The sequence below is a fragment of the Paraburkholderia acidicola genome, from assembly GCF_002362315.1.
Taxonomy (GTDB): domain Bacteria; phylum Pseudomonadota; class Gammaproteobacteria; order Burkholderiales; family Burkholderiaceae; genus Paraburkholderia; species Paraburkholderia acidicola.
The window spans coordinates 2,300,672-2,358,342 of record NZ_MTZV01000006.1; the positions used below are offsets into that span (position 1 = coordinate 2,300,672).

The window sequence follows — 57,671 nt, forward strand, 5'->3', positions numbered from 1 at the left end:
GATGATGTCATCCGCTTCAACGAGGCGATCGACCAGGCGCTCGCGGAATCGGTGAAACAGTTTAGCTCGCAGGTGGATCAGGCGCGCAATCTTTTTCTTGGCATGCTCGGGCACGATATGCGTAGCCCGCTGCAGACTATCCTGATGACGGCGCAGTATCTGACGGTGCTGAACGCTGGAGAGCAGGTATCAGTAGCGGCATCTCGCCTCATCCGAAGTGGCGCCCGCATGCAGGCTCTGCTGAACGATATGCTTGATTTCAATCGTACCAGGCTGGGTTTAGGGATCAGTATCTCGCCCACTGACGTCGACCTTGAGAAACTGTTTGCGGACGAGCTTGATCAGTTGCGGGCAGCTCACCCAGACAGTCGTGTCGATCTGGACGCGAAAGGAGACTGTCGAGGAGTCTGGGACGGCCGCCGTCTACAGCAACTGCTTGGAAACCTGGTGTTGAACGCGATCAAATATGGAGCGCCGGACGCACCAGTGAGAGTGGCCATGACTGGTAACGAACGGCAGGTTCGTTTCGAAGTCAGGAACCAGGGCCCCGCTATCGATCGAATGACTTTGCATCGGATCTTCGACCCGCTTCAGCGGGGACTAAATCCTGAAGACTCCTACAACGCCGATGGCAATCTGGGACTCGGACTTTACATTGCGCGCGAGATTTCAAGGGCCCATGGGGGCGAGATCGATGCGCGGTCCGATGAGATGGAAACGGTGTTCGCGGTGAGCTTGCCACGCAGTCTCTAGAATTCGTGGTTCAACTCAACGATCGCAGCCCGTCGTCCCGCAACGGTTCTTGAATGTGCAGATTCACAGGACGCTTGTGACTACTTAGGGCCGACCCTGGCCGGCTGAAGCGGTCAGTAGGCGGCTACGACCGGATCTTTGAAAGTCATGCCAGGACCTTCGACGGCACCCTTGCATTCTTCGACACAAGGGAGATGTAAATGAGCGAATCTCCGTTTGACCTTTAAAACGACATCGAAAGGCTTGGCCTTTGCCTGAATTTGCACCGTCTTTCATGCTCAATCCGTCGCTGCAAATTGACACTCCGCGATTTGGATATCCAGCAGCAAAACATCTTGTGTAAATGCTCGAGCGGGTGTTGCCAACGCTCCAGGCCTCCCGGCGAGCAACTCTTCGATGTCACGCAAACTCTCGCTCGAGGCTAGGCGAGAAGGGTTGCAATATTGCGATGCGGCGACCTGGTCGGTCACGCTGTAAGCGATAGGATGGGTTCTTCTTTTCCGGCGGATTGTTCCGATACGTTCCGCCGTTTTAGGGGGGTAGATCTGGGGGTAACCTGATACGGTCATATCAGGAAATCCATATCTGGTAAGCTTGCGCAGCGAGGATGTGACTCCCACCCGGCCCACCACACACAGTTCCAGCACGATCCCAGACGTTCTGTCTGAATCTCCCAGGTTTCTGTTGGACAATTCCTCACACTCAAGATTGACTTGCTCGCCCCGGCCACCCTATCGCAACACAACCGATGGAACTGCGCCTGGCGACGGATAATAGCGGCTGCACCATTTTTAGGGCTTCACCATGGAAATCAAAGTCAACTTCCTCGACAAGCTACGTCTCGAAGCCAAGTTCGACGACTTTACAGTAGTGTCCGACCAGCCCATCCGCTACAAAGGCGACGGCTCGGCGCCGGGGCCCTTCGATTATTTCCTGGCCTCATCGGCCTTGTGTGCAGCCTACTTTGTGAAGCTGTACTGCGTAACCCGCAATATTCCAACCGAGAATATCCGCCTGTCGCAGAACAATATTGTTGATCCGGAAAACCGGTACCAGCAGATCTTCAAGATTCAGGTCGAATTACCACCGGATATCCAGGAAGCAGATCGCCGGGGTATCTTGCGCTCCATTGAGCGTTGTACGGTCAAGAAAGTGGTGCAAGCCGGCCCCGAGTTTGTCATCGAAGAGGTAGAGAGCCTCGATGCCGATGCTCAGTCCTTGCTCACGTTGAAGCCGGCTTCCGACGCGAGCACCTATATCGTGGGCAAGGATCTGCCGTTGGAGCAAACCATCGCCAACATGTCGGGCAAGTTGGCGGAGCTGGGCATGAAGATTGAAATCGCTTCGTGGCGCAATATCGTTCCCAATGTGTGGTCGCTGCATATCCGCGATGCGCACTCGCCGATGTGTTTTACCAATGGCAAGGGAGCGACCAAAGAAAGCGCGTTGGCGTCGGCGTTAGGCGAGTTTATCGAGCGCCTGAATTGCAATCACTTCTATGGGGGTGCGTTCTGGGGCGAAGAGATTGCCAATGCGGCGTTCGTACATTACCCAGACGAGCGCTGGTTCAAGCCTGGTCGCAAGGATGCGCTGCCGGCTGAAATTCTGGATGCGTACTGCCTCGAAATTTATAATCCCGATGGCGAGTTGCGTGGCTCGCATCTGTACGACACCAACTCCGGCAATACGCAGCGTGGTATCTGTTCGCTACCGTTTGTGCGGCAGTCGGACGGCGAAGTCGTGTATTTCCCGTCCAACCTGATCGAAAACCTGTTCGTCAGCAATGGCATGAGTGCGGGTAATACGCTGGCCGAAGCGCAGGTGCAATGCCTGTCGGAAATTTTTGAGCGGGCGGTGAAGCGCGAAATTCTCGAAGGTGAAATCGCATTGCCCGATGTGCCGCACGAAGTGCTGGCGAAATACCCTGGCATTCTCGCCGGAATTCGGGGGTTAGAAGAGCAGGGCTTTCCGGTGCTGGTGAAGGATGCATCGCTGGGTGGGACTTACCCGCTGATGTGCGTGACCTTGATGAACCCGCGGACAGGCGGTGTCTTTGCCTCGTTTGGCGCTCACCCAAGCTTCGAGGTGGCGCTGGAACGAAGCCTGACGGAATTGCTACAAGGGCGCAGCTTTGAAGGCCTGAACGATTTGCCTCAGCCGACCTTTGTCAGTAACGCCGTGACCGAACCGAATAACTTTGTTGAGCACTTCATTGATTCCAGCGGTGTGGTGTCGTGGCGCTTTTTCAGCGCCAAAGCGAATTACGAGTTTGTTGAGTGGGACTTTTCTGGCCAGGGTGAAAACTCCAATGCCGAGGAAGCCGCAACGTTGTTCGGGATTCTCGAAGGCATGGGCAAAGAGGTGTACATGGCGGTGTACGACCAACTGGGCGCCACGGCCTGCCGGATTCTGGTGCCCGGGTATTCGGAAGTTTACCCGGTAGAGGATTTGATCTGGGATAACACCAACAAGGCGCTGTTGTTCCGCACCGATATTCTGAACCTGCATCTTCTGGACGATGCAGGTCTGGCAGCATTGCTGGAGCGGCTGGAGAACAGCGATCTCGATGAGCACTCCGATATCGCCACTTTGATCGGCATCGAATTTGACGAGAATACGAACTGGGGGCAGCTAACCGTTCTCGAGTTGAAGCTGCTGATTCATCTGGCCTTGCAGCAATTTGAGGCGGCGCAAGAGCTGGTGGGTGCGTTCCTGCAGTACAACGACAACTCGGTCGAGCGCGGATTGTTTTACCAGGCCTTGAACGTGGTGCTGGAGGTGCTGCTCGATGACGACCTGGAACTGGACGACTACGCGGTCAACTTCCGTCGCATGTTTGGCAATGCCCGGATGGACGCGGTAATGGGATCGGTGGACGGCAGCGTGCGCTTCTATGGGCTCACGCCAACGAGTATGAAACTCGAGGGTCTCGACAGGCACCACCGCCTGATCGACAGTTACAGGAAACTGCACAAGGCGCGGGCCGATGTAACGGCTACAGCGAGTTAGGTCGACGAGTTCAGTGGGACATTCAATGAAAAACGCAAAACCCAAGCGCACTCGTCAGGACGCCGAGCGTCTTTTCGAGGGACTGCCGCAGACGAGCACCGCACCACAAAGCCGTTCGGCGAATCCGTTCGAAGATGGCGCGTTCGAAAAAGTAGAGCGCATCGATGAAGAATCGAAGCTCTGGAAAGACAACCTCATTACGCTGCCTGCTGCGATCGAACTACCTCCTGGCTACACGTCGGTGTCCAGCGTACGCGAGGCGATGAAGCGCGCGTGGCGCGTCAAATGGGTCAGGGAAGGCCAGAACGAGATCGTCGTTGAATTCCCAGAGGGATGGGCAGCCGTTCGTCCCGCAAGCGGTCCCATCGAGCTACGCGATCCAGCCGGCGTTGTGCGCGCCGTATACGGATGGGCGCAGGATGCCGAACTGAGGATTCTGCCGCGTTACGCGGTGGAGTCACAGTCGAATAGTACGAGTGGACTCGGCAGTGTGCTGGTGCGCGATCGCGAGAGTGGAGAGATTCTCGAGCGGTCGTCGACCTGGTCTGCGCAAACCGGCACGAACCATCCAGATCGACCGAGATTGTCGACATGGCTTGACGTGCACTATCCGCAGCATCGTGACCCGATGCGGCTCTGGAAGGATTGCGAGGACAACATCGGGAACTGGGTCGGACCATAGTCGCGAATGACCCGCGATATTGCGTTGCAACGTAAAAACGCATGTCGCCTTCCTCAGGCTTTTCAACTAAAACCAACCGCAATTACATTAACAACTACTGCCATGCTGTCGATAGTATTGTGCAAACCACTACTAGAAGCCGGACATGGCATCTACATCACGCTAGATTCTCCGCATGCATTTCCCTCCGGTGCCGATCGTTTCCTGTGATCCAGCCTGCGTGCATTAGCGTCGTCGTTGCCTCCCTGGCCAACGCTAGCCGATTTTGCTGAGCGTCTGACGCATCAGCTTGTTTCGCGGCAGAGATGCAGTCCCATCCAGGAGGCAATATGCACATAGGCGTTCCGAAGGAGATCAAGAACCACGAGTACCGCGTTGGCCTGACGCCACCTTCCGTGCGTGAGATCGTCGCGCATGGACACAGCGTGGACGTCGAGACAGGCGCAGGCGCGGGCATCGGTGCAACCGACGACGCGTACCGGGCCGCAGGCGCGCGGGTGGTGCCGAACGCTGAAGCGGTGTTCGCCGCGGCCGACATGATCGTCAAGGTGAAAGAGCCGCAAGCGCCCGAGCGCGCGCTGCTGCGCCGCGGGCAGATTCTCTTCACCTATCTGCACCTCGCGCCTGACCCCGAGCAGTGCGCCGATCTCATCAAAAGCAACGCGGTCTGTATTGCCTACGAAACCGTCACGCAACGCGGCGGCGGATTGCCGCTGCTCGCGCCGATGTCCGAGGTCGCGGGCCGTATGTCGATTCAGGCGGGTGCGTTCTGTCTGGAGCGTGCGCACGGCGGCAAGGGCATCCTGCTCGGCGGCGTGGCAGGTGTGCCCTCTGCGAAGATCGTGATTCTCGGCGCCGGTGTGGTGGGCACCAATGCCGCGCAGATGGCGGTGGGCACCGGTGCGCAGGTTGTCGTGATCGATCGCAATGTCGATGCGTTGCGACGCATGGACCGGCTGCTGGGCGCACGCGTGATCACGGTGTATTCGAACCAGGACAACATCGAACAACACGTGCTCGATGCCGACCTCGTGATTGGTGGCGTGCTCGTGCCCGGCGCCGCTGCACCCAAACTCGTCACGCGCAAGATGGTTGATGCGATGAGCCCGGGCTCCGTGATCGTCGATGTCGCAATCGACCAGGGCGGATGCTGCGAAACCGCGAAGCCTACGACTCACGCGGACCCTACGTACAAAGTCGGCGAGGTTGTGCACTACTGCGTCGCGAACATGCCGGGCGGTGTGCCACGCACATCCACTTATGCATTGAACAACGCAACGCTACCGTTCGTGCTGCACATTGCCGACCAGGGCTGGCGCAAGGCACTCACCGATGACGAACATCTGCGTCGCGGTCTGAACGTCGCGTTTGGCAAGGTGACCTGTCCCGAGGTTGCCGAAGCGTTGGGCTACACGTGCGAGGACGCAGAGGCCGTCGTAGCGGGATAGCGAGCACGTAGCGATGAAGCGCGGGCGGCTTGCCCGTCCGCGCGCTTAAGCCAAACGGCGTTGCCGGGATTTACCCCTGATCGGACTTCGTCTCCGTCCCGACAGGTGTGACATCCCGCAGCACGCTACCGGTGAGTATGTTCGGGAGCCTCAAGCCACGCCCGCCAGCCGCCAAACGACGTGATATCGACCGCGCCGTCGAGCCCATATGTTTCGCAAACGAAGCCCGTCTCCCAGCGACCGTCCACCAGTTCGACCTTACCCAGCGCGAGCGGCGCGGGGATGCCGTCGAGAAACGAACCGAACTCGGCGCTCGGCATGTCCCACACTTCGACCGCGATCGCTGCACCGCCTTCCGTCGTGCGCGCCATCCCGGGCCGCTTTGTCGGTCCGCCTGCCAGCACATAGAGCCGGTAATGCGGCGCACTCGTCGTCGCTTCGAGTCGTCTGCCACCACGTCGCGTCAACTGCCCATTTAGAGGCAGACCGTCGAGATGCGCACCACACACCACGAGCCGCATCCGGTCATGTCGCGCGGCGTGTGCGGGCGGCGGCGTATCGTGCACCGCGCCGCCTGCGAGCGGCAACGCCAGCGCACGTTGCAAACCATCGGCTGCGCCGAGTAGGTATTGATCGGTGAAGGCACGACCGAAGAGCGTCACGCCCCAAGGCAAGCCGTTCTTCATGAAGCCGGCGGGCAACGCGACGGCTGCGTAGTCGAGCAGATTCATGAAGTTCGTGTAGTAGCCCAGCAGCGAGTTCGCGCCGACCGGATCGTGTTCGAGTTCCGCGAGCGTGACCGCACGCGGGATGGTCGGTGTCAGCATGAAATCCACACTGGCAAGCACGGCGTCGCAGGTCTGTTTCAGCGCTTGCAGGCGGTACTGTGCGCGGAATGCATCGACGGCGGTGGCCGTCGGCGCTTTCGCGAGCACGTCGCGGATCACAGGCAATACCGCGTCGGGCTGCTTCTCCATCAACGCGCCGGCCACGCTGTAGCGTTCCGCGACCCACGGTCCTTCGTAAAGCAGTCGCGCTGCTTCGACGAACGGTGTGAAATCGATCTCGACTGCCTCACCGCCGTTTGCTTCGAGCGCGGCTCGTGCATGCGCAAACAGTGCGGGGCTCTCCACGCAGCTGAAGAATTCCGGCACGCGCGGCACACCGAAGCGAAAACGTGACACTTGGCCGAATGCGGTGCCGTCGTTCCATTGCGGGTTGTCGCGGCTGTACGCATCGGCGGTATCTTTGCGGGCGGTTAGCGCAAGCAGTTCGCTCGCTTCCTGCGCGGTCGCCGTGAAGAACGTTACGCAATCGAGCGTGCGACAGGCCGGTACGACACCTGCCGTCGACAGCAGCCCCTTCGTCGCTTTCAACCCGACCAGATTGTTGAGTGCCGCCGGCACGCGTCCCGAGCCCGCGGTGTCGCTGCCAAGCGCGAAGCTCGCGACACCGAGCGCAACCGCCAGCGACGAACCCGCGCTCGAACCGCCTGACGGGTAATCCGGATGCACGCTGTTGCGACACTTGCCGTACGGCGAGCGCGTGCCGTTCAGGCCAGTCGCAAACTGATCGAGATTGGTCTTGCCGAGCGGGATCGCGCCGAGCGCGATCAACTGCTCGACGAGCGTCGCGGAGCGCGCGGGTGTGTAAGCGAACGCGGGGCATGCAGCGGTGGTCGGTACATCCGACAGATCGATGTTGTCCTTGATGACGAATGGGATGCCATAGAGCGGCAGCGTATCGGCATCGTATGCATCGAGCGCGGCGAGCCAGGGTTGCAGCGCCGCCTCGTCAAGCAGATGGATAAACAGCCGGTACTCGTCGTTCAGCGCAGCGGCGCGTTCGCGCAGGGCGCTGATCAGAGCGCGCGGCGTTGTGCGTTTTGCCCGATAGGCGGCGCGCAACGTGGATAAACGCAAATCGAATGAGGTCATGCCGGGTCCTGAAACGAAAGAGATACAAAGAGGTAAACAGCCAATGCGCCGATGCAGGTGGAACCATCAGGCGCGAGCAGGCAGATCACACAGTATCGATCACGACTACGCGTTGTCCGGCCCGCACCGATGAACCGGGCGCGACGTGGATTTCGCCGATCGTGCCTGCGCACGGCGCTACCACGGAAATCTCCATCTTCATCGATTCAATCACGAGCAGCACGTCGCCGGCGGCGACCGTCGCACCGGGTGCGACGTGCACCTGCCACAGGTTGCCGGCGATCTCGCTGTCGACGGCGATCTGGTCGTCGCGCAACGGCGCATCGCCTACGTCCACAGTCACCGTGTCCGACGCTGCCGACGTATCGCCGCTAACGTCCGCTTCATGCCAGCGCTGCCGTTCGGCTTCGAACGCAGCCTGCTGACGCGTGCGGAACCGCGCAATGCCCTCGGTTTCGCGCGCGAGAAACGCCTGATAGTCCGCAAGCGACAATTCGGCCGCTTCGATTTTCAGCGGATAACGACCGAGCGGGAAATCCGCACGAATGCGTAGCAGTTCATCGGCGGAGACTTCGTAGAAGCGGATCTGATCGAAGAAGCGCAACAGATACGGACGTCCCGCGAAATCCGCGATCTCGCGATAGCGGTTCCACATCTGCAGCGTGCGGCCGACGAACTGGTAGCCGCCAGGGCCTTCCATACCGTACACGCACAAATACGCACCGCCGATACCCACCGAATTCTCCGCAGTCCACGTGCGCGCCGGGTTGTACTTCGTCGTGACGAGACGATGCCGCGGATCGAGCGGCGTAGCGACCGGCGCGCCGAGATAGACATCGCCGAGCCCCATCACCAGGTAGTGTGCGTCGAAGACGATTCTCTTCACCGCCTCGAGCGAGTCGAGATCGTTGATCCGGCGGATGAACTCCAGGTTGCTCGGACACCACGGCGCATCGGGGCGCACGGTGGTCATGTACTTGTCGATCGCGAGGCGGCAGGCCGGGTCGTCCCACGACAACGGCAGATGCACGATTCGCGACGGCACACGCAGGTCGCGTTGCTGCAACACGGCTTGCCAGTGTGTTTCTACATGCACGAGCAATGTCGCGAGCGGAAGCTGTTCCGGCCGGTAGTGAATCTGCAGCGAACGGATACCAGGCGTGAGATCGATCACGCCCGGCAACGCGCACGCTTCGAGCGCCTGCATCAACGCGTGGCCGCGAAAACGCAGCGCGATGTCGAGTTCCGCGGGACCGATTTCGAGCAATAGATGCGTGTCGCCTGACAGCCGCGCAACGAGGCGCTCCTCGGCCTGACCGATGTCGAGCACGATCGGCGACGCGAGAGATGACACAGGTTGCGCCTGGTCGCCGGAAGCGATCGATAGCGGCGGCAACGCGGATGCGTACGCATAGGCCTGTGCGTCGAGCTGCGCCGCTTCGCGCACGCGAGCGGCTGCAGCCTCGCGTGCGGTAGCGATATCGACAGGTACGAAGCGCACCTTGTCGCCGGCCTTCAACTGACCGATCTGCCACAGATCGGCTTCGATGATCGTCACCGGACACACGAAGCCGCCCAGGCTCGGGCCGTCCGGACCGAGGATCACAGGCATGTCGCCAGTGAAATCGATTGCGCCGACCGCATACGGATTGTCGTGAATGTTCGACGGATGCAGTCCGGCTTCGCCACCGTCCGCGCGAGTCCACTCAGGCTTCGGGCCGATCAGCCGCACGCCGGTGCGGCTTGAGTTGAAATGGATCTCCCATTCGGTGGCGAGGAACTGTTCGATGTATCGCGTGCTGAAGTATTCGGGTGCGCCGTGCGGTCCGTAGATCACGCGCACGGTGCGCACCGCTTCGAGTTGCGGTGTGAGCGTATGAGGCAATGCCGCACCCGTGCTGCGGTCGGCGAGCGACTGAAGATGCAGCACATCGCCCGCACGTAGCGCACGACCACCGTGACCACCGAACTGACCGAGCGTAAATGTGCTGCGACTGCCGAGATAGCGCGCAACGTCGAGGCCACCGCACACGCACAGATACGCACGCGCGCCCGCGCCACGGATCGCGCCGAGCGTGAGCGTCGAGCCGGCGGCGACGAAGAGCGCGGTGTGCATCGGTTGGTCGACGCCATCGAGCGTCACGGCGAGCGCGGCACCGGTCACCGCGATCACTGCGTCGGTATTGAAGCGCAGCGTCGGTCCGTTCATCGTGATTTCGAGCGCGGCCGCGTCGCTGCCGTTGTCGAGCAGCCGGTTGCCGAGGCGCAGCGAGCGATCGTCCATCGGACCCGATGGCGGGATACCGACCGCCCAGTAGCCGAGCCGGCCCGGGTAATCCTGCACAGTCGTTTGCGTGCCGCCGGTGAGGACTTCGACGGTCGCGGCCCGATAACGCAAACCTTCGAGGCAACGAGTCCACGGTGCGCCGCTCGCGAATGGTGTGTCGGCAAGAATTTGCCGCAAGTAGGCGCGATTCGTTTCGACACCGTAGATGCGCGTCTCGGCAAGCGCAGCGTCGAGCGTATGGTGTGCATCGTCACGAGTCGGCGACCACGCAATCAGCTTCGCCAGCATCGGATCGAACCACGGCGGCACTTCGCAGCCCGCTTCGATCCACGTGTCGATACGCAGCGCGCGGCCATCGGCGGAAGGAAACGAAACCTCGGTGAGCAGACCCGGGCACGGTTTGAAGTCGCGGCCTGGATCTTCCGCATAGAGCCGGGCCTGGATCGCATGACCTGACGGGTGCAAACGCTTTGCGAGTTCGTCGAGCGGCGCAAGCGTGCCCGCCGCAAGTTCGATCATCCAGCGCACGAGGTCGACGCCCCACACCTGTTCGGTTACACCGTGCTCGACCTGTAGACGCGTGTTCACTTCGAGAAAATAGAAGCGTGCGGCGTCGCTGTCGTAGACGAACTCGACGGTACCGGCCGAGCGATAGCTGACCGCCTGTGCGAGACGGATTGCAGCGGCACACAGCGCTTCCGCGACACCGTCGGGCAGGTTCGGCGCGGGTGTTTCTTCGAGCACCTTCTGGTTGCGCCGCTGCACTGAGCAGTCGCGCACACCGAGTGCGAGCGCAGCCCCATTGCCGTCGCCGAAAATCTGCACTTCGAGGTGCCGGGCTTTCTCGATGTATTTCTCGAGGAACACGCCCGCATCGCTGAAGTTGTTTTGCCCAAGGCGCTTGACGACGTCGAACTGCGCAGCGAGTTCTTCCGCCGAACGACACACGCGCATACCGATGCCGCCGCCACCGGCCGTGCTTTTCAGCATGACCGGAAAGTCGATGCGCGCCGCTGCGGTGAGCGCCGCGTCGAGATCGTCGAGCAGGCCCGTGCCTTCGAGCATCGGGATCTGTTCAGCGGCGGCGATCGCGCGCGCGGTGTGCTTCAGGCCGAACGCGCGAAGCTGTTCAGGCGTCGGCCCGATGAACGCGATGCCGGCCGCTTCGCATGCCTGCGCGAACGCCGCGTTTTCCGACAGGAAGCCGTAGCCGGGATGAATCGCCTGCACGTGTTCGGCACGCGCAATCTGCAGGATGCGTTCGACGTCGAGATAGGTGGCGCTGGCTGCGCCATCGCCGAGGCTATGAGCCGAGTCCGCGAGACTCACGTGACGGCTTGCGCGGTCGGCTTCGCTATACACAGCGACGCCAGTGACATCGAGTTCGCGCAGCGTGCGCAGGATGCGGCACGCGATCGCGCCGCGGTTAGCGATGAGAACGGTATCGAACATGAGAAGGTGTTCAATGCGTGGGCGGGCCGTCCCGCCACGTTGGTATGCGAGCCGCGGTCGTCCGCGGCACGTATCCGGAAGCTAGCGCTGCCGCTTAGCGCCGGGGCGGCACATGCGGCTCGCGCGGTCCGCTGCGTGCAAGCCCATAACGCTCCGCGCGCACGCGCAGCATCTCGAACAGCCAGAGGCGCAAGGTCTTCAGTTCCATATCAACAGCTCCGCGGGCGTGGGGTTGTAGGCGTTGCACGGGTTGTTCAGTTGCGGGCAGTTCGAGATCAGCACGATCACGTCCTGCTCGGCGCGCAGTTCGACGTATTTTCCGGGCGCGGAGATGCCGTCTTCGAACGTCAGACCGCCGGTCGCGGTGACGGGTACGTTCATGAAGAAGTTGATGTTCGCACCGAGATCTCGCTTCGACAGACGGCCGTCGTGCGCGCACGCGCGCAGGTAGTTATCGCGGCAGCTGTGCATATAGCGCTTTTCGGGTGCGTAACGCACGGTGTTGCTCTCCTGCGCGCACGCGCCACCGAGCGTGTCGTGCCGCCCGCAGGTATCCGCGACGATGGTCAGCAGCGGGTTGCCGAGATTCGAATACAGCACGGTGCCGGTGGTCAGATAGAGGCTCTGCTGGCGGCGCAACGTGCGCTGCGGATCGTAGCGCTCACGCGGATCGGTGGCACTGTAGAACAGCGTATCGACAGCCTGATTGCCTTCAAGATCGTGAATGCGCAACGTCTGGCCGGCCTTCAGTTCCTTCAGCCACGGCTCGCCGGCGGCGAGGACTTCGCGATACACGGCATCCGCAGGATCGCGCGTGCTGGCGGTAAGCAGGGTGGGGGTCGTCATGGCGCGCTCCGCTTAGAGAAAAAACCGCTCGGTGTTGGCAAAGCCGCGTGCGTTTTCGTCGCACGAGGTCCGGCAGATGTCCGCGACCTGCGGGTCCGCTGCGATGAGCGTCAGCTTGACCGGCTTCGGTGCGTACTCGGGATGAGGATCGAGCGGATGCTGGATCGCGGTGAGTACGACCAGCGTGTTCATCGGTGCATACAGATCGATATGGTCACCCGCATGCGAATTGCCGGGCACGAAGTCAAGCGCACCGGCTTCATTTGCATCGACGCGGCTGAACAGGTTCAGCGTCATCAACAGATCGGCGAGACCGAGTCCCCATTTGCCGAGTTCGACGAGCAGGTTGTCGGCGCCGTTGCGAAAGAACGCATTGCGCAACTCCTGATAACGTCCCGCGCCATAGCGCTCGTGTACTTCGCGCGCATCCGAAACACCGCCCAGGCTGTCGTGCCAGCCGCAGGTATCGGCGACGATCGCCGCGAGCACGCGGCCCATGTCCGAGTACAGGCAATGGCCCTTCGTGAGCTTTGCCGTGTGCTGGCATTTGAGCGTGTCCGGGAGGTTCAGGCGTTCGCTTTTTTCCGCTGCGTTGAAGAGCAGCAGGCTGACGTTCGCGCCGCCGCGCAGATCGGTGATACGCAGCAGTTGTCCGCGTTTGACGATCAGCGAGGTGTGACCGCCACCGGGCACGGTTTCTTTGAACAATATGGAAGAGATGTTCATGTCATTCATGTCGGGTTCTTTGATGAACTCGTCAGAGCGCAAGGGCGTGCGGCATCGCTGCGGCGAGACCGTGCTGCGCGTCGCGGTTGCGCTCTAACGGAATGTTGTAGGTGATGCGCGCGCCATAGGCGCCGGGCGCCTGCGGGTCGACGCGCACCTTGTCGAAGACGAGCATCCGGCTGCCGAGCGTGAAGCCTTCCTTCAGGTCGTGCGTGACCATGAAGATCGTCAGGCCGGTTTCGTGCCACAGCTTCAGCAGCAGTTCGTGCATGTCGCGTCGGATACCGGGATCGAGCGCGCCGAACGGCTCGTCGAGCAACAGCACACGCGGTTTCATCACAAGTGCCTGGGCGAGCGCAAGGCGCTGCTGCATACCCCCCGACAACTGATGCGGATATTTGTCGAGTGCATCGGCGAGACCGACGCGTGTGAGCATGGCAACCGCTTCGTCTCGCGCGAGCCGCCAGCGTGCGCCGAACAGTCGCCCGGCGAAGCGCGCGTGCGGCAGTTCGAGACCAAGCAGCACGTTGCGCAGCACGCTCAGGTGCGGAAACACCGAGTAACGCTGAAACACCACACCACGATGCGCGTCCGGTTCCGCCGGTAACGGCGCACCATCTAGCAGGATAGTGCCGCGCGTAGGCCGCTCCTGACCGAGCAGCAGCCGCAGGAAGGTCGACTTGCCACAGCCCGACGCGCCGACCATCGAGCAGAACTCGCCGTCCTCGATGCGCAGGTTCACACGTTCGAGCACGACCTGGTCGCCGTACTCTTTCCAGACGTTGCGGATCTCGATCATCAGCGCGCTCCGCCGTACCAGGGGAACGCCCATTGCGTGACACGGCGCAGCGCTTCGTCGATCAGCCACGCGAGCAGCGTGATCCACATGACGTACGGCAGGATGACGTCCATCGCGAGGTAACGGCGCACGAGGAAGATCCGGTAGCCGAGACCATCGGTCGACGCGATTGCTTCGGCGGCGATCAGAAAGAGCCATGCCGAGCACAACGCAAGCCGCACTGCGACGAGGAGCCGCGGCAGCAACTGCGGCACGATCACGCGCAGGATCAGCGTCCAGCTGGTCGCACCGAGCGTTTGCGCCTTCACCCAAAGCTCCTCGGGAATCTCGCGCGTGCGCTGCTGCAGATCGCGAATCATCATCGGCGTGATGCCGATCACGATCAGCACGACCTTCGACAACTCGTCGAGACCGAACACGATGAACAGGATCGGTAGTACCGCGAGCGGCGGAATCATCGAGATCACGGTGATGAACGGCGTGAGCGTCGCGCCAGCGAGCGGTAGCGTGCCCGTAAAGATGCCGAACACGAGTGCGAGTGCCGCGCTCGCGACGAGACCGATCGCGAGTCGCCGCATGCTCGACGCGGTGTCCTGCCAGAGCAGGTATTCACCGGTGCGCTTGTCCTCGGTGAACGCGAACTCGTGTATCGCTGTGCCCATCTGCGTGGCACCCGGCAGCAGTTTGTCGTCGGGGTTGGCCTGCAGCCGCAGTGCCGAACCGGTGAAGTACACCGCAATCAGCAGCACGAACGGCAACAGCAGTAGCATCAGCGCGCCGCTGCGGCTCGGGTGTCGGTTGATGAGCCGCATGGGACTCTCCTCGGAACGGATTGCAGTTGGGTCAGGTCGGGCGGCTGCTAGAGCTTGCCTTCCGCGGCCATGCGCACATACGCCGGATCGAAGCGCAGCTTCACATTGCTCTTGCTGCCGATCACGACGCCCTTGTCGAACGCCATGCCGACCGCACCGGCATCGGCCGCGCCCTGGCCGAGCAGACCGTGATCGAAAGAGAATTGTGCGACACGCGTCATGATCTTCGGCAGGTTCGGGCTGGTCGCGAAGTCGAGCGCCTGTTGCGGCGTGTAGAAGAGCGCGGTGGTCGAGAGTTGCGCCTTGTAGCCCGCGAGATCGGTGCCCGACGCTTTTGCCATCGCAGTCAACGCTGCGCGACTGTCGGCGCTGTCGCCGTGCATCAGTTGCATCATCTCGAACCAGGCGCCGGTCAGTGCCTTGCCGAGCGCGGGGTTGTCCTGAAGCGTCTTCGTGTTGACGGCCATCATGTCCATGATCTCGCCGGGAATGCGGCTCGAATCGAACACTTCGGTGACGTTGGGTTGCGCCTTCAATTGCGCGAGCATCGGGTTCCACGTCACGGCGTTGTGAACGGATGGCGTAGCGAATGCGGCGGAGATATCGGCATCGGACGTATTGACCACCTTGATATCGCGCTCGCTCATGCCGACGGTTTCAAGGCCGCGTGCGAGCAGATAGTGCGACACCGACAGCTCGACGAGATTGATCGACTGGCCTTTCAGGTCGGTGAGCTTCTTGCCGTTGCCTTTGATGAGCACGCCGTCGTTGCCGTTCGAATAATCGCTGACGATCAGCGCCGTCGTGTCGACACCACCGGTGGCCGGGATGGTCAGCGCGTCCATGTTGGTCATCGCGCAGCCGTCGAACTTGCCCGCGGTGTACTGGTTGATCGATTCGATGTAGTCGTTCAGCTGGACGACATCGACGGTGATGCCGTACTTCTTCGCCCACTTCGACACGATGCCCTGGGTCTTGGCATAACCCCACGGCATCCAGCCGGCGTAGATGGTCCAGCAGACCTTGAAGTCCTTGCGTCCAGCAGCGAACGACGGAGTGGCGGCGGAAAGAGAGAGAGCGGAGAGTAAGGCGGCGACAGCGAACAGGCGGAGCTTGCGCATGAGGTTGACCTCGCAGGGGCGGTTATCGACGGCAGGAGCGGCGCGACGCATCGCGTTCTCTCCCGGGCTTTTATCCCGCCGTGTAACCTCGCCTGAGGTCGACAACTCTCGGACCAGCATCCGCATGCGGTCATGTCGATGACCTCGATGCGAACCGGAACCCTAGTCGTCCATTGCCAGATTGTGACTACTAAACCGGATGCTGCTACCGGCTCCTGCGAAGCATTCAAGCGATAAGCGTGCCATGCGCGGTATGCCGTATCGATGAGTCTTCGTGTGGCGTGCGATGCACGCGGATGAGGCTCGGTTTGCGTTCAAGCGGTGCGTGAGTGCCCGCCTGGAGTGCGGAAGTTTGCCGACGAGCTTCTGCTTTTGTTAATGTAAATGGAATAGTAAAAGCAATATTTGGCCGATGATTGTAGAAAATGAATCGTACAGAATGCTTTCACCGTCGTTGATTGATTGAGGACGTCGGCCCTACCTGATTAACCGGAGCCTCTTATGAACCATCCTCGTACTTCCCGTCAGGGCTACGTCCTGATTACCGTGATCGCCGCCGTTTCGGCTGCCATCGCCTCCGCTACGGCCCTTGCGCTGTCGCTCCCCGTCTGGGCCATGTTCATGGGCTGGATCGCATTTTTCTCGCGCGGGCTGACCACCCGGTCCACGGTCGAAAACCTGGGCTGCGTCTGGCTAGGCATTTCGATCGGTACCCTGGCTGCCACGGGCATCGGCATGCTGGCGCCGACGCTCGGTGTTGGCGTGGCGTTGCCGATCGTTGTGTTCGCGGTGGCGATCGTTGTCGTCGGGATTCGCGGCATGCCGGTGATGAACAACCTGCTGGCTTACTTCCTTGGGCTCGTCACCTGGTTTGCGTCGGAACTCGCACCGTCGATCGAGAACGTGGTGCAACTGGCGGCCGCGGGGGCCATTGGATCGACTGCGGGCTGGGTGTCGCATTTCGCTCCGCGGTGGATGCTTCGCGCGACTGGCAGTGTTCAGCAAACAACATGATCGGAATTCCCGATGGCCGCGTGCTCTTGCATCGCTCGATCTTCGGCCCACGCACTTCGAAAGACGTCTCGGCATCGACGCAGGAAATCAAAAGCGAACCGTCGAATCCCGATTCGCCAGCACGATGAGAATCTCCGTATCGTCGGGCCGCGGCGTGGTGTACGCATGCGGCATGGCACTGCTGAAAAGCGCGCTTTCTCCAGCCGTCAGCGTGACCGGTTCTTTTCCCTCGAAGCTCACTGCCAGCGTGCCCGAGAGCACGTAACAGAATTCCATGCCGGCATGGCCGGCAAGTCCACCGGCCTCCTCGACGCTCGTCGCGTGGACGCGCATTCGCAGCGGCCTGAGCCCTCCGGTATTCCCCTGATGCAACAGCGCATAGCTGTAGGGGATATCGGCGAGACGCGTAAAAGCAATCTCGTCGAGGCGCGACACGCTAACGGCCGACGGCGCTCTCGGCGGCTTGGCGAGCATGTCCTGCCAGTCGAAGCCGAGCCCTTCGACGATCTTGAAGAGCATGCCGAACGTCGGTGACATCTTGCTCGTTTCGATCCGCGATAGCGTGGCTTCCGGCACGCCCGTCAGGCGACTCGCATCGGACAGCGAGAGATCTCTGGATTGGCGCAACTGCCTGAGGCGCTGGCCAATCTCTTCCGGCGGAATGCGCGCTGACGGTTTCTTCGCGGTCTGCGGGGGAAGGGCCGCGAGAATCGACGTGGCACGTGACTTTCTGTTCATCGGGGGCTTCCTTGCATGGCGGCTCAATCAGACTGTCAAGACGCTTTGAATTTACGTATATGTAACAATAATTCTGTTTTAAAACAAGTATATATAAGAGAAATTGTGAATTGCATGCAAGGGCGAGAGAAGTTGGCTAGACTTGCCGGCAGGAGCAGATTGACTGCTCGACCTCGGGCGTCGTTCATGGCCACCGTCTTCACATCGGCCAGGTTCTCGCACGTCCGAATTTTTACATATATGTAAAAGGAAGGACCTCATGTCGACACCATCGCAAGCTTCATCTGGCCGCTATCAGAAGGAAGGCTGGGTCCAGTGGCCCGGAGAGCCCGAACTGAGCTTCCAGTTCGCCCGTACGCTCGGCGGCGCGCAGGAGGGGGCGAGCTTGATCAGCGAGTGCTTCGCAGCCGCATCGCGCATGACGCCCGGCGACACCGAGAGCTGGTATCGCGAGTGGCAGGTGTTCGCGAAGAAAAGCGAGTGGCGTGCCGAAGATGCGTTCGCGCGCGGACGTTTTCGGACGGCTTCTAGCAACTGGCTGCGCGCCTCGAACTATTACCGGTCGTCGGAGTTCTATCTGGCGCACGACGACCCGCGACGTATCGACACGTTCGACAGCGTCGAACGTTGCTCGCACCACTATCTTGCCGGGCTGCATCCGGCGGGAGAAGTCGTGGCGATTCCGTACGAAAACGGCGCGCATCTCGATGCCTACTTTCTGCCCTGCACGGACAGCAGCGTTCGCTCGCCTGTCGTGATCGCGTTTGGCGGCCTCGACGAGTACAAGGACGAACTGTTGCACGAGATGCCCAAGCATGCGCTGACGCGCGGCATGTCGCTGCTGCTCGTGGACATGCCGGGCCAGGGTGGGACGCTGCGCCGTCAGAAGATCGTCAATCGTCCGGATACCCATGTGCCGGTTGGCGCGTGCATCGATTATCTGCTGACGCGCTCCGACGTCGACCCTGCAAAAATCGCGCTCTATGGTGCGAGCGTTGGCGGTGTGTACGCGGCACTCGCGGCGTCCTTTGAGAGGCGGCTCGTGGCGGTTGTGTCCGACTCCGTCATGTTCGATATGTCGTCGTTGTTCGAGGGCTGGCTCGTGACGCCGGAACGACTGATCTGGCGTCACCTGAAATGGGTGTTCGGTTGCGCGACGGCTGAAGAGGTGGTCGAAAGAGCGAAGGCGTTCAAGCTGGAAGGGGTGATCAACAGGATCGACATGCCTTATCTGGTGTTGCAGGGCACGGAAGACTGGCTTGGACTAAAAACAGCAACCGATACCTACGATTACGCCAGGGCGCGTGGCGTCGATGCTGAACTCAAGCTGTTCGATCCTGCTGAAACAGGGGCCGCGCATTGTCAGATCGACAATCCGACTCTGGGTCAGGAGTTTATCTGCGACTGGCTGGCTGGGAAGCTGGGTATCGATCAGGGTGCTGTGCGTGCGCGGTTGTCGGCACTTGCTTGAGCAGACCAGGGTGGAGAGAAGGTGACCTGGTGCTTCAAATCTGATTGTCATCCTTAGCGATTCGCCTCTCGTCCAGACATCGCAGCGACTTCGTCTTGCAAACCGGAGGGTGCTTTAAGCCCCTCCGTTGTCGCGTGTTTTCCCATAAGGTAGTATTCGTCGTCACAACGGGGTAGTGCCGATCAGAATGAATATATCCGGATTGAAGAGAGGGTTTCCTAAGAACTCAGCACTAAAGGCAATGTGTGCTTGTGCTAAAGAAAACGCCGGGGCTATGCGGTGACCTTACCAATGATGCAGACAGAAGCGGCGACGGATCCCGTCACGCAAGGACTAACAGACCCGGAACGTGTTTTCCCGATACTGGCCGCGCCGGCCTGGATCAAAGGGAACACCCTGTCGATGCGTCTGGCGGGCGAAAAGATCGAACTACGCGCTCCCCGTCACTACCTGGCTAAGCTGACCGTCTGGTGTCAGGGGGACATGACGCTTGCTCAAATCGAGCAAGCGTGTTTGGCACAATGGGGTGATCGGTACTTCATTCAGTTTGTCGAAGATCTGCTTGCCGCCGGTGTGCTCATCGATGTCCCTACCTTGCTGCTGCACGCTGTGCGGGAAACCCAGCATCCCGACCGGATGGGACAACCCGCTGACGAGATCATGTGGCGCAATGCTGCGCAGCCGTTGCCTCATCGCGCGTCGATCGATACCAAGGCGATCAAACTACCGCCGCGCGAACCGTCTGCGCTGTCGTCTCTCATTGCCCAAAGACGATCCGCGACGATCTTCGGTGTCCGGACGCCGGACCGGGTGGATCTATCCAGACTCCTGCATTCAGCCTATGGGCTGCATGAAGAATCCGACCGTCGCAGCGTTGCATCGGCGGGGGGGTTCTATCCGTTGACGCTGCACCTCATCTTGCTCAGAGGCGTCGATAGCATCGCTCCCGGTACCTATCTGGTCCGATTCGATTCTGATGGCGGGGTTTATCTGCAGCATGAACACGACGAACATGATTCGGTGCCGAGTCTGATTTACCACCCTCACTTGCTTCGTCAGGCGGTTGGGATGATTGTCATTAGCGGGGCGCTTCTGCCTGGTACGCTCAAATATGGTAATCGCAGTTACCCGTTTGCGATGCTGGAAGCAGGGCAGATCATTCAGAACATTGCGCTATCGGCCATCGAACAGAAGCTGGGCTGGCGCGCACTGGGAGGCTTGGACTATTCCCGCATGGCTGCGCATTGCCGTCTGCCCGAAGCGTGTCAGGTCCTCATAGCGGGTGTATTTGGGTCACTGCCCGAAACGGGCGACGCCGCCGCACGACCGCATGCCGGGCAAGGCGAAGATGGGTCCGATATCTCATCACGCATCGAGTTCCTGTGGAATGACGAGATCTCCGGGTTGCCGTTTCATCTAGGTATGGCAAGAATCAAAGGTCACGACGGCGAAGCCGACTCATCTTTTAGCTGGGGGCGCGATGCAAACGCCTGGCACGCATATGACAAAGCTTTAGCTGAGACAGTGGAGCGCCATGCATATCGTCAACCACGAGAATTGCGCAGCGCGCGCTGGGACGAGTTGAACAATGTGTGCGACCCCCGCAAGATTGCGGGCTATCGCGCATTGCAATACCGGTACGCCGATTTTCCATTCAAGCCTTTTGATCCTCGCAAGCCGTATCTCTGGCTCGAGGCGACCCATCTCGCCAATGGCAGTCATCAATGGGTCCCCGCCGAATGCGTGCTTCATCCGAAGGCGCTTCCCGCGTCGTACCTGGAACAGTGCCTCACCGATTGCAGTTCGTCGGGTTGCGCAAGCGGTTCGAGCCTCGAAATGGCACAGCACTCTGCGCTGTTTGAGGTGATCGAGCGCGATGCATTCATGCGTCACTGGTTTGCCCAGCGAGGTGGTGAAGAAGTTGCAATCGAATCCTTGCCATTGCCATTTCAACAGCGTGTCGAGCAACTGCGCTCGCGGGGATGCAGGGTCAGCCTGCAACTCCTTGATCTTGCTGTGCAACCTGTATGGATGGTGGTTGTTCAACACGACGAGAAGCACTTCACTTCGGTAGGTGCGGCAGCGGGGCTGGCTGCCGAGCGGGCGCTGCATTCTGCGCTATCCGAAGCCGAGACAGGTGCCAATGCCCGTCTCGTCGGATTCAAGGGAGAGCGTGTTCGTCCCGCCGAGGTGACGACGCCGGCTCATCACGCCGACCTCTACGCCCTGAAGCGTTACTACAGACGGGCCGATGCGCTCCTCGAAACGGGTGCACGGATTGCATTCCACGACATTGTGCAGCGGCAGTCGCCGGATATGTTCACTGTGTATGCCGACCTGGCTGCGCGTGGACTCGATCCCCTGTGGGTCGATCTGAGTCTTTCCGATGCGCCGCAGACGCTGACGGGGCACACCCTCGTTTCGGGCAGAGTGATCGTTCCCGGTTTGATTCCCGTAGCGTTTGGCACATTGCGCCTGCCGCTTGGCATGGACACGTACCGGAAGCGGGCGGCGCGGTTTCCGCATCCTTTTCCATGAATGAAAAGGCTTTGTGATGTTTTTCCTGTTCCAGCCAGTCAGCCACCTTGCAACGATTCGCAGATGGGCGCGCCAGCATGAGGGGGAGCTCTTTCTGGACGTCGGGACATTTCAGCTTCGGGTGACGTGTCGAGGTCGCACCGTAACCTTCATTCCCCGATTCGTCATAGGAACCCAGGCAGGATTAGCCTATACGACGCACTTTCCTGACGATGGCGGCTTTGTAGGCTGGCTGCCCTATGAGCTCAAACGATGGCCCCTCGCGTCCGACAAGCTCACGTTCAAGAGCTATTGTGAACAGGCTGGCTTACCGACTCCTGGTTATTCTCTCGACACCGTGCCGCAGAGCAATGACTTCATCGTCAAGGGGCAGCGAGGCTCATTCGGGCAAGGTATACACGGACCTTATCGAGCCGGTAGCCGTGAGGCTCAATTCGTCTCGTTGTCGCCGAACGAATACTTCGAGCACTTCATCGTCGGCGACAGCGTCAAGATCTGGTACTGGAGCGGCCGGCCGGCTGCCATGGAACGTCTGCCTGCGCCGTTCGTCGTGGGTGACGGTGTGCGGTCGCTGCGCGAGATCGGTGCGACTACTCGAGGTAGTTTCGACGTCGCTTATTCAATCGATGAACAGGCGTCGGACATACTCGCATGGCAACAACTCACCCCGGACAGCATTCCCCCAACCGGGCAACGGGTTCAGCTCGAATTCAAATACGTGACGCGTTTTGATCGCCTGACGAGCGACGACCGCAATGTTCTCCCATCGGCGACGGATATTCAGCGGGCGCAGTTACATCAGATCGGCAATTCGCTGCTGCAAGGCATGCCTTTGGAAACACGAAGACACACGATCTTTACCGTTGATGCCGTTGCCGATGCTGATAATCATTTGTGGCTGCTGGAGATGAATAGCCACCCGATGGTGCATCCGGGTAGCTATACGGCGATGCTTGATGATTTGTTTGGGGTCTCAACGTACTAACGTGCGATTAGTCGTCTACGGAAGGTCTGCAAAAGTCCTGGTATTGAAGAGCGTATGGACTATCGTGTGAGCGGGAGAATTCAAGGAGCGGTTTGATGACGCAACGAGGTCTCGATCTGGATCTGTCAACGAAACGTACGCGCAAGCAGGAATTCCTCGAAGAGATGAGGCGCGTGATGCCGTGGTCGAAGCTGATTGCCGTGATTGAGCCGCATTATCCGAAGGGTAAAACGGGACGGCTGCTCTTTCCGGTTGCCACAATGCTGCAGATCCATTTCATGCAGCAGTGGTTTGGCCTGTCGGACCCGGCGATGGACGAGGCGTTGTATGACGCGCCGCTCTATCGAGACTTTGCGGGTTTGGACGGTGGCATGACGCGATTGCCTGACGAGAGCACGATTCTTCGGTTTCGTTACCTGCTCGAAACTCACGGTCTGGCTGTGCAGATGCTCGCACCGGTCAATGAGATCCTAGGTGAGAAAGATCTGATGCTCAAAGCCGGTTCGGTGGTTGACGCCACATTGATTTCGGCGCGCACTTCGACGCAGAACGCTTCCGGGACCCGGGTCCCGGAAATGCACCAGGTGAAGAAAGTCAATCATTGGTACTTCGGAATGAAAGTGCATATTGGCGTGGACGCGCAATCGGGACTGGTGCACACGGTGATCTCACGACATCAATGCAGCCCAGGCATTGTTGCATGGTGCAGAAACGGATATCTATCCTGACGCTGGCTATCAGGGAATCGAAAGGCGGTGCGGGTCTGATGCACGGCACTGGCATGTCGCGATGAAACCAGGCAAGCGCAGGGAACTGGACCTGAGCGACCGGCTGGAGGCGATATACGATGAAATCGAACGTCTGAAGGCTGGCATCGGCGCCAAGGTTGAGCGTCCATTCCGCATCCTCAAGCAACAGTTTGGCTACACAAAGACACGATACCGAGGCTTGATGAAGAACACCGCCCAGATCACGACGCTGTTTACGCTGGGCAATCTGTGGATGGTGCGCAAAGCATTGCTCAATGCCTGAAACAGGCCTGCACAGCAACCATGGACCTCGGCAAACGCGAGTTGCTACCGCTGAAAAGCATGACGCTCAATATGCAGCGTGTTTCGAGCGCGTACACAACTTGGATTGCAAACCATCAACGCGCCGAAAGCGGGTTTTGCAGACCTTCCCTAGCTGAGGATTTAACTTCATGAAGGCGCGCCAAGAGTATTAACAACGGAGCGCGCGATACATGGGATTTTGTCACAGATGGTTCCCCTATTAATTCCATGGCTTACTCCGGCGGCTTGACTGCAACCCTCAACTACAACCCAGACCTGGCCGTGTAGAACCCCCTCTCCAGCTTTGGCACATTTGTAAAATCCCCGCTTGAATATAACGAATTATTACTGCTAGACTTCGTCCCGAAAGTAAATGCGGCACGCATGCAGTAGTTCATGCGCTCGACCGCGTCAGAAATTACAAACAGACCAAAGTAATACCGCACGGCCCGGGGAATCTCATGCATCTCGATCTAGCTCTAAGAATGATGAGCAACCTGCTCTGGACGGGTTTTATCGTTTGCGCGCCCGTTTTAGGGTTGACGATGCTGGTGGGTCTATTAGTCAGCATCTTGCAGGTCGTGACACAAATACAAGAAATGTCGCTGACCTTTGTGCCAAAACTACTTGTCGCGGGAATTACGCTCATTGTTCTGGGTGGCTGGATGCTGCGTGAGCTCATGCAGTATTCAACCCGGTTGTGGTCCAGCATTCCTTCCATGTTCTGACCGCGATTGTCCCGTGCAGAATCTGCTCTCTTTAGATCTCGGCTGGCTTCTGGCGGTCGGACTACTTTCACTACGCGTGGGCGCCACGCTCTTGATGACGCCCGTACTGGCGGCATCGAGCGTGCCGCCGACGGTGCGAGTGCTCATCGTCATCGCCATAGCGTGCATGTGTTCCGGCCTGTCGCAGAGCGCGCTTTCGCATGATGTCGCCGGTTCGCTGATCGATCACCCGGGCCTGTTGATCCAGGCCGCCGCCGCCGAGCTTGCCCTGGGCGCGACGCTCGGGCTCGGCATCCTGCTGGCGTTCGGCGCCTTTTCGATTGCGGGCAGCCTGCTGGACATCCAGATCGGCTTTGGCATAGCCCAGGTATTCGATCCCGTCGCCAACACCCAGTCGTCGATCCTGACGTCCGCATTCAATCAGATCGCACTGGTCGCATTCTTTCTTGTCGATGCACATCACGCGTTATTGCGTGGATTTGCCTATAGCCTCGAGCGGTTTCCGCTTGGCGGCGAGTGGTCCGTCGATGCGGCATTCGCGCCGGTAGCGAAGCAGGTGGCGGGGTTGTTTAGCCTGGGGTTCGCACTTGCCGCACCGGTGGTGTTCTGCATTCTGCTGATCGATCTGATGCTAGGCGTCGTGGCGCGCAATCTGCCGCAGATAAACATGCTGGTACTCGGCGTACCTGTGAAAATTACTGCCGGCCTGATTGCGTTATCGCTCTGGTTTGGCGGAATGGGCAACACGATGAGTACTGCCTACGCGTCGATTTTCCGGACGTGGGACGCGATATTCAGCGCGTCGGCGATGCACCGCCCCACGGCGCGGGGGGCGTAATGGCGGAACAGGATCTGGATCGCAACGAAGCGGCTACGCCGTACAAACTTCAGCAGGCGCGCAAGCGCGGCCAGGTTTCGAAGAGTCCGGACGTTGTGTCTGCCGTCGTCTTTACGACGGCCATGCTTTTTCTTGCCAGTCAGGGTTGGACGGTATGGCAGGCGCAATTTCGCATCGACAGGGTCTTGCTGTCCCAGGCGGGACAACTGACCAGTTCGACCGCGCTTGGCGATCTGGTTGGCCGGCTCCTGCTGTCGACCATGACGATGGCGTTGCCGTTTCTGATTACGCTGATGCTGGCCGCGATTGTCGGCAACCTGATGCAAACCGGGTTGATCTTCTCGGCAGACCCGATCAAACCGGACTGGAGTCGTATCAATCCGGTCAGTGGTTTCAAGAAGCTGTTCACGTTGCGAGTGTTGTTCAACGGCGTGCGAGCGTGTTTGAAGCTGGGACTGCTCTCGGCCGTTGCCTGGTTCGCGCTAAAAAGCGTGCTGCCGCAGTTTTACTATCTAGCCGGTCTGTCTGCGCTCGGTATCTTGCGGACGCTATTGGACGACTTCGCATCGCTTGGTCTGAAAATGGCGTTGATGCTTGGATTCGTCGCGCTGCTGGACATGCTTTATACCCGGCGAGAGTTCGCGAAGAACATGCGCATGAGCAAGCGCGAGCTCAAGGACGAATTCAGGCAACGAGAAGGGGATCCGCGCATTCGCTCCCGGCTACGCGAGCTGCGGCGAGAGATGCTCAAACGAAGTCGCGCCGTACAAAACACGCAGCATGCCGATGTGTTGATAACGAATCCGACGCACGTAGCGGTGGCGTTACGTTACGTTCATGGGCAGATGGAATCTCCCCAACTGGTTGCGAAAGGCGCTGGCGTGCTCGCGGCCGCCATGCGCAAGGTGGCGGCCCGTCATAACATTCCCGTCGTTCAGAATCCGCCATTGGCGCGCCGGCTGTTTCACGATCTGCATGTCGATCAGTCTGTTCCGCCGGAGCTGTATGCACAGGTGGCGCGCATCATCGTCTGGGTGTTCGCGATGCGCGATGCACGTCGACGCGGCACGGCCTCGCAGCAGGGAGCACCGGCATGATGCGGGCTTTCTTCGGACGGCACAGCGACATCGCCCTGGTCGTGCTGGTGCTCGGGGTGCTTGGCGTACTTTTCGCACCGATCCCGCCAGGGCTGCTCGATCTGCTGATCCTGACCAACTTCAGCTTTGCGTTCCTCGTGCTGCTGCTGACGTTTTATATGGCGCGGCCAGTCGAATTTTCGACATTTCCGTCGCTATTGCTGATTACGACGCTGTTCCGGCTCGCGCTGAATGTGGCCGCCACGCGTCTGATCCTGTCGGATGGAGATGCAGGCAGGGTGATCGCGGCGATCGGCGCGTTTGTCGTCGGTGGGAACTATGTGATCGGTCTCATCGTGTTCCTGATCCTGATCGTCGTGCAGTACGTGGTCGTGACAAGCGGTGCCCAGCGGGTTTCGGAGGTCGCCGCGCGTTTCACGCTCGATAGCATGCCCGGTCAGCAGATGAGTATCGATGCCGACCTCAACATGGGTTTCATCGATCAGGTCGAGGCCCAGAGGCGCCGCAAGAATATCGAAAAGGAAGCCGCCTTCTACGGTGCGATGGACGGCGCGAGCAAGTTCGTCAAAGGCGATGCCATTGCCGGTATCATCATCATGCTGATCGATATCGTCGGCGGTCTGGTGATCGGTGTGATGCAGCAGGGGATGCCTTGGGGGCAGGCGCTTCAGACCTTCACGTTGCTCACGATCGGAGATGGCATCGTGACCCAGGTGCCGGCACTGGTCATTGCTGTCGGCACCGGCATTATCGTGACCCGTTCGGCGTCCGACTCCAATCTGAGCACCGAGGTTTTACGTCAGATCACGTCCTTCCCCAAGACACTCCTGCTGGTCGCGGGCGCGTTGGGTGGCGTGTTGCTGTTACCTGGCATCCCCGCCTTGCCTGCGCTCGTGCTCGAGGCTGGTGTGCTCGGCGTCGCGTGGTTTGCATATCGTGCGGCGGCAAAGGCCGATTCAACCGGGAAGGTCGAGCAGGGTGAATCCGGTATCGCGCAGGAGCCGGAGGCGCCTGCACAGGATGACCCTTATGCGCTGCTGCCGATCGAGCCGATCGAGATCAATATCGGCCGCCATTGGGTACCGCTCGTCACGCCGGCAGGTAGCCTGTTTATGGAGCGCATCAGTACGTTTCGCAAACAGCATGCGCAAGAATTCGGCATTGTCCTGCCGAAGGTACGGTTCCGCGATGTCGCCCGGTTGGGCGCGGATCGCTATGAGATCGTCATCGACGGTGTGCTGCGTGCGAAGGGCGAGTCGCGCGTAGACCGCATTCTTGCAATTCATCCAACTGGCGATGCCAGCTCGATTCGCGGCGAGGCTACACGCGAACCGACCTATGGTTTGCCTGCGGTATGGATCGAGGAGTCGCAGCGCGAGGCGGCACTTGCCGCCAAGTTCACCCTGGTGGACCCGCCCACCGTGCTGCTGACTCACCTGACTGAAGTATTGCGCCGCGAGTCGGCCACCCTGCTGACGCGCACCGAAACCGACAAGTTGCTCGGCACGGTGCGGCAGTCGCAACCGGGACTGGTCGAGGAGCTGATTCCCACGATCCTGTCCGTAAGCGATGTGCAGAAGGTGCTGCAAAACCTGCTGGCCGAGAAAGTCTCGATCCGCAATATCGGCGCCATTCTGGAAACGCTTGCCGATGCAGGCCGGCAAAGCAAGGACGCCGCCCACTTGACGGAACTGGTGCGTCACCGGCTGGGACATGCCATCTGTCAGGGCCTGCTTGGCGACGCCGCGGCACTGCATGTCATGACGCTCGATCCAGTCATCGAAAACCAGTTTCTGCAAAGTGTCCAGGTCGCGCGCAGCGCGACCGGCACACCGCAGCCCTTCGTGCTCGAGCCGAAGCTCGTCGAACAGTTCATCGCCAGGCTGGTGCAGCAGGCCGAACGCATGATGAAGAGCAACCTGCTGCCTGTGTTGTTGTGTTCGCCGGAACTGCGTCGCCACATCCGTGCGTTGTCGGAGCGGATCATGCCGCATCTGCGAGTGCTATCGATGACCGAGATTCCACAAAGCATCGAACTCAAATCCTGGGGAGTGGTTGCGCTATGAGCAACATCGCCACGCTTCATCCACTTATCCGCAACAGGGAGTACCGCCATGGCTGACGCCTATGCCGTCACGCTTGCCAGCATGCATCAGGATATGACGCGCCTGAATCATGTTGCGTTGAATCTCGCCAACGTTTCCACCCCAGGCTACAAGCGCGAGGCGGTTGCGGTTCAACCTTTTGTCGATGTGGTGGATGCCTTGCTCGGAACGGCCGCAGGCAACCCGCACGACGCGATGGCGAGTGGCGTACTGGTCGATAACGGCGCGCAGGCACCCGGCGCGCTACAGGTTCGCCACGATATGCGCCCCGGCACGATCAAGATGACCGGCGAGCCGCTCGATCTTGCGTTGACAGGCGACGGCTTCTTCGAGGTATCCACGCCCTCCGGTCCCGCTTACACGCGGCAGGGCAATTTCCGCCTCGACGGACAAGGACATCTCGTGACCGCGCAAGGGTATCCCGTCATGGGTAAGGGCGGTGACATCTATCTGACGACCCAGACGCCGTCGATCGACACGCAAGGCGCCATCACGGAACCGGACACGATGGCTGGACCGAATGCGCCGCCGCGAGGCACGCCGGTTGCACAACTGAGAATCGTCCAGTTCGAGCACCCAGAGAAATTGTCTTCTTTGGGTAACGGGCTGATGAGCGGTAACGATCGCGCGACCGCCGTCGCAGAGGGGAGTGTCCAGATTCGCCAGGGTGCACTCGAAAACGCCAACGTCGACTCCATGCAGGAAATGATGGAGCTGATGCGGACCATGCGGCACTTCGAATCGATGCAGAAGATCGCCCAGGGGTACGACGAAATGCTCGGCCTGTCGCTGCAAAAACTGGGTGACCTGTCATGAAATCGAGTGATCGAATCATCACGCTAAAGAGGATCGCAGACCATGCTTGATGCTTTGTCCATCGGCGCTACGGGCATGCAAGCCCAGCAGCTTGCCGTCAACACGATTGCCAACAACCTCGCAAACGCCAACACGCCGGCATTCAAGAAGGGCGGCGTGAGCTTCACCGACCTGATGATGCTCGACAGCGCTCAGGCATTGCCCGCCGATCTGGATGGCGACGTCGGCAGTGTCGGGCCGCTGGCCGGGGTCCCGCAGTCGGGCGCGGGCGTTGGTATTGCCAGCGTGGCGAAGATGTTCGACACAGGCGACATGCTCAAGACCGGGTCTGCGTTCGATGTCGCGATTCAGGGCGACGGTTTCCTCGAAGTGACGATGCCGGACGGTTCGCGCGCATTCACGCGTGGCGGCACGCTCAAGGTGAATACCGACGGCATGCTCGTTACCCAGTCCGGTTACGCGTTGAAGCCCGGCATCACCGTGCCCGCGCATGCATCGAGTCTCACGATCGACAGTCAGGGCCATGTTGCGGTCACGGTGCCGAATCAATCGTCGCCGGTCGTCATAGGCCAGCTGGAAATGGTGCGCTTTGCGAATCCAGGCGGATTGTCCGCGCAGGGCGACAACCTGTACCGCTCCACCGACGGGTCCGGCGAAGCCATTGCAGCGAAGGCCGGACAGGACGGCATCGGCACGCTCGCGCAGGGTTTTCTCGAAGGGTCCAACGTCAAGATGACCGATGAAATGGTGAACCTGATGATCGCCCAGCGTGCTTACGAGGCGAACGTCAAGGTCGTGCAGGCGTCCGACGACATGTTGGGCATGATCAACAACCTGCGCAAATGACGTTGAGCATGAGTCATGTCTGAACGGACCCTCTCAGTGAGCCGCTCGCATTCCCGAGATCGCTCGCCTGCGCAGAGACGATGCCTCGCGCGTGACTGCGTGAAGCACGGAGTCGCGTCGGTCGTCGCCACGACATGGGTCGTGCTGGCGTCGGCTGCACCGTTGCCGGATGCGGTCGCGATCGATCTGCAGCCACAGGTCGAAGTTCACGATGTGCAGGTGACGCTAGGGGACGTGGCACGTATTCGCGCGCGCGATCCGCAGTTGCAGGCGGAATTGATCGGACTTCCGCTGGGTCGAGCCCCGCTCGCGGGCGAGCGAGTCAGGTTGAGGCGCGACGTGCTGCAGCGCTGGATCGTGGCACGCACCGATATCGATCCGCAGCAGATCGACTGGTCGGACACGGCCTACAGCGAAATCCGTCTGGCGACGCAGATGTTGTCGGGCGATCGCATCGTGCACTGTGCCAGCGACGATCTGTCCGCATGGTTGTCCAGAAGCGATGCACAGGTGCGCGTCGATGTCGTAGCGGTCCCCGCCGATGTCCCTGTGCCGCCAGGCGTACTGACGCTCAAGGCCCGTCAACGGTCGCCTCGTGCGTCGGATGCCGCATTGCTCGCAAAGCGCATGTCGGTATGGGTCGACGTTCTCGTCAACGGTGCCCTGGTGCGTACGGTGCCGGTCGATTTCGACGTGAATGCCCGTGCGCCCGCGTATGTGGCGACGCGCGAACTGACCACCGGCAGCACGCTTGCGCCGGACTCACTGGCGGTGCGTGAAGTCGAATTGAGCGGACGCGCGGCACTGCCGTTGCGCCCCACCGACGATGCGGGAACCGGCGGCGATACGCTGAACAAGCTGCGCTTGCGCCGGCCACTGGTCGCCGGCGACGCGCTGTCCCGCAGCGACGTTGAGCGCGTGCCGGTGGTGACGCGTGGCGAATGGGCGATGTTGAACGATTCGCAGGGAAGCCTGCAACTCGAGAGCCGGGTCGAAGTGCTGGAGGACGGACTGACGGGGCAGACCATTCGCGTGCGGCTGCCGAATGCGAGCAGCTCGATTGCTGCCCGTGTCGTCGGACCCGGCAAGCTGGAGATGCCTTTATGAAAACTGGCAATCGCGCCGCCGTTACATGGGCCGCGTATGGGGCCGCTGTTGTGCTGACAACGATTGCGTCGCTAGCGGCCATTGGCCCGGCGCATGCGGAAAGCCTCTATAACGAAGGGACCTATCACGCACTCGCTGCCGATACGAAAGCCTATCGGACAGGAGATGCCATTACCGTGCTCGTCTATGAGAATTCCAGCGCCACGTCCAGCGCCGACACGTCGACCAAGCGAGGCAACAATCTCAGCGCAGGGATCAACAGCACATTGATCGGCAAGCAACTGAACGGCAGCGTTGCCGTGGGCGGCGATTTCGATGGAGGCGGTTCCACCCAGCGCAGCAACAAGTTGCTCGCCACCTTGACGGTGACTGTACGAGAGGTGCTACCGGACGGCGACTTGCGGATCGCGGGAACCCAGTTGCTGACACTGAACGGCGAGCAGCAGAAAGTGAACGTCGAAGGCCGAGTACGGCCGCAAGATATCTCCACCGATAACGTCGTGCTGTCGACCCGTCTGGCGGATGCCCGTATCGATTACATCGGGGACGGCGATCTGTCCGACCGGCAGAGGCGCGCGTGGTGGCGCAAGGTTGTCGACTGGCTGGGGTTCTGATGAAGATATCTATTCTCCGCGCCGCCGGTTACCCGTTCGTGTTCCTGATGGCGATGTTGCTGCTGGTCGGCGCCTCCGTCGGACATGCCGAAACGATCCGCGTGAAGGACCTGGGCAAGCTGCAGGGCTGGCGTGACAACGCGCTGACCGGCTACGGCATCGTCACCGGTCTCGCTGGAACCGGCGACACGCCGACCAACCAGGTCACCCACCAGGCGCTGGCAAACGTGCTTTCGCAATTCAATCTGACTGTTTCGCCCGACCAGGTGCAGAGCCGCAACGTTGCGGTGGTCATGGTCAGCGCGGCGTTGCCCACCTTCGCCCGCGAAGGTGACACGCTGGACGTGACCGTGACGTCGGCCGGAGACGCGCGCAGTCTGCTAGGAGGAAGCCTGTTGCTCACCTCGCTGAAGGCCGCGAACGGCAGGGTCTATGCGCTTGCACAAGGTCCGCTGTCGGTGGGGGGCTACCGCTACGATGCAAACGGCAACGTCGTGCAGAAAAATCATCCGACCGTCGGCAACATTCCGAACGGCGCGACCGTGGAAGCCGGCGTGAGCGCCGAGATGATGCATGCGGATCACAGCATCACCTTCGTACTGGCTGATGCCGACTATACGACGGCGAGTCGCATCGCTTCCGCGATCAACGCCCAGGTGGGTGGAGGACTCGCGCGTGCACGCGACGCAGAGGGAATCGACATTGCCGTACCCGATGGTCAACGTGATCGGCTGGTGCAGTTCGTGGCGAGTATCGAGAACGTCAAGGTCGAGCCGGACCGGCGCGCGCGGGTCGTGATCAACGAGCGCACGGGTACCGTGGTATCGGGCGGCGATGTGCCGATTTCGAAAGTGGCGATATCTCAGGGCGATCTCAAGATTTCGATTACCAGCGAGAACACGGCATCGCAGCCGTTCGACGTGTGGCGTCCCGGTCCCGGTATACGCACGGCGATCGTGACCAACACGCAGGTCGACGTCGACGAACCGCGTGGTTCGACGTATGTGGCGCCACGCGACACGACGGTTGCCGATCTGGTGCAGTCGCTCTCGAGGCTCAAGGTCAATACGCGCGACATCATCGCCATTCTGCAGGCAGTCAAGGCGGCGGGCGCATTGCATGCCGAACTGGTCATCCAGTAGGCACGCTGCACACATAGGGGATACACGACATGGTTCAAGGAATCGAGGCAATGACCACGGCGGCGCTGAGTCTCGCGTTGGACGCAGCGAGCCTGCGCCAGCAGGCGATCTCGGCCAATATCGCGAACAGCGAGACGCTGGGTTACGTGCCGTTGAAGGTGAGTTTCGAGGACCAGCTCGAAGATGCGCGACGTGCGCTGCATGACCAGGGAAGACTGGATGCGCCCTCGCTGGCCGGTGTCGAACCCCGCATCGAGCATGTCGTTCCGGACGGATTGTCCGCCCACGATCAGATCCGGCCGGACATCGAAGTGGCGGCCCTCGCGCAAAACGCCGTTCAGTATCAGGCGTTGATCAAGGGCCTGTCGAAGCACTTCGCGATCCTGTTCGAAGCGGTCGGCGACGGCAAAAAGTAAACCCGATTCATCACCTGCACCCAACGCCATATGGACTACACACAGGCATTTGCGATCAGCGCGGCGGGCATGTCCGTCGAGCGCACACGGGTCGACGTCGCGGCGCTCAATCTCGCCAACGCCGATACGATTCAGACCGCTGACGGCGTCAGCTATCGCCCGATGCGCGTCATCGCACGCAGTATCGCCACTCAGGGCAGCGGAGCATTCGCGGCTGAAGTGAACCAGGGGCTGACCGACAACAGGCTGTCGGCAATCGGTTTGCCGCAGGCCGACGTTGAACCGCAGACCGTCGAGCCGCGGCTCGTATACGAACCGGGCCATCCGTTTGCCAACAAGAAAGGCTTCGTTTCGTATCCCGGCGTCGATCCGGCAACGGAGATGGTGACGTTGACCCGCGCGCTGCGTGCCTACGAGGCGAATGTCGTAGCGATGAACACCGCACGCACGCTCGCGTTGAAAGCGCTCGACATCGGGTCGTCGTCATGAGCTGGGAAGCCATTCAGGCAGCGGCCCAGGTGCAGCCGGCCGGCTCCGTCGCGCTACCGGCGCTGCCCGCCGATCTTCGTATCGGCGTGCCGGGGCAAATGCAGTCGGCTCAAACCGCGGACACGTCGGCCGCGCTCGGTCAGTTCGGCCAGATGGTCACATCGGGCATAGCCGATGTGAACCAGCAACTGCTGGCATCGCAAACCGGTTTGCAGGAACTCGCGACCGGCAGTGCGGCGAATCTCCATCAGGTGATGATCGGCCTGGAAGAGAGTCGGCTCTCGTTTCAATTGTTGATGCAGGTGCGCAACCGGTTGCTCGAAGCGTACCAGGATGTCATGAAAATGCAGGTATGACTTGTGAAGCCACGATTTTTATTCCGCACGACACGCGTGTCCGTTCTCGACGGCATTGACGCATTACGTCGAGGAGATTACGCATGATCCTGTCTTTCTGGCAGCAGCTCGGCCGTGGCGCACGGACAGGACTGATTGCGGGCGTACTCTGCATCGTCGTGGCGACCGCGGCGATCGGCTACACGTTGCTGCGGCCCGAGTACCAGGTGCTGTTCTCCGGGCTCGCTCCGCAAGACGCAGCGGCGATGGTGGGTGAACTAGATCACCTGAAAATTCCGTACGTGCTCGATGACAACGGCACGTCGATCCTGGTGGACAAGGCGGCGGTCTACAAGACTCGCATCAAGCTGATGGGCGGCGATTTGCCGCTGCACGGTGCGGTGGGCTTCGAGCTGTTCAACACCAGCGACTTCGGTATGACCGAGTTCGCGCAGAAGATCAACTATCAGCGGGCGTTGCAGGGAGAACTGACGCGAACCATTCTCTCGCTGGACGAGATCCGCGATGCACGGGTACTGCTCGCGTTACCGGAGCAAGGTCTGTTCAAGCAGACCGGTAGCACCGCGAAGGCTTCGATCACGCTGATGCTCAAGCCGGGTCAGACGTTGCGCAGCGACCAGATCGCTGGAATCCAGCGTCTCGTAGCGGCGGCGGTCAACGGAATTGCCGCGCAGGACGTCACGATCGTCGATCAGACGGGCGTCGCCCTGACGAGAAACGCCGGTGCCGACGATGTCGGCGACGCGGGAACGGCCAGGCTCGGGCTGAAGAAGGAAATGGAGACGTACCTCGCGCGCAAGGCCGAGCAGGTTCTCGATCGCGCGCTTGGGCCCGCTCAGGGACTCGTCAGCATCGATGTCACGCTCGACATGGATCGCGTGCAGTCGACCCGGGACGATGTCGTCTCGGCGCCTACGAAACCCGGTGAGGTGCCGTCCGGTGTGGTCGTCCGGGAACGTGACACGGAGCGCGACATCAGCGCGCCGCTGGATTCCGGCTCGACCCGCACCGGCCGTGGCGACGGGGGCGGAAGTAGCCAGCGTGAAGTGGAATATGCGGTGGGTCGTCGCGTCGAGCAGGTGATCCAGCAGCCCGGTTCGATCCGGCGTATCGACGTCGTGACAGTCGTCCATCGTGCGCTAGGTGCCGACCAGCAGGAACAGCTCCGCAAAACGATTGCCGCGAGTGTCGGTGCGTCGCCGGAGCGCGGCGACCGGGTTGTAGTTCAGACCATCGACGCATTGAACGCACCGGCTGCGGCGTACGGTGTGACGCCTGCACAGCTTGCCGAACCGGTCCCCGTCGATACGAATCCGGACCGCGCAACGACAGCGTCGGGGGCTCGTCCAATCGATACGAACGCGACACTGTCGTTCAAGCCGCTCTTCATCGGCCTCGGCATGGCGCTCGCACTGGCGATTGCACTGATCGCGGCACGTGTATGGCTGCGTCGGAGTGTCGGAGACGGGGGGCGCACTGGCGCGCCTGTCGAACCGCGTTCGTCGATGTTGTCCAGCGCGCAGCGCGACGCGGCACTGGTTCAGTTGCAAAGATGGTTGCGCGACGGCGCATCGTTGCCGGCAGACGGAGATAAACGGTGAAGGCGCCCCTGCAAGGCCGTATTGCCATGAATACGTCGCAGCCGCAAACCGGCGACGACGTAGCGATCGGTCTGCGAAAAGCCGCGCTTCTACTGCACGCCGTGTCGCAGGCCGACCGGCAATGGCTGCTCGGGCGTGTGGATGACGCGCGGCGCGAGCAGTTGTCCAGTCTGATCGATGAGATCGAAACGTTGGGCATTCCAGCCGATTACATGCTGGTGCGCGACGTCGTCGAATTGCCGCGCAGCCTCGCGCTCGCGTTCGGCGCGGATAGTCCGGCGGCGCACGGGAGCGACGAAGCGTTCGACGCAATCGAGCATCTGTTTCGTGTCGTCGACGCAGCAGCGCCTGCGCGGCTCGCGCAGATTCTGCGCGACGAGCCGGCTGGGCTGATTGCGTCGTTGCTCGACATGTACCCGTGGTCGTGGCGACATGCGGTGCTGAGCCAGCTCGGTGTCGTCAGGCGTCGTCAGATCGAGGAACTGTCGATGTTGCCGCGGGCCTCCGCTGACGCTGCGCCGGCTCCGGCATTGAGGGTGTTTCTGCTATCGGCGATCGAGCGGAAGCTGGAGGCGCTGCCGCTTGCCCAGCCGGTGGCCGGGCCGACCGAGGTTCGGCAGAGCGCCGGGCGATTCGAGCTTGCGCGAAGCTGGCGGCGATTTATCGAATGGCGCAGGCTTTCGAAGGCACGGTCATGAGCAATCCGGACCGGCTCATGCCCTCCAGTCACCTGGCTGCCCCCGACGTTCGGGATGGCAGTGTGCTACACGATGTCGCCATCGATATCCAACCGCGCCTGCTGTCGCGACAATCGTTCGCGACGAAGGACGACCGTGGCGGCGCGGGGGGCGATCCGGCGAAGACGCGCGACACGCCGTCTGCGACGAAGCCAGATGGTCTGCAGCTCATCGAACAGCGCACCGAACAGGGCTATCGCGACGGATTTGCGGCCGGGCAGCAGGAAGGGCGGGCGTCGGGTGCGCAACAGGGCTATCAGGACGGTCTCGAGCGCGGCAAACAGGACGCACGGGATGCCGCCGAAAAACTCGTGCGGCAGGAAATGGAGGATGCTCATCGCAGCGTGCAGGAGCGCGTGGCGTTGCTCGACCAGTTGATCGACGCGTTGCCCGGACAGATCGCGCTGCGCCTGCATGCCGTCGAAGACGACATGGTCGCGCTGTGCCATCAGATCGTGTGTCGCATCCTTGGCGAGCGTCTGGTAAGTGCCGAGGGTGTAGCCCATCTCGTGCGTCAGGCCATCGATCTCACGCATGGCGAAGCATCGAGTCACGCATCGCAGAAGCCGCTCGTCGCGATACATCTGCATTCCCGCGATCTCGAGAAACTGCAGGGCGACGAGCAGGCCATGACGTTACTGGCCCGGCGTCTCGCGACGACATCGAATGCGGTGCCGCTCGTCGGCGACGACAGCGTCGGCATCGGCGGCTGCGTCGTGCATTCCCACGGCGGTAGCCTCGACGCGCGGCTTGCAACCCAGATGGCGTCGCTCGCCGGCGTGCTGACGCAGGAGACCACACGATGAACCGGCTCGCGTACCTGCGGGATGTCGTGCGCGGCGCGGAACTCGCGCGGCGTACCGGCGTGGTGCGCGAGACACGCGGGCTCGCCATCGAGGCACGCGGCCCGCGCGCCCGCGTGGGCGAATTGTGTGCGCTACTACCGCCCGGCTATGCGGATGCGGTTGCGGCGAGCGACATGCTGGCTACGCTGCTTGCGGCACCTGGTGCTTCGTCGGTTCCCACTGGTCCCAACGGCAGCGCACCGATGCTTGCGGAGGTCGTAGGCGTTCAGCCTGATCACGTCACCTTGATGCCTTACGGTAGCGTCAACGGTTTGTCCGCGGGCAGCACGGTGGTTGCGTTGGGCAACCAGTCGATGTACGCGGTGGGCGAGGGATTGCTCGGCCGCATCGTCGACGGCTTCGGACGACCGCTGGACGGTAAGCCCGCGCCGACACCCAGCGCATGGCGACCGCTCGAAGGACGACCGACCAATCCGATGCAACGGCCTGCCATCACGAATGTGCTCGAAACCGGCGTGCGCAGTATCGACTGCATGCTGACGATCGGACAGGGCCAGCGAGTCGGTATTTTTGCGGGCAGTGGGGTAGGCAAGAGCACGCTGCTTGGCATGATCGCGCAGCACGTGAAGGCCGACGTCAATGTCATCGCGCTGATCGGCGAACGCGGGCGCGAGGTGCGCGAGTTTATTGAACAACAACTCGGGGAGGCGGGACTCCAGCGCTCCGTGGTGGTGGTTGCAACCGCCGATCAACCCGCGCTCGCGCGGGTTCGTGCCGCGCACGCGGCGCTGACGATTGCAGAGTACTTCCGGGATGCCGGGCGACAGGTCGTGCTGACGATGGATTCGATCACGCGGCTCGCCATGGCGCGACGGGAGATCGGTCTCGCCGCCGGCGAACCGCCGACCGCGCGTGGCTATACCCCCTCTGTATTCGCCGAGCTTCCGCAACTATGCGAACGTTGTGGAACCGCTGCGTCCGGTGGCGCGATCACTGCACTATTGACGGTCCTGGTCGAAGGGGACGACTTCAACGAGCCGGTGTCCGACGCACTGCGCGCGATTCTCGACGGCCACGTCGTGCTGTCGCGACAACTGGCTCACGACGGCCAGTACCCGGCGATCGACCTGCTCAAGAGCGCGAGCCGGCTGCTTCCGGTTCTGACCACGCAGGCCGAGCGCGCACTGATCGCGCGTGCGACTGCGATGCTGTCGATGCTCGAACGTAACCGGCAAATCGTCGAGCTGGGTGCGTATGAGAAGGGTGCGAATCCGGAACTGGACGACGCCATTGCGCGCGAGCGTCAGATGCGTGGGTGGCTGAATCAGGCCGGTGGCGGTATTGCCCGCGCTGACGCCTTGCGGCAATTGGCCCAGGTGCTGGAGGGCGGTACGCCATGAGTGTAGATCTACGCGGTTTCCGTTACGCGCTGGAACCGTTGCGACGCCAATCCGAATGGCGGCTCGACATGGCACGCGCACGGGTTGCCGCAGTGGGCCGACAGATTCGCGACGCGCAGTCGCAGCTGGACGCGGCACGCAAACATTATCTGAAGCAATGCGAGTTGCTTGGTCGATCGATTGCACAGCGTCTCGACCCGGGTCTCCACCGGCACAGGTTGAGCTGGCTCGCGCGGCTGGATTCACAGGTTCGCGACGAGGAGCGCGCACTGAGCGATCTCGAAGCCGAGCGCGGCGAACTGATTGCGCAATGCCGCGTTGAAGAGCAGAAGCGAGACATGCTCGACGAGCATCGCAACAGATGCATCGAGCAATTCGTACTCGAAGCGCGCAACCGGGTTGCGGCGGAAGCGGATCGCGACTGGTTGTCCCGTCGCGACATTCGCGAGTTTCAATCAAGACGTACTGCATCGACACTCGACGAGGTAACACGGTGAATCCGCTCGGTAATCTGGGCACTGGGCCGCTTGCTGTCATGCGCACGGAGCCAGTGAGAAGTGACGACGCAGACGATCAACGTGAGTCGAATCAGAAGCAGCTCGCGTGGCAACGTGCGATGGAACAAGCTGGAATGACGACGTTGCTTGAATCGTCGGCGGGATCCGATGCCAATGGTGGCGCGAAGATGAGCTATGCCGCAGGCGGCGGATCGCCGTTTTCGGGTGCGGATAAACCGGCTGCCGATGTACTGCGCGAGCGCGCCGGCTCATCGTCGCCGCAGTCCGCAGGCGACTTGTCGAATGAAGGCGCAGCGGGCGCTGTCGATGCACAAGGCGCCGAAACAGCATATGGACGCGTCCTGTCCTCCTCACAGGATCATGCAGGCGCACTGACGGCTTCGCCATACGACACGGATCTAACGTCTACCTCACGGCAAGCCGGCCCGGCGGAAGAGTCCGTCGTGTGGGCCGCGAGTCCGATGATCGCGCTGCGTCGGCTTCACGCTGCGGAAACACCTGCGGACCGCACACAGGCTGAGCCGGCAGAAGACGCGGGCCAGACACGACGCGGCGCAACGGATATCGACGACACGCAGCCACACGCTGCGCAATCCGGCATGCGGCTTTACGCCGAATGGTCCGGCGATGACGTGCGAATCTGGCTGGGTGCCGATCGCACCGAGGCGCCGGCGGTCGTTCCGCTGGTCAGCCGGCTCCGGCAGTGGCTCGCGGGCCACGGTGTGCGTTTGCTCGGCGTGATCTGCAACGGGCGCACAGTCGAGCAACGCGACAACGCTTCGTTTCACGAACAGCGGCTGGCCGATACCGACGACTTCTTTGCCGCACCTCAACCGCACTCTCATCTCAAGGAACTTCCATGACGATCAGCGCAGTCACCGGTACGTCCGGATCAGCGGTTCCGCCGCAATCCAGTCTGAACATGCAGGATTTCCTGAAAGTGCTGCTGACCCAGCTGACCTATCAGGACCCGATGAAGCCCATGGATAACGAACAGTTCATGGCTCAGATTGCGCAGTTCACGACCTTGCAACAGACGCAGCAAATGAACAGCAACATCGCGCAGCTGCTGACCAATCAGGCATCGCTGCAGTCGGTCGGTCTGATCGGTCGCACTGTGGATCTGACGACGAACTCCGGCGCGGTGACGGGCACCGTGACCGCGCTGTCGCTGGCAGGAAGTTCGCCGCAACTGACGGTCAAGACCGGCGCCGGTGCGACGCTCACCAATATCGACCTGAGTCAGGTCACGACCGTGCGTTGATACGCAAGTCGACATATCAGGAGATCCAGATGCTCGATACGATCCACATCGCAATGAGTGGCCTGAACGGATATGAAAAAGGGCTGCGCGTTATTTCGAACGATACCGCCAACCTGAATACGCCCGGCTTCAAGGGTTCGAGTCTGCAATTCGCGGACATGTTCTATTCGGACGGGCAGCCCATGGGCGACGGACAGAACCGTGAGCAGTATGGGTACGGTCTGGACACGCTTGGTACGGTGCTGAACTTCCAGCAGGGACAGTTGCAGACGACGGGCAACGATCTGGACCTCGCGGTGGACGGCTCCGGGCTCTTTATGATGCGCGACGGCAGCGGTGCGATCCACGGTTCACGCGATGGTCGCCTCAAATTCACCAACGACGGCACGCTGGTGTCGTCGACGACGAACGAACAGGTGATGGCGCGCGACGGTCACGGCAATCTGGTTTCGGTCAATATCGGTGGAATGCGGACCAGTCCGGCCGGTGCGACGACCACGATCGCGTTGTCCGGGAATCTGTCGAGTAGCGTCAATTCGCAGACGGTCGGTGGCATCACCGTGATCGACAGGACGGGTACGGCGCATGCACTGTCGTTGAAGTTCGACGCGCAGAGCGGTACAGCCGGTGCATGGGCCATTACGCTGCTCGACGGAACCCGGACTGTTGGAACCGGCAAGATGACTTTCGCCAACGGCAGGCCGGACGCATCGAGCAACCGCGTGACGGTGGCTTACACACCCGACGGGCAACCCTCGATCCCGCTGCAACTCGATTTTTCCACGGACGTGACCTCGTACGACTCGGGCACCCAGACGACACTGACGATGAAGTCGCAGGACGGCTATGGCCCGGGCAATCTGAGCCGCGCGACGTTTGACGCGAGCGGCACGCTCCAGCTCGCCTACTCGAATGGACAGACAACCCACGGGCCGCGGCTGGCGCTAGGCCAGTTCAATTCGCAAGACGCTATCCGGCCGGTCGGGAACAACGAATTCGAAACGACCGGTGGTCAGACGTGGCAGATCGGCGTGGCAGGAGAGCAAGGGCTTGGTAGCTTGCGCTCCGGTACCGTCGAGATTTCGAATGTCGACCTGTCGCAGGAGTTCAGCAATCTGGTCATCATGCAACGCGGCTATCAGGCGTCGTCGCAGATCGTGTCGACAGCCAGCGACATGCTTAACCAGCTGTTTCAGATGCAGAGCAAATGAATATGTATCCCGGCGAGCGCGCTCACGCAGAGACACCCGATGCTCTGCTATCCGTCGAGGCGTCGACGCAGGCGGTTCGGGCCTTGCGCTGGTGGTCCGAACCGCAACGAGCACATCTGTCCCAGGCCGTCGAGGCAGCGCTGCGACGCTGGCAACAGGCGTGGGATCCAGCGCCTGCCGAGCCCGCAGGCGAGGACATCGTACGTTGCGAGCCGGCTGCGGGACCGGTAGCGACCATGACATGGCGGGCGCTACCCGTCGATGCCCGGATCGGACGTGCGTGGTATGCACTGACGCTGACGGCTGCGCCAGACGATGCCGCACCGTCGCCGCTATGGGCCGCGTTGCTGCCGTCTCTCGTTGAGCAGCTCGCGTCGCACACGCATGGCCTCGCGCGCGATCGAACGGGTCACAGCGCGAATCTGGCGCAGGAAACGGCACATGCCGCCTGGACGGATTGTGGCCGGCACCTGGCCGATCTGTTTAACCAGGCGGGCGACGCGGCGCACCTTACCGCACCGCGAACCGGCAGCGCCGACGAAGCGCCCGCGCTGGACATCTGGGTACCCTGGTCCGGCGCATTGAGGCTGACCGTGCGGTGGTGGTCGACGGAAATCCATGTTCTTGTCGGCGACGGCTGTGTTCGCACGCTGCTGGGTTCCGGGTCGTCTTCCGCGCCCGCTGTCCATGACAGGGATGCACGCGGCGACACAGTGCGACGACCCGAACTCGTGCCTGTCATTCACGCACTGGCCGGTTACCCGATCACGATGAATGTCGAGTTGACGCCCGTCGAGCTGGACCTGGGCGCGTTGACAACGATGAGCGTTGGAGACGTGCTGCGTACTTCCCACGAACTGTCCACGCCGTTGCTGGTAACGGACGAGAGAGGAAAGTTTTTCTGCGGCGGCTTTCTCGGGCGCTCGGACGACCGGCGTGCCATCGAACTGCTTTCCGATATGCCGTCCGTAACGCCGGTCACGGCCCGTACGGGGCCGGACATCCCCCACTGAAACCGCGGCCTCCGGGACGCGCGCGAGCTATCCGCGCGTCGCCTGTCGACGCCCTGCCCAACTGACTGACCCTGACTCCATGACCATGTCGAACCACAACGCTCAACCTGCCAGCTCATCCGAATCGCCAGTCGCGCAAGTGCTTGCATTGAGCGAACTGAAACAGCAACCCGCATCGGACAACCACGCCACCATGCCGTCGATCGCGGCGTTACCCGGTGCGAACAATCCGTTGCACCAGGTGAAGGCCCACCTGACCGTGCACGTCGGTTCAGCCGTCATTCCCGTCGGCGAACTGATGGCAGCGAAGCAATCGCAGGTCGTGCGGCTCGATCGTCGTATCGAGCAGGCGGTCGACATCATGCTGGAGGGGCAAGTCGTCGCGCGCGGACAACTCGTTGCGGTCGGCGAGCATTTTGGCGTGCGCATCACCGAACTGCCCGTACCGTTGACCGTCTGAGCCGAACCGAATGGTCTATCAAAGCATTCTTCCCGCGACACTGCCGCTGGTGCGCGACTCCGGGTTCGCATCGGGCGGCGTCGACGCACGCTGGCTCGCGCTGCTCGGCGTGCTGGTGTGTATTGCCTGCTTCGTCGCGACGAAGCTGCGTAGCCGCCGCATGAGCGGGGCGAGCACCGCCAACCGGCGAACGTGGGCCGCGCGTTTCGGCATGGCAAGCACCGACAATCCGCTTCGCGTCGTGCAATCGGTTCGTTTGACGCAACGTGCCTCGGTGCACGTGGTGCGTTGGGGAGAGCGGGAGTGGCTGATTGGCTGCACGGACCAGCATCTGTCGGTGCTGGATGACCTTTCCGGGGCGAGCGGCCAGCAGCACAAGGGTCCGGTCACCGAATCGCCTCGGCCTGCGGAGGACGCATGAACCGCAAGCGCAGCCTGTGGCGTGTCCTGCTAGCCATCGTGCTATTCGTCGTCGTTCAGGCATACGCGGTGCAGCCCGCGCTGGCCGCCGATCCTATTGCTGCGCTGACGCCGTTCGCGACCGGCCATGCCGCGCAGGGACAACTGAGCACGCCCAATGCGGAAACGGCACAGGCGTTGCGCATCGTGCTCGGGCTCACGATACTCGCGGTGCTTCCCGCGTTGCTCGTATCGTTGACCTCGTTCCTGCGCATCATCATCGTGCTGTCGATGTTGCGCCACGCGATCGGCATGCAGGAGACACCGCCCAATACCGTGCTGATCGGTCTGGCGTTGTTCCTGACGCTGTTTACGATGTCGCCGGTGCTGGAGCGCATGAACAAGGATGCGCTGCAACCGTTCATGGCAGGTTCGCTGTCGATCGAGGCAGCGGTCGACAAGGGCAGCGTTCCGTTACGGGAATTCATGGTCCGCCAGACCCGCGAGGAGGATCTCGCGCTGATGGTGGAGCTGTCCCGGGCCAAGCCGCCCAAGACCATGGACGACATCAGCAACGTCCAGCTCATTCCCGCCTATATGCTCTCCGAGCTTCGGGCAGGATTTCAGATCGGCTTCGTGGTGTTTCTGCCGTTCCTGCTGATCGATCTGATTGTCTCCAGTGTGTTGATGGCATTGGGCATGATGATGATGCCGCCTGCGACCATTTCACTGCCGCTCAAGATCCTCATGTTCGTGTTGATCGATGGTTGGAGCCTGTTGCTGAAGGCTCTGGTCGGATCGTTTCATTGAGGCGAACGCACGGACATGGCGAGTTCGCGATCCGGTCCATCGATGCGCGACGGCGGTAGCGATCCGTCGGGATCGACCGTAGCCGCAACGATTGCCTCTTCGCGACCAGCGGACGAAGAGGGTGATGAAGCGCTCGTCCAGCAGTGGTGGTCGCTGTTTCGTCCAAGGGTGAGTGAAGATGCACCGGCATACGGTGCAGCGGGAACGGTGGGGAACGAACCGCCGGCGGTGCGCGAACAACTGATCGCGCACTACCTGCCGCTCGCGCGCATGATGGCGGGAAAACTCTATGCGGGCCGGATGCACAACGAGATCGAGTTCGACGACTATCTGCAGTTTGCGACCATTGGATTGATTGAAGCAATTGACCGGTTCGACCCGTGGCGAGCGGTGCAATTCAAGACCTACGCGACGGTGCGCATGCGTGGCGCTGTGCTGAACGGGCTGGAGCGTCTCTCGGAAAAGCAGCAGCAAATAGCTTGCCGACAGAGGTTGCGTGAAGAACGTGCAGGATCGTTTGCGACCGATGCGCTGCCCGACGATCTCGACAGCCTGTTCGGTATGCTCGCGGAGGTCGGTGTGGGCCTCGCGCTAGGCATCCTGCTCGAAGGGTCGGGCATGATCGACGAGTCGCCGCAGGCTGGATTGCAGGAACAGCCCGGTTACTTCGCGCATGTCGAATTGCAGCAATTGCGCGAACAGGTGCGCTCGCTCGTCGATACCTTGCCCGGGCAGGAGCGCATGGTGATTCGGCTGCACTACGTGCAGGAAATGTCCTTCGCGGATATTGCGCTGGAACTGGGTGTGTCGAGAGGGCGCATCGCCCAGATCCATCGCAAGGCGCTTGGATCGCTGCGTACCCAGTGCAATGCATCGCGATCGTGCGATGTGGCCTGGTAGCCCGCTTTGCGTCGATCCATTGAATACATACGCGCGCACGCCGCGCAAGGAGATCAGGAATGACCGAGCTTCACTCGCAGCAGCCGGCGCAGTCGGCGGAACTCGAGCGCCTTGTCCGTCTGGAAGCGTACCTGCAAAGCGACCCGCGCAACGCGTCATTGCTCGCGGATGCATTCGATACAGCGATAGGTGTCGGGCGCCATGACGCCGCGCGTCGTTTTGTCGAGCAGGCCGAGGCGCTGTTCGACGGGCAGTCCGAGCAGCGCAGCCACTGGCAATTCAGGCGAGCTTCGCTGTGCATGGCGACGCACGACGATCTTGAGGCGCGGCGCTTGCTCGAAGCGCTTGTCGCGAGTGGCGAAACGCACCCCGCTATCGCCTGCAACCTGGCGCAACTGTCGTTTCGACACGCGGCCTATGCAGAGGCGCTCGAACAACTACAGCCGTTACTGGAGCGCGACGATGCGTCCGCGATCGACGAGGTGCGGGTGCTGGCCCTGCGAATCTGGCATCGACTTGGGCAAGTGACACAGGCGCTGGAATGGTTCGACGCCTCGGTCCCGAGACTCGATGGCGTGCCCGTCGCATCTGCGACGGTTATGGGCGTCGCGAGTCTTCTCGCGCTGGACGCGCAACGCATGAGCGATGCAAAAGCGTGGTCAACTCACGCATTGACGGGCGATGGTACGCAGATGGAGGCTCTGGTGACGCGCGGCACCATTGCGCTGGCGGAAGACGATATTCGTCAGGCGCGGCAACTGCTAGGTCAGGCGCTTGAAGTCAATGCCGAAGATGGCCGCGCATGGTCGGCACTTGCTTTCGTCGACATGCTGGATATGCAACTGGCTTCCGCCGAGACCTGCTTTCAGCGATCGCTGAAAACCATGCCCGAGCACATCGGTACCTGGCATGGCCTCGCATGGTGTTACCTGCTACAGCAGAAACTGCAGCAGGCACGCGAGATTTTTGAACAGGCACTGGCGATCGATCGAAATTTCGCCGAGAGTCACGGCGGACTCGCCGTAGTCGATGCGATTCAAGACCGACGTGAGCAGGCCGAGCAGTCGATTGCCGTTGCGCTGAAGCTCGATTCCCGAAGCCTCGCCGCGCGCTACGCGCAGGCGATACTGCGCGAAGAGGCCAACGACCCGCAGGCGATCAGGACACTTGCCCGGCATTTGCTGGGATCGAACGAGGCGGCTGGTGTCATCCGCGTAGCCGACCGGGTGATGAAGGGCGGTTAGTGCGGTTGTCTAGCCACCCGACGTTTTTCCAAGCAATGCGGTGCTCGCCCGATCGATCGCGACGGAGAGTCCCGGGTCGGCCTGCATCTGTTGCTGGACGTCGCTGACCACCTGATAAAACGCCGGATCGTTTGCGAGGTGCTGGCCCAGTTCCGACAGCAAAACAGCTTCGAGAAAGACTCGAAAGGCTTTGCGTGGGCGATCGGGGTCGTCAGGATCGATCGCCGCCACCCGCTGCGCGATCGTCGCGGCGAGGCCCGCAGACGGTTTGGCGGATTCGCCGGCCGTCCGTCGTCCCGCAGTACCCGCTTGCGGCTGTCGGGCACGCAACGATGCAGCGCCGCGAGAGTTCGCGATCTGCTGGCGAATGAGGGCAGCGAGTTGTGCCGCCGAGTCAATGCGGGTCATGCCGACCTGTTCCAAAGAAGCAATCTGGATTGCAAGCGCACGTCATCACGGTCGTCAACGCAGGTTTTGCCGATGATACGTCGATAGCAGAAAATGACTGTCCTCGTTCTCCGCGAGGCTTTCTTTTGATTCGCGCACGTCGTTGCCGAGGTGGTGAGCGATCTGCTCCAGCACTTTCTGCATATCGCGATTCAGCGCGTGATTGTCCCGGTTCGCTTCGATGCCGTGACGCAATGCCTTGTCTGCCGCCACGAAGTCGTCTTTGGCAAGATCGATCAGACCGTGCGCGAATATCCGCAGTGCGTGCGTGTCCGGCAACGTGTCCAGCCCTTGCCACGTCAAAGCGGCTTGCGCCGGCTTGCCGCGCGTCAATTGCAGCAGTCCGAGCTGAAAGCGGGCGGTGTGCAGGTCCGGGTCCTGCACGACGGCGAGCGCAAACGCACGCTCTGCTTCGTCCATGCGATCCAGCTGGGCGTACTGCGCGCCAAGCAGAAACTGCGCGTGCGCCGAGCCCGGTTCCAGTAGCAGCGCTTCTTGCAACGCGGCGACAGCGCTTTGTGCGTCGTGCGCCTGACTGGCTTCCAGCGCCCGTTGCATCGCGGTTTCGTATGGGGATGAGGCGGTGGGATTGAGGTCGGGCATGAGGGTATCCGGGGTGGAGCGGGCACGCAAGCTCGCGAGGTTACGGGAAATGTAGCATGGGCAACGCGCTTATCGTCCCTTGAGCGCCGTCACAATGGGCTGATGGAAACCCGTGGCCGCCGCTGGGAGAATCTGGATCTGCTCGAATCCTATCGACCTCAGATGGGACACCAGTTCTTCGGAAGTGATCGACCGGCAGCGACCGACGATGTGTCTGGCCACCCATGCGAGATCGGGCGTTTGATACGTGATATGGACATGGCACGTGTAATGGCGCTCGTCGTGCCAGTCCCACACCTGGTGGACGATCCGCCGCAGACCGTTGTCCGAGATCATGTAGGGTGCGGTCAAAGGCGGACGCAGCTTCATCAGCGAGTCGTAGTCCCGCAGACTGATGACGAGTTTTCCGCCCTGACGCAGCCGCTCATGCATGGCGATCAGTGCTGCTCGCACTTCGTCGTCGCTATCCAGGTACACCAGACAGTTGTCGCAGACGATCACTGCGCCGTAGTGTTGCGGCGGACAGGTCTGAAGCGAGCACATATCGTCCACGCGCAACTCGATACCGGCCGAATCGAGGCCACGCGCAGCGATTTCCTCTCTGGCGCGCTCGAGCATGGCGGATGACAGATCGGTTCCCGTGACCTTGTAGCCGGCGCGCGCAAGGCCAATGACCTGGGTTCCGATGCCGCAGGCACAATCGAGCACCTCGCCCGCCACGGCAGGCGGCGGCAGGATGTGTTTGAGCACCGATGCATGTTGTTCGATTGCGGCATTCCAGTCGCCAAAAACCAGGTGATAAGCCGGTGCCCAGTCTTCAAAGAATTTTTCGGCAGATTGAGTCATGAAAGTTATACGATTTCGCGCGCGACATAGGGGGACATCAGGCTCTGTGTCATGGCCCGGTAGTCCGGTATGAATTCAATTTCATCTCCTGGCGCGAGCTGTCGTGGGCAATCCGTCACGTCGAATACGCTGTAGTCCGACGTGCTGCATACGTGCCGGACATGCTCGTCCATGCACTTAAGTCCGCGTGGCACCGTATTGATGTAGCCGAGATCGACGATTGCACGCTTGCCGGGTACGGCGCGACCCAGGGGCTCTCGTCCTCGCCCGGCCGTTCCCGCTTCGGGCAGCGGTGCGGTCGCTTTGTCCTTGACTTCCACGACAGTCCCCTTGAGGACAAAGGCGTCCTGCAACAGCGCCGGATGGCGTCGATCGCTGCCGGGAATGGTCCCGAGCACGATCGCTTCGCCGACCCGCAGTTCGTTGATTCTTGGCGGCGCCGCGTGCTTTTCCAGCCAGTCCAGCATCACGGAGCCGCCAACCGACACCTTGTCGAAACGGTGCCCCAACCGCCGCTCGGCCTCGGTGGCGATCTCGTCGAGTACTGCAAGATTCTCCACGCTAGGCAGCGTGCCGTGGCAGCACGCCAGGTTCGCGCCGAGACCGACAAGCCGCAGATACGGCGAACTGAATTCAAGAATCTCCCGCACATGTCTGAGCGCGTTTCCCGGTAGTACCCCCTCGCGCAGGTCGCCCAGTTCGATCATCAACGTGAGTTCGTGCGTCACGCGCTGCCTATGAGCCGCCTCCGACAGTGCGCGAATGGTCACCAGCTCGGAACCGAGGCTTGCCCTGAAATTCCTGACGATCGTATCGGCTTGCGACGGTTTCGGAATCTTGATCAACATCGGCTCGCCATCGAGGGGCTTACCGAGTCTCGTGTGGATATCGACGTCCGAGATACCCAGCGCTTCAATGCCGGCTTCCTGAAAGAGCGTGACGAGTGTCGGGATCATCTGAAGGCTTTTCACAACGCCCACGAGCCGCATTTTCCTGCTCGCGCAGAAATCCTGAACGACTCGAATGTTATGCAGGATTTTTGCGGAGTCGATGCTTAGCGATGCCATGCCATTGTTCGATGTCGATTGGGTACGGATAGGGGGCGAGGTCAGCGGGACGCCGTCGTCCTGACGCTCGATGCCACGACGCCATTCTAGACATTGGCGTCCGTCGGGGCACGCACATCTGCCCGTGGTTCGGCAAACTTGCCACAGGTGCCAAAAATTCTTCTGCTTAACGCTAAACGAATCCGAAAATCCCTGGATAACTTGTGAAGGTAGGTGTGGAAGCTTCGTCAGGCCCGAGTCTGATCAGGCGGAAGTTCCATGCTGGACGACCTGGAATTCTCACTCTTACATTCGCCCCAGGAGGGTTCGATGGCAGCGCAACAGAACATTTCGGTGCAGCAAGCGGATTCACGCGATGAATCGACCATTCTTTCCCGCTCCCCCGCAGGTATGAAGGGCGATTGGGAAATTACCCGCTTGCCGGTCCAGCGTCGTCTGACCCAGTCGCCCGTAATCAATCTCGGCAGTACCACCCACAACTGTTCGTGCGTACTCGGCGATACGCCGATCCTGCTGGCCGACGGCAGCACGCGTGCGATCGAGGAGTTTGTTGGCGGGGAGCAGGTTCGGAATCTGGGCGGTGTAGGCACGGTCATCGGCGTGACCAAAGTGAAATTGGGTTACACCCGCCGGATCATTGAAATGATCGGCAACCACGGTCAATCCCTTTTCGTTTCCGACGAACATCCTCTCTGGACACGGTTCGAAGAGGACGGCAAGGTCCAGGAGTGGTGGGGGGTGTACAACTACAGCCACTACTACATGGAGCGCTGCGCCCAGGGATACGACACGGTCGACACGCATCAGCCCCGCATGCTGCGCTTCGACATTCCGAATACGCACGCGACCATCGACGGCTGGCGCCATGTTCAACCGGTTTTTCACATGATGTCGCCCGAAACGCCGATCTACGACCTCGAAGTCGATGTCGGCAGCAGCTATTTTGCCAACGGCTTCCTGATTCGCGGCAACCCGACGGCGACCGACTCCGAGGGCGCGCACTGGAACGCAGAAGTAGCTGACGAACAGGCGCAGCGCTTCATACGTTCGTTGACCGCCAGCGTTTGAGGTTGCGTCCGTCAGACGCTTCAGGGAATTCGACGCACGTCTGACGTACCCCATCGAGCAAGACCCGGACTCTGCGTTTCTGTCTGGTAGTGGACCGATACGGCTTTGCCGTGCGGCCCGCTACCGGGCGGGTAACGCACGTCCGCGCGAAATCGAGTTTGTCCGGCCTGCGCAGGCCGCGTTGCGATACCCCCGAGGAATATACATATGGTAGCGATCGTCACTGGCAACGGTTTGGGCCTGTCCCTGTCCTCCTTGTCCCTGCTCGGGCAGCGCGGTGTAACCGGCAATGCCAACGGCGGGCGTAATGGCGAGCTGGCCTATGTCAATGCGGCCACGGGCAACCTCGTCCTGCAGGATCACGACGACCTTCTCGCTGCGCACGGCATCCAGGTCGATACATTGCGGACCTATAACAGCCAGGGAGCGTTTAGCGACGGCGGTGACGACTGGAGCACCGGCGCAGGCCGCAGACGCTTGCAGATCAGCGGGCTTGTCTACACGGCTGGCAGCACGATCACACGTACAGCCGCGGACGGGTCGCAAACCGTCTATACGTTCGACGCCGCACGCGGTCTGTACGTGAACAGCGACGGCGCAGGCGCGATCAACACTATCCGCTACGACAGCAGCGCAGCGAACCTGATCTTCACGGACGGCACGAGCGAGGCGAGCGAGCGCTATGAAGTGGGTGGGCTCGGGCGTCTGCTGTCCGTGACCGACAAGGTCGGCAACACGGTCAGCTATAACTACGACAGCAACAACCGGCTATCCAGGATCGTCGACGCAAGCGGCGAAACGACCTACCTCGATTACGCGGGCAACAACCTCAGTCAGGTTCGCACGGTGCTGCTGGACGGCACGACCGTGACGCGGACGCATTACACGTACGATAGCCAGAACCGCCTGTCCACGACGACGGTCGACCTGAGTCCGGCGGATAACAGTGTCGCCGACGGCAACGTCTACCGGACGACTTACCTTTACGACGGCAACAGCGACCGGATCGCCTCGATCACGCAGTCCGACGGCACGACGCAGTCGTTCACCTACGTACAGGTCGGCACCGACTATCGCGTCGCTTCGTTTACCGACGGCGATGGGAACATCACCCGCTTTGACTACGATACGGTCAATCGACGCACGACGGTGACCGATCCGCTGGGATTGAAGTCGACCTGGAGCTACGATGCGCAGGGACGGCTGACGCAACTGAGCAGCTCGCCTGTCGCAGGCGTTGCGCAATCGACGACGTTCTCGTATGGGATCGGCGGACACGTAACGCAGATCGTCGATCCGTCCGGCCATGCCGTGTCGATGCAGTACGACGACAACGGCAATCAGGTTCTACAAAAAGATGCGTCCGGCAACACGATTACGAGAACGTTCAGCGCGTCCAATCGTCTTCTGACGGAAACGGTTTACCTGACGCCGGCCAACGGCGCCGCCGCACCCCAGCAACCGCTGACGACGCGCAACGTCTACGACGATCAGGGGTTACTGCATTTCACGATCAGCCCGGAAGGCCGGGTCACCGAGTATCGCTATAACGGCACCGGCGAGCGTACATCGTCGATCCAGTATGGCGGCAATAGCGCCTATTCGCTCGACGGCCTGAATTCGACGGACGCCCCGACACTTGCGCAGATGCAGTCATGGCAGGCGAAGGCGGATATGACGCAGAGCTCGCGGATCGACATGACGTACGATTTTCGCGGACTGCTCTCAAGTCAGACCACGTATTCGAGCGTCGACGCGCAGGGCAACGGTGTCCAGGACGGTCAGCCAGCAAAGACGCAATATGTTTACGATCAGACTGGCCGGCTGCTGAATACGATCGACGCGCGTGGAAATGCCACTCACGTTAGCTATGACGGATTGGGCCGCGTGCTCAGCACGACCGACGCGCTTGGGCAGGCCACGCTGACGCAGTACGACGACGCGCACAACAAGACGGTGGTCAAACTGGCCAATGGGCTGACCACGATATCGGCGTACGACAGTGACGGACTGCTGATCGGCAAGGTTCAGACCGACGCCGCGGCCCAGGTGCTGGGGCAGACAACCTATACGTACGACGCGGATGGCCGGCTGCGGATGACGCAAGATCCGACAGGCGTGCGTCACTACATGCTTTACGACGATGCTGGCCGCAAGGTGGCCGACATTGATGGTACTGGCGCGCTCACCGAGGTGCGCTACGACCTGAACAACGCGGTGACAGAGACGATCGCATATGACACGCCGGTCAGCGCGTCTGGCCTCGCCAGTTTGCTCGATGCAAAAGGCAATCCAGGCAATGCGACCCTCGCATCGATCCGGCCTGCTGCCAGTGCGTTGGATCACGTCCTGCGGAATATTTATGACGCGTCCGGACGGCTTGCCGTCACGATCGATGCTGCTGGTCAGGTGACGCAGAACGTGTATGACGGGGCGTCACGAGTCGTATCGGTGATTCGTTACGCCACGCCGATCAATCTCGCCAACCTGGGCGACAACCCAGGCGCTGCCGACGTCATGCCGGCAGCGTCCGCGCAGGATCGTATCACCCGAAATTTCTACGATGAAGATGGTCTGCTGCGCGGCACGCTCGACGGCGAAGGCTATCTCGTCGAAAACCGTTACGACTCGGCGGGACGTCAGGTGGAGCGCATTGCCTACGCTCATCCGACCGATGCGTCGTTGCGTGCCAGCGCGAGTCTCAGTGCACTGATTCCACCGGCCGACGCGGCCGACATTCATAGCTATACGCTCTACAACCGCCGCGGACAGGTCACGGGGCAGATCGACGGCGAGGGTTGGCTGACCGAGAGTGTCTATGACAGTGCCGGCAATCTGGCGCAGACCGTTCGCTATGCCACTCCGGTGACTGGCCGTGCGGGCGCGACGGTTGCTTCGTTGCGACCGGCATCGAGTGCGACCGATCAGGTCGTCAGTTACACGTATACGGCGCTAAACCAGCGCGCAACAAGCGTCGATGTGGAAGGAACGACGACCGCATACAGCTACGACAGCGTGGGAAATCTGCTATCGACCAGCCGCGCTGCCGGCACCGCCGATCAACGCACGCTGACGAGCCGCTACGATCTGCAGGGCCGTTTGACCGGTGAACTGTCCGCCCAGGGGGCCACGCTGCTGAAGGATGGTCTCACGTCCGATCAGGTCAACGCGATCTGGGTACAGTACGGAACCACCTACACCTACGATGCAGCGGGCCGGCGCACCAGCGCAACGGACCCGAACGGCAACAAGACCCTGTTCTATTACGACCAGGACAGCCGGTTGACGCATACGATCGACGCACTCGGCGAAGTGCAGGAGCGTCAGTACGATGCGCTGGGGCAACTGACCGGCACCGTGAAGTACGGCACACGTATTGCAGTTGCCGGCATGACCGGTGGCGTCGTGAGTGCCGCGTTGATCAATGCGCTCAACACGGTTCGCAATCCGGCACTGGACAGTCGCACCTCGATTACCTACGGCGCCACTGGTCTCGTCGCGACGACGACCGATGCGTTGGGCAACGTGAGCTCGAACACGTACGACGCGTTTGGTGACGTCATATCGAGCAATACCGCAATCGATGCCGGCCATGCACTGACCCAGACCTTCAGCTACGATCGTCGCGGTATGCAGACGGGCTCGGTGGCTGATCCGTTGGGTGTCGCCGCTGCTGCATCGACGCAGTACGATGCGTTCGGCCGTGTGATCCGCTCGATGGACGCGAACGGCAACGTCAGCACGCGCAGTTATGACCGCCTCGGTCGGGTCGTTCAGACGGTGGACCCGGTCAATGTGCAACGTTCGACGACGTACGACGCCTTTAGCCGTGTGCTAAGCACCACTGACGCGTCCGGGACGACGACCTACGCGTACGACACCTTTGGCCGGAGCGTGACAGTCACGTCACCCGGTGGTGTCTCCGTCACGACGGCACATACGCGTAACGGTCAGACCGCAAGTGTCAAGGATGGGCTGGGCAACGTCACCGAGTATGCATACGACAAGAACGGTAACCTGATCCAGACCCACACGCCGCTCTCGCAGACTGCAAGTCAATACGACGCGGCTAACCGGCTGATCCAGACGACGGATGCAAACGGCAATGTGGTCACCTATAGCTATGATGCGGCCAATCGGCTGCTTCAGCGCCGGGTCGATCCGAATGGGTTGAACTTGACGACGACGTATCAATACGACGCGAAAGGACAGCAGATTACGAGCACCGATCCGAATGGCACGGTGACGCAGGTTCGCTACGACGCGAAAGGACAGCAGGTCAGTCAGACGGTCGATCCGGGCGGCCTGAACCTCGTTACGCAATACAGCTACGACGGACGCGGCAAAACGCTCACGGTGACCAGTCCGACGGGAACGGTCGCACAGTACGTGTACGACAAGCTGGGTCGACGGATCGAGCAGCATATCGATCCCAGTGGCCTGAACCTGACGACGCGCACGGCCTACGACAAGAACGGCAATGCCGTCAGCGTCACCGATCCGAACGGCAATACGACACGCTACGTCTATGACGCGAACGACCGTCAGGTGTTCGCGATCGACGCACGGGGCGATGTGACGCAAACGGTTTACGATCAGGCCGGACACATCGCACAGACCACCACCTATGCAACGCCGATCGGCATGGCCGGCTTGAGCGCGGCACCGTTGGCCGGCGACATCCAGGCACGCCTCACCGCCAATGCCGCGACCGATGTCACCCAGATCCGGCGTTACGATGCCGACGGCCATCTGACATGGACCATCGACGGAACGGGCGGTATCGTCCGCTACGAATACGACGCGAATGGCAATGTGGTCAAACGCACGGCCTACGCGAACCAGTTAGGCGCAGCCGATCTCGCTTCGTTGCAGAAATCAGGCGGTAACCCGCAACCCGTTGCGGATGCTGCTCACGATCTGGTCAAGCAGACGGTCTACGATGCGCTCAATCGTGCGATCTATTCGATCGACGGCACCGGTGCCGTCGTGGAACGGCACTACGATGGCAATGGCAATGTAGTCGAGCAGATTGCGTATGCGACGACTGTCCCCACGGGGCAACCGGTCAATCAGGCCAGCATCGCGTCGCTGGTTCGTGCCGTTGCCGATTCCCAGCGCGATGCCCACGTTCGCAACACGTTCGACAGCGCCAATCGGCTCACTTTCACGGCCAACGGTGTCGGCGCCGTCACGCAGAATATCTACGACGCGAACGGTAACCTCACGCGTGCCATCGCCTACGCGACGCCGCTTGCCGGGGCCATGAACCCCGCAACCGCGCTGTCTTCGGTGCAGGCGGGCAGCGACGACCGCGTGACGACGTCCGTGTACGACGCCGCGAATCGCCAGATTTATACGGTAGACCCGTTGGGCACGGTATCGCATCAGGTGTTCGATGCAAACGGTAATGTGGCGCAGCGCGTGGTCTATGCGAACCGCCTGACTTCGGCCGGACTGGCGACGCCAGGCACGTTGTCGGCGTTGCAGGCAGCGCTCGTCCTCGATGCGACAAACGACCGCGCGACGCGATCGGTATTCGACGCGGCGAACCGGCAGATCATGAGCATCGATGCGCTCGGCAACGTGACGCAGAAGCAGTACGATGCCGCGGGCAATCTGATCGTCACGCGAGCCTATGCAAGCGCGATCAGCCTGCAGGGGTTGCCACCTGTTACGCAAGCCACGGACCTCTCCGCACGGTTGAAGCCCGACGCAACTAACGACCGGGTGCAGAGCTTCGCATTCGATGCAGCCAACCGGCAGATATACAGCGTCGACTCCGCCGGGTATGTGAAAGCGACCCAGTACGACGGTGCCGGGCGAATCGCGCAGACAACTCAATATGCAGCGGCACTGCCTGCTGCAACGACGCGCACGGATGCCACCAGCATTGCAGCCGGTCTGAAGGCCGATGCTCAGGCCGATCGCACCGATAGCTTTACGTATGACGCGGCGAGTAACCTGGTGTCGAGTACCGATGCGATGGGTGGCACCGAGCGTTATACGTATAACGGTGTGGGCGACAAGCTGTCGTTCACCAACAAGAAGGGCGCAGTCTGGAACTACGACTACGACGCTGCTGGCCGACGTGTGCAGGAAACGGCCGCCGCTGCGGATGTGGCCGCTGTGTCCGCTGCGAACGACGGGACCCTGTCTGTCGACGAAACGCATAGCGGCGCAGTCCGGCTCGTCACGCGTACCGACTACGACGCGCTTGGCAACGTAGTGGCGCGCACCGAAGCCTTCGGTCGACCCGAAGCGCGGGTGACACGTTTCCAGTACGACGCCGTAGGGCGGCAGATCCGGACGATTTATCCGGCGGTTGGCGTCTATAACGCGGGTGCGGACAACCTCGTATCCAATGGCGCAACAGGTCTTGCCGCGCGGACCGAAACGGCCAATGTCTTGCCGACAAGCGACGTGCTGTACGACGTCTTCGGTGATGCGATTGCGAATCGCGACGTAAGCGGCAACGTTAGCTACAAGACCTACGACCGGTCCGGTCGCGTCAGCTACGACGTCGACGCGATGGGCTTCGTCACGAGCTACAGCAGAAATGCATTCGGCGAAGTAGTTGGGCTGATTCGCTATGCGAGCGCGACGTCGCTGAACAACGCCGGTTACGCGGCGATCTCCGGCGCTTCCGTCGCATCTGCGATCAGTGCCGCCAACGTCGATCACAGCGCGGACCGCCTGCTGACGACCTCATACGACCAGCTCGGCCGTACCGTACAGGTGGTCGAGCCGACGGCATACACCTACGACTCGAGCGCACCGGCAGGCGCGCAGTATTTCACCGCAGGCCGGACCACGAAAACCGAATACAACGCGTTCGGCCAGGCCGTTCGCACTTCGGTGCTGAGAAATCCGCTCACCAATACGTGGACGACCACGACGCAATACTACGACCAGCGCGGTATGCAGACCGCGACCGTCGATGCGATGGGCTACCTGAGCACGAATGCCTGGGACGTGGCGGGCAATCTGGTTTCGCATAGCGAGTATGCAACGGCAATCGCACCGGGCAGCTGGAGTCTGGCGAGCTATGCC

The 57,671-nt window shown here is 61.2% G+C and carries 48 protein-coding genes, 1 pseudogene and 1 riboswitch (2 of these 50 running past the window's edge); of the genes and pseudogenes, 37 read left to right on the forward strand and 12 right to left on the reverse strand.

Going from position 1 to position 57,671, the window contains the following annotated elements; all coding sequences use genetic code 11:
* The 4 genes from BWP39_RS28885 to ald all read left to right on the forward strand — a co-directional run.
* Nucleotides 1-753, forward strand: the 3' portion of a protein-coding gene (locus BWP39_RS28885) for a sensor histidine kinase (RefSeq protein WP_096725610.1). 369 nt of this gene lie to the left of the window's left edge; only the last 753 of its 1,122 coding nucleotides appear in the window; the start codon falls outside the window, past its left edge; its stop codon occupies nt 751-753.
* Between the two features lie 804 nt (nt 754-1,557).
* Nucleotides 1,558-3,762 (forward strand): OsmC domain/YcaO domain-containing protein, encoded by a 2,205-nt coding sequence (locus BWP39_RS28890; RefSeq protein WP_096725611.1) that lies wholly within the window; start codon nt 1,558-1,560, stop codon nt 3,760-3,762.
* 25 nt (nt 3,763-3,787) lie between these two features.
* On the forward strand, nt 3,788-4,444 hold the full coding sequence (locus tag BWP39_RS28895; RefSeq protein ID WP_096725612.1) for a hypothetical protein: 657 nt from the start codon (nt 3,788-3,790) through the stop codon (nt 4,442-4,444).
* Nucleotides 4,445-4,773: 329 nt separating this feature from the next.
* Entirely contained in the window at nt 4,774-5,892 is a 1,119-nt protein-coding gene (gene ald, locus BWP39_RS28900) for an alanine dehydrogenase (RefSeq protein ID WP_096725613.1), read from the forward strand.
* A gap of 125 nt (nt 5,893-6,017) precedes the next feature.
* Here the strand turns inward: ald and atzF are convergent, their stop codons facing one another.
* From atzF to BWP39_RS28935, 7 genes are all read right to left on the reverse strand, one after another.
* Nucleotides 6,018-7,829 carry an allophanate hydrolase gene (gene atzF / locus BWP39_RS28905; protein ID WP_096725614.1) on the reverse strand — a complete coding sequence of 604 codons (1,812 nt, stop codon included), beginning with the start codon at nt 7,827-7,829 and terminating at the stop codon, nt 6,018-6,020.
* Between the two features lie 85 nt (nt 7,830-7,914).
* Nucleotides 7,915-11,568 carry an urea carboxylase gene (gene uca / locus BWP39_RS28910; RefSeq protein WP_096725615.1) on the reverse strand — a complete coding sequence of 1,218 codons (3,654 nt, stop codon included), beginning with the start codon at nt 11,566-11,568 and terminating at the stop codon, nt 7,915-7,917.
* Between the two features lie 198 nt (nt 11,569-11,766).
* The gene (locus BWP39_RS28915) at nt 11,767-12,414 is read right to left on the reverse strand and encodes an urea amidolyase associated protein UAAP2 (protein ID WP_096725616.1); all 648 of its coding nucleotides are present in this window, start codon (nt 12,412-12,414) and stop codon (nt 11,767-11,769) included.
* A 12-nt stretch (nt 12,415-12,426) separates the two neighbouring features.
* On the reverse strand, nt 12,427-13,140 hold the full coding sequence (locus tag BWP39_RS28920) for an urea amidolyase associated protein UAAP1 (RefSeq protein ID WP_170043913.1): 714 nt from the start codon (nt 13,138-13,140) through the stop codon (nt 12,427-12,429).
* Between the two features lie 31 nt (nt 13,141-13,171).
* A complete protein-coding gene (locus BWP39_RS28925) occupies nt 13,172-13,939 on the reverse strand; it encodes an ABC transporter ATP-binding protein (protein WP_096726239.1) in 768 nt (255 codons plus the stop codon).
* Nucleotides 13,939-14,751, reverse strand: a complete 813-nt coding sequence (locus BWP39_RS28930; RefSeq protein WP_096725617.1) for an ABC transporter permease — start codon at nt 14,749-14,751, stop codon at nt 13,939-13,941. The genes BWP39_RS28925 and BWP39_RS28930 overlap by 1 nt, the downstream gene beginning before the upstream one ends.
* Before the next feature lie 47 nt (nt 14,752-14,798).
* Nucleotides 14,799-15,872 (reverse strand): putative urea ABC transporter substrate-binding protein, encoded by a 1,074-nt coding sequence (locus tag BWP39_RS28935; protein WP_207557167.1) that lies wholly within the window; start codon nt 15,870-15,872, stop codon nt 14,799-14,801.
* A gap of 57 nt (nt 15,873-15,929) precedes the next feature.
* A riboswitch (guanidine-I (ykkC/yxkD leader) is annotated at nt 15,930-16,049 on the reverse strand.
* 324 nt (nt 16,050-16,373) lie between these two features.
* On the opposite strand from BWP39_RS28935, the gene BWP39_RS28940 reads away from it, so the two are divergent.
* A complete protein-coding gene (locus tag BWP39_RS28940) occupies nt 16,374-16,886 on the forward strand; it encodes a DUF1097 domain-containing protein (protein WP_096725619.1) in 513 nt (170 codons plus the stop codon).
* 87 nt (nt 16,887-16,973) lie between these two features.
* On the opposite strand, the gene BWP39_RS28945 is transcribed toward BWP39_RS28940, so the two are convergent.
* Nucleotides 16,974-17,624 (reverse strand): helix-turn-helix domain-containing protein, encoded by a 651-nt coding sequence (locus BWP39_RS28945; RefSeq protein WP_096725620.1) that lies wholly within the window; start codon nt 17,622-17,624, stop codon nt 16,974-16,976.
* Between the two features lie 259 nt (nt 17,625-17,883).
* Here BWP39_RS28945 and BWP39_RS28950 point away from each other — a divergent pair, with 259 nt between their 5' ends.
* From BWP39_RS28950 to BWP39_RS29100, 30 genes and pseudogenes are all read left to right on the forward strand, one after another.
* Entirely contained in the window at nt 17,884-19,095 is a 1,212-nt protein-coding gene (locus BWP39_RS28950; protein ID WP_096725621.1) for an alpha/beta hydrolase family protein, read from the forward strand.
* A gap of 291 nt (nt 19,096-19,386) precedes the next feature.
* Nucleotides 19,387-21,633, forward strand: a complete 2,247-nt coding sequence (locus BWP39_RS28955; RefSeq protein WP_096725622.1) for a YcaO-like family protein — start codon at nt 19,387-19,389, stop codon at nt 21,631-21,633.
* Nucleotides 21,634-21,649: 16 nt separating this feature from the next.
* On the forward strand, nt 21,650-22,618 hold the full coding sequence (locus BWP39_RS31655) for an ATP-grasp domain-containing protein (RefSeq protein WP_133116965.1): 969 nt from the start codon (nt 21,650-21,652) through the stop codon (nt 22,616-22,618).
* Between the two features lie 95 nt (nt 22,619-22,713).
* Nucleotides 22,714-23,650, forward strand: a pseudogene (locus BWP39_RS28965) (IS5 family transposase).
* Between the two features lie 481 nt (nt 23,651-24,131).
* Nucleotides 24,132-24,398, forward strand: a complete 267-nt coding sequence (locus BWP39_RS28975) for a flagellar biosynthetic protein FliQ (protein WP_096725625.1) — start codon at nt 24,132-24,134, stop codon at nt 24,396-24,398.
* 13 nt (nt 24,399-24,411) lie between these two features.
* The gene (locus tag BWP39_RS28980) at nt 24,412-25,236 is read left to right on the forward strand and encodes a flagellar biosynthetic protein FliR (RefSeq protein WP_207557168.1); all 825 of its coding nucleotides are present in this window, start codon (nt 24,412-24,414) and stop codon (nt 25,234-25,236) included.
* Nucleotides 25,179-26,333, forward strand: a complete 1,155-nt coding sequence (locus tag BWP39_RS28985; protein ID WP_207557169.1) for an EscU/YscU/HrcU family type III secretion system export apparatus switch protein — start codon at nt 25,179-25,181, stop codon at nt 26,331-26,333. The genes BWP39_RS28980 and BWP39_RS28985 overlap by 58 nt, the downstream gene beginning before the upstream one ends.
* The gene (flhA, locus tag BWP39_RS28990; protein ID WP_096725628.1) at nt 26,330-28,399 is read left to right on the forward strand and encodes a flagellar biosynthesis protein FlhA; all 2,070 of its coding nucleotides are present in this window, start codon (nt 26,330-26,332) and stop codon (nt 28,397-28,399) included. The genes BWP39_RS28985 and flhA overlap by 4 nt, the downstream gene beginning before the upstream one ends.
* A gap of 48 nt (nt 28,400-28,447) precedes the next feature.
* Nucleotides 28,448-29,254 (forward strand): flagellar hook-basal body protein, encoded by an 807-nt coding sequence (locus tag BWP39_RS28995; RefSeq protein ID WP_096725629.1) that lies wholly within the window; start codon nt 28,448-28,450, stop codon nt 29,252-29,254.
* 42 nt (nt 29,255-29,296) lie between these two features.
* Nucleotides 29,297-30,100, forward strand: coding sequence for a flagellar basal-body rod protein FlgG (gene flgG, locus BWP39_RS29000; protein WP_096725630.1), 804 nt, complete (start codon nt 29,297-29,299; stop codon nt 30,098-30,100).
* A 99-nt stretch (nt 30,101-30,199) separates the two neighbouring features.
* Nucleotides 30,200-31,207 carry a flagellar basal body P-ring formation chaperone FlgA gene (gene flgA, locus BWP39_RS29005; protein ID WP_157915194.1) on the forward strand — a complete coding sequence of 336 codons (1,008 nt, stop codon included), beginning with the start codon at nt 30,200-30,202 and terminating at the stop codon, nt 31,205-31,207.
* Nucleotides 31,204-31,821, forward strand: coding sequence for a flagellar basal body L-ring protein FlgH (locus BWP39_RS29010; RefSeq protein ID WP_096725632.1), 618 nt, complete (start codon nt 31,204-31,206; stop codon nt 31,819-31,821). Before flgA ends, BWP39_RS29010 begins: the two co-directional genes overlap by 4 nt.
* Nucleotides 31,821-32,963, forward strand: a complete 1,143-nt coding sequence (locus BWP39_RS29015) for a flagellar basal body P-ring protein FlgI (protein ID WP_096725633.1) — start codon at nt 31,821-31,823, stop codon at nt 32,961-32,963. Before BWP39_RS29010 ends, BWP39_RS29015 begins: the two co-directional genes overlap by 1 nt.
* Before the next feature lie 29 nt (nt 32,964-32,992).
* Complete coding sequence (locus BWP39_RS29020) at nt 32,993-33,379, forward strand: flagellar basal body rod protein FlgB (RefSeq protein WP_096725634.1); 387 nt, start codon at nt 32,993-32,995, stop codon at nt 33,377-33,379.
* 30 nt (nt 33,380-33,409) lie between these two features.
* On the forward strand, nt 33,410-33,868 hold the full coding sequence (gene flgC / locus BWP39_RS29025) for a flagellar basal body rod protein FlgC (RefSeq protein ID WP_096725635.1): 459 nt from the start codon (nt 33,410-33,412) through the stop codon (nt 33,866-33,868).
* Nucleotides 33,865-34,224: a flagellar hook-basal body complex protein FliE gene (fliE, locus tag BWP39_RS29030; protein ID WP_096725636.1), complete on the forward strand. Its 360-nt coding sequence runs from the start codon at nt 33,865-33,867 to the stop codon at nt 34,222-34,224. Before flgC ends, fliE begins: the two co-directional genes overlap by 4 nt.
* 83 nt (nt 34,225-34,307) lie before the next feature.
* The gene (gene fliF / locus BWP39_RS29035; protein ID WP_096725637.1) at nt 34,308-35,825 is read left to right on the forward strand and encodes a flagellar basal-body MS-ring/collar protein FliF; all 1,518 of its coding nucleotides are present in this window, start codon (nt 34,308-34,310) and stop codon (nt 35,823-35,825) included.
* Complete coding sequence (locus BWP39_RS29040; RefSeq protein WP_096725638.1) at nt 35,822-36,523, forward strand: hypothetical protein; 702 nt, start codon at nt 35,822-35,824, stop codon at nt 36,521-36,523. The genes fliF and BWP39_RS29040 overlap by 4 nt, the downstream gene beginning before the upstream one ends.
* Before the next feature lie 17 nt (nt 36,524-36,540).
* On the forward strand, nt 36,541-37,368 hold the full coding sequence (locus tag BWP39_RS29045) for a FliH/SctL family protein (RefSeq protein ID WP_157915195.1): 828 nt from the start codon (nt 36,541-36,543) through the stop codon (nt 37,366-37,368).
* Nucleotides 37,365-38,768 (forward strand): FliI/YscN family ATPase, encoded by a 1,404-nt coding sequence (locus BWP39_RS29050; protein WP_096725640.1) that lies wholly within the window; start codon nt 37,365-37,367, stop codon nt 38,766-38,768. Before BWP39_RS29045 ends, BWP39_RS29050 begins: the two co-directional genes overlap by 4 nt.
* Nucleotides 38,765-39,265, forward strand: a complete 501-nt coding sequence (locus BWP39_RS29055; protein WP_096725641.1) for a hypothetical protein — start codon at nt 38,765-38,767, stop codon at nt 39,263-39,265. The genes BWP39_RS29050 and BWP39_RS29055 overlap by 4 nt, the downstream gene beginning before the upstream one ends.
* Before the next feature lie 134 nt (nt 39,266-39,399).
* Nucleotides 39,400-40,149 (forward strand): hypothetical protein, encoded by a 750-nt coding sequence (locus tag BWP39_RS29060; protein ID WP_133116966.1) that lies wholly within the window; start codon nt 39,400-39,402, stop codon nt 40,147-40,149.
* Nucleotides 40,146-40,550, forward strand: a complete 405-nt coding sequence (locus BWP39_RS29065; protein ID WP_096725643.1) for a flagellar hook assembly protein FlgD — start codon at nt 40,146-40,148, stop codon at nt 40,548-40,550. The genes BWP39_RS29060 and BWP39_RS29065 overlap by 4 nt, the downstream gene beginning before the upstream one ends.
* 29 nt (nt 40,551-40,579) lie before the next feature.
* Nucleotides 40,580-41,761 (forward strand): flagellar hook-basal body complex protein, encoded by a 1,182-nt coding sequence (locus BWP39_RS29070; protein ID WP_096726240.1) that lies wholly within the window; start codon nt 40,580-40,582, stop codon nt 41,759-41,761.
* Complete coding sequence (locus tag BWP39_RS29075) at nt 41,758-42,774, forward strand: FliM/FliN family flagellar motor C-terminal domain-containing protein (protein ID WP_133116967.1); 1,017 nt, start codon at nt 41,758-41,760, stop codon at nt 42,772-42,774. The genes BWP39_RS29070 and BWP39_RS29075 overlap by 4 nt, the downstream gene beginning before the upstream one ends.
* Before the next feature lie 79 nt (nt 42,775-42,853).
* Entirely contained in the window at nt 42,854-43,234 is a 381-nt protein-coding gene (locus BWP39_RS29080) for a FliM/FliN family flagellar motor switch protein (RefSeq protein WP_096725645.1), read from the forward strand.
* 10 nt (nt 43,235-43,244) lie between these two features.
* Entirely contained in the window at nt 43,245-43,655 is a 411-nt protein-coding gene (locus tag BWP39_RS29085) for a flagellar biosynthetic protein FliO (RefSeq protein ID WP_096725646.1), read from the forward strand.
* The gene (gene fliP, locus BWP39_RS29090; RefSeq protein ID WP_170043914.1) at nt 43,652-44,443 is read left to right on the forward strand and encodes a flagellar type III secretion system pore protein FliP; all 792 of its coding nucleotides are present in this window, start codon (nt 43,652-43,654) and stop codon (nt 44,441-44,443) included. Before BWP39_RS29085 ends, fliP begins: the two co-directional genes overlap by 4 nt.
* A gap of 15 nt (nt 44,444-44,458) precedes the next feature.
* Nucleotides 44,459-45,343: a sigma-70 family RNA polymerase sigma factor gene (locus tag BWP39_RS29095; protein ID WP_096725647.1), complete on the forward strand. Its 885-nt coding sequence runs from the start codon at nt 44,459-44,461 to the stop codon at nt 45,341-45,343.
* Nucleotides 45,344-45,402: 59 nt separating this feature from the next.
* Complete coding sequence (locus tag BWP39_RS29100; protein WP_096725648.1) at nt 45,403-46,587, forward strand: tetratricopeptide repeat protein; 1,185 nt, start codon at nt 45,403-45,405, stop codon at nt 46,585-46,587.
* A 9-nt stretch (nt 46,588-46,596) separates the two neighbouring features.
* On the opposite strand, the gene BWP39_RS29105 is transcribed toward BWP39_RS29100, so the two are convergent.
* The 4 genes from BWP39_RS29105 to BWP39_RS29120 form a co-directional block, all read right to left on the reverse strand.
* A complete protein-coding gene (locus BWP39_RS29105; protein ID WP_133116968.1) occupies nt 46,597-46,995 on the reverse strand; it encodes a hypothetical protein in 399 nt (132 codons plus the stop codon).
* Between the two features lie 54 nt (nt 46,996-47,049).
* A complete protein-coding gene (locus tag BWP39_RS29110; RefSeq protein ID WP_133116969.1) occupies nt 47,050-47,637 on the reverse strand; it encodes a tetratricopeptide repeat protein in 588 nt (195 codons plus the stop codon).
* A gap of 69 nt (nt 47,638-47,706) precedes the next feature.
* Nucleotides 47,707-48,483 carry a class I SAM-dependent DNA methyltransferase gene (locus BWP39_RS29115; RefSeq protein ID WP_096725651.1) on the reverse strand — a complete coding sequence of 259 codons (777 nt, stop codon included), beginning with the start codon at nt 48,481-48,483 and terminating at the stop codon, nt 47,707-47,709.
* A gap of 5 nt (nt 48,484-48,488) precedes the next feature.
* Entirely contained in the window at nt 48,489-49,550 is a 1,062-nt protein-coding gene (locus BWP39_RS29120; protein ID WP_096725652.1) for an alanine racemase, read from the reverse strand.
* Between the two features lie 309 nt (nt 49,551-49,859).
* Between BWP39_RS29120 and BWP39_RS29125 the strand changes: the two genes are divergently transcribed.
* Both BWP39_RS29125 and BWP39_RS29130 read left to right on the forward strand, forming a co-directional pair.
* A complete protein-coding gene (locus tag BWP39_RS29125; RefSeq protein ID WP_096725653.1) occupies nt 49,860-50,618 on the forward strand; it encodes a hypothetical protein in 759 nt (252 codons plus the stop codon).
* A 207-nt stretch (nt 50,619-50,825) separates the two neighbouring features.
* A protein-coding gene (locus BWP39_RS29130) for a GH-E family nuclease (protein ID WP_096725654.1) crosses the window boundary here: on the forward strand, nt 50,826-57,671 show its 5' end (the start). The gene runs 7,608 nt beyond the window's last position; the window shows 6,846 of its 14,454 coding nt (coding positions 1-6,846); it begins with the start codon at nt 50,826-50,828; its stop codon lies off the right edge, out of view.

What these genes read in the sequence shown, in the direction of transcription:
- BWP39_RS28890 (WP_096725611.1), top strand. Translation starts at nt 1,558, where the DNA reads ATGGAAATCAAAGTCAACTTCCTCGACAAGCTACGTCTCGAAGCCAAG.
- BWP39_RS28895 (WP_096725612.1), top strand. Translation starts at nt 3,788, where the DNA reads ATGAAAAACGCAAAACCCAAGCGCACTCGTCAGGACGCCGAGCGTCTT.
- ald (WP_096725613.1), top strand. Translation starts at nt 4,774, where the DNA reads ATGCACATAGGCGTTCCGAAGGAGATCAAGAACCACGAGTACCGCGTT.
- atzF (WP_096725614.1), bottom strand. Translation starts at nt 7,829, where the DNA reads ATGACCTCATTCGATTTGCGTTTATCCACGTTGCGCGCCGCCTATCGG.
- uca (WP_096725615.1), bottom strand. Translation starts at nt 11,568, where the DNA reads ATGTTCGATACCGTTCTCATCGCTAACCGCGGCGCGATCGCGTGCCGC.
- BWP39_RS28915 (WP_096725616.1), bottom strand. Translation starts at nt 12,414, where the DNA reads ATGACGACCCCCACCCTGCTTACCGCCAGCACGCGCGATCCTGCGGAT.
- BWP39_RS28920 (WP_170043913.1), bottom strand. Translation starts at nt 13,140, where the DNA reads ATGAACATCTCTTCCATATTGTTCAAAGAAACCGTGCCCGGTGGCGGT.
- BWP39_RS28925 (WP_096726239.1), bottom strand. Translation starts at nt 13,939, where the DNA reads ATGATCGAGATCCGCAACGTCTGGAAAGAGTACGGCGACCAGGTCGTG.
- BWP39_RS28930 (WP_096725617.1), bottom strand. Translation starts at nt 14,751, where the DNA reads ATGCGGCTCATCAACCGACACCCGAGCCGCAGCGGCGCGCTGATGCTA.
- BWP39_RS28935 (WP_207557167.1), bottom strand. Translation starts at nt 15,872, where the DNA reads ATGCGCAAGCTCCGCCTGTTCGCTGTCGCCGCCTTACTCTCCGCTCTC.
- BWP39_RS28940 (WP_096725619.1), top strand. Translation starts at nt 16,374, where the DNA reads ATGAACCATCCTCGTACTTCCCGTCAGGGCTACGTCCTGATTACCGTG.
- BWP39_RS28945 (WP_096725620.1), bottom strand. Translation starts at nt 17,624, where the DNA reads ATGAACAGAAAGTCACGTGCCACGTCGATTCTCGCGGCCCTTCCCCCG.
- BWP39_RS28950 (WP_096725621.1), top strand. Translation starts at nt 17,884, where the DNA reads ATGTCGACACCATCGCAAGCTTCATCTGGCCGCTATCAGAAGGAAGGC.
- BWP39_RS28955 (WP_096725622.1), top strand. Translation starts at nt 19,387, where the DNA reads ATGATGCAGACAGAAGCGGCGACGGATCCCGTCACGCAAGGACTAACA.
- BWP39_RS31655 (WP_133116965.1), top strand. Translation starts at nt 21,650, where the DNA reads ATGTTTTTCCTGTTCCAGCCAGTCAGCCACCTTGCAACGATTCGCAGA.
- BWP39_RS28975 (WP_096725625.1), top strand. Translation starts at nt 24,132, where the DNA reads ATGCATCTCGATCTAGCTCTAAGAATGATGAGCAACCTGCTCTGGACG.
- flhA (WP_096725628.1), top strand. Translation starts at nt 26,330, where the DNA reads ATGATGCGGGCTTTCTTCGGACGGCACAGCGACATCGCCCTGGTCGTG.
- BWP39_RS28995 (WP_096725629.1), top strand. Translation starts at nt 28,448, where the DNA reads ATGGCTGACGCCTATGCCGTCACGCTTGCCAGCATGCATCAGGATATG.
- flgG (WP_096725630.1), top strand. Translation starts at nt 29,297, where the DNA reads ATGCTTGATGCTTTGTCCATCGGCGCTACGGGCATGCAAGCCCAGCAG.
- BWP39_RS29010 (WP_096725632.1), top strand. Translation starts at nt 31,204, where the DNA reads ATGAAAACTGGCAATCGCGCCGCCGTTACATGGGCCGCGTATGGGGCC.
- BWP39_RS29015 (WP_096725633.1), top strand. Translation starts at nt 31,821, where the DNA reads ATGAAGATATCTATTCTCCGCGCCGCCGGTTACCCGTTCGTGTTCCTG.
- BWP39_RS29020 (WP_096725634.1), top strand. Translation starts at nt 32,993, where the DNA reads ATGGTTCAAGGAATCGAGGCAATGACCACGGCGGCGCTGAGTCTCGCG.
- flgC (WP_096725635.1), top strand. Translation starts at nt 33,410, where the DNA reads ATGGACTACACACAGGCATTTGCGATCAGCGCGGCGGGCATGTCCGTC.
- fliE (WP_096725636.1), top strand. Translation starts at nt 33,865, where the DNA reads ATGAGCTGGGAAGCCATTCAGGCAGCGGCCCAGGTGCAGCCGGCCGGC.
- fliF (WP_096725637.1), top strand. Translation starts at nt 34,308, where the DNA reads ATGATCCTGTCTTTCTGGCAGCAGCTCGGCCGTGGCGCACGGACAGGA.
- BWP39_RS29045 (WP_157915195.1), top strand. Translation starts at nt 36,541, where the DNA reads ATGCCCTCCAGTCACCTGGCTGCCCCCGACGTTCGGGATGGCAGTGTG.
- BWP39_RS29050 (WP_096725640.1), top strand. Translation starts at nt 37,365, where the DNA reads ATGAACCGGCTCGCGTACCTGCGGGATGTCGTGCGCGGCGCGGAACTC.
- BWP39_RS29055 (WP_096725641.1), top strand. Translation starts at nt 38,765, where the DNA reads ATGAGTGTAGATCTACGCGGTTTCCGTTACGCGCTGGAACCGTTGCGA.
- BWP39_RS29060 (WP_133116966.1), top strand. Translation starts at nt 39,400, where the DNA reads ATGACGACGTTGCTTGAATCGTCGGCGGGATCCGATGCCAATGGTGGC.
- BWP39_RS29065 (WP_096725643.1), top strand. Translation starts at nt 40,146, where the DNA reads ATGACGATCAGCGCAGTCACCGGTACGTCCGGATCAGCGGTTCCGCCG.
- BWP39_RS29070 (WP_096726240.1), top strand. Translation starts at nt 40,580, where the DNA reads ATGCTCGATACGATCCACATCGCAATGAGTGGCCTGAACGGATATGAA.
- BWP39_RS29075 (WP_133116967.1), top strand. Translation starts at nt 41,758, where the DNA reads ATGAATATGTATCCCGGCGAGCGCGCTCACGCAGAGACACCCGATGCT.
- BWP39_RS29080 (WP_096725645.1), top strand. Translation starts at nt 42,854, where the DNA reads ATGACCATGTCGAACCACAACGCTCAACCTGCCAGCTCATCCGAATCG.
- BWP39_RS29085 (WP_096725646.1), top strand. Translation starts at nt 43,245, where the DNA reads ATGGTCTATCAAAGCATTCTTCCCGCGACACTGCCGCTGGTGCGCGAC.
- fliP (WP_170043914.1), top strand. Translation starts at nt 43,652, where the DNA reads ATGAACCGCAAGCGCAGCCTGTGGCGTGTCCTGCTAGCCATCGTGCTA.
- BWP39_RS29095 (WP_096725647.1), top strand. Translation starts at nt 44,459, where the DNA reads ATGGCGAGTTCGCGATCCGGTCCATCGATGCGCGACGGCGGTAGCGAT.
- BWP39_RS29100 (WP_096725648.1), top strand. Translation starts at nt 45,403, where the DNA reads ATGACCGAGCTTCACTCGCAGCAGCCGGCGCAGTCGGCGGAACTCGAG.
- BWP39_RS29105 (WP_133116968.1), bottom strand. Translation starts at nt 46,995, where the DNA reads ATGACCCGCATTGACTCGGCGGCACAACTCGCTGCCCTCATTCGCCAG.
- BWP39_RS29110 (WP_133116969.1), bottom strand. Translation starts at nt 47,637, where the DNA reads ATGCCCGACCTCAATCCCACCGCCTCATCCCCATACGAAACCGCGATG.
- BWP39_RS29115 (WP_096725651.1), bottom strand. Translation starts at nt 48,483, where the DNA reads ATGACTCAATCTGCCGAAAAATTCTTTGAAGACTGGGCACCGGCTTAT.
- BWP39_RS29120 (WP_096725652.1), bottom strand. Translation starts at nt 49,550, where the DNA reads ATGGCATCGCTAAGCATCGACTCCGCAAAAATCCTGCATAACATTCGA.
- BWP39_RS29125 (WP_096725653.1), top strand. Translation starts at nt 49,860, where the DNA reads ATGGCAGCGCAACAGAACATTTCGGTGCAGCAAGCGGATTCACGCGAT.